58 protein-coding genes, 1 tRNA gene and 1 rRNA gene (1 of these 60 only partly in view) are annotated in these 56058 nt (G+C 74.9%); 14 read left to right on the top strand and 46 right to left on the bottom strand.

All coding sequences use genetic code 11. The features are described from left to right. The 8 genes from odhI to ACI79K_RS15015 form a co-directional block, all read right to left on the bottom strand. On the bottom strand, window positions 1-275 hold the 5' portion of the coding sequence (odhI, locus tag ACI79K_RS15050; RefSeq protein WP_456590830.1) for an oxoglutarate dehydrogenase inhibitor Odhl. 241 nt of this gene lie to the left of the window's left edge; only the first 275 of its 516 coding nucleotides appear in the window; the start codon lies at window positions 273-275; the stop codon falls past the left edge of the window. Window positions 276-534: 259 nt separating this feature from the next. Beyond that, window positions 535-939, bottom strand: coding sequence for a glycine cleavage system protein GcvH (gene gcvH / locus ACI79K_RS15045; protein ID WP_456590829.1), 405 nt, complete (start codon window positions 937-939; stop codon window positions 535-537). A gap of 89 nt (window positions 940-1028) precedes the next feature. Continuing rightward, window positions 1029-1805 carry a DUF881 domain-containing protein gene (locus ACI79K_RS15040; protein WP_456600079.1) on the bottom strand — a complete coding sequence of 259 codons (777 nt, stop codon included), beginning with the start codon at window positions 1803-1805 and terminating at the stop codon, window positions 1029-1031. After that, on the bottom strand, window positions 1802-2134 hold the full coding sequence (locus ACI79K_RS15035; protein ID WP_041775731.1) for a small basic family protein: 333 nt from the start codon (window positions 2132-2134) through the stop codon (window positions 1802-1804). Before ACI79K_RS15035 ends, ACI79K_RS15040 begins: the two co-directional genes overlap by 4 nt. Window positions 2135-2138: 4 nt before the next feature. Further along, complete coding sequence (locus tag ACI79K_RS15030) at window positions 2139-3038, bottom strand: DUF881 domain-containing protein (protein WP_456590827.1); 900 nt, start codon at window positions 3036-3038, stop codon at window positions 2139-2141. Next, entirely contained in the window at window positions 3035-3703 is a 669-nt protein-coding gene (locus tag ACI79K_RS15025; protein ID WP_456600078.1) for a CDP-alcohol phosphatidyltransferase family protein, read from the bottom strand. Before ACI79K_RS15025 ends, ACI79K_RS15030 begins: the two co-directional genes overlap by 4 nt. A 181-nt stretch (window positions 3704-3884) precedes the next feature. Next, window positions 3885-5966: an elongation factor G-like protein EF-G2 gene (locus ACI79K_RS15020; RefSeq protein ID WP_456600077.1), complete on the bottom strand. Its 2082-nt coding sequence runs from the start codon at window positions 5964-5966 to the stop codon at window positions 3885-3887. A gap of 148 nt (window positions 5967-6114) precedes the next feature. After that, window positions 6115-6636, bottom strand: a complete 522-nt coding sequence (locus tag ACI79K_RS15015) for a DUF2243 domain-containing protein (protein ID WP_456600076.1) — start codon at window positions 6634-6636, stop codon at window positions 6115-6117. Window positions 6637-6692: 56 nt separating this feature from the next. Between ACI79K_RS15015 and ACI79K_RS15010 the strand changes: the two genes are divergently transcribed. The 4 genes from ACI79K_RS15010 (at window position 6693) to ACI79K_RS14995 (ending at window position 10720) form a co-directional block, all read left to right on the top strand. Next, window positions 6693-6893 (top strand): hypothetical protein, encoded by a 201-nt coding sequence (locus ACI79K_RS15010; RefSeq protein WP_456590823.1) that lies wholly within the window; start codon window positions 6693-6695, stop codon window positions 6891-6893. Window positions 6894-7145: 252 nt separating this feature from the next. Next, a complete protein-coding gene (locus ACI79K_RS15005; RefSeq protein WP_456600075.1) occupies window positions 7146-9674 on the top strand; it encodes an HAD-IC family P-type ATPase in 2529 nt (842 codons plus the stop codon). Between the two features lie 355 nt (window positions 9675-10029). Then, the gene (locus ACI79K_RS15000; RefSeq protein WP_456600074.1) at window positions 10030-10413 is read left to right on the top strand and encodes a VOC family protein; all 384 of its coding nucleotides are present in this window, start codon (window positions 10030-10032) and stop codon (window positions 10411-10413) included. A 40-nt stretch (window positions 10414-10453) separates the two neighbouring features. After that, complete coding sequence (locus ACI79K_RS14995) at window positions 10454-10720, top strand: DUF1905 domain-containing protein (protein ID WP_456600073.1); 267 nt, start codon at window positions 10454-10456, stop codon at window positions 10718-10720. 66 nt (window positions 10721-10786) lie between these two features. Here ACI79K_RS14995 and ACI79K_RS14990 read toward each other — a convergent pair whose 3' ends face one another. Further along, window positions 10787-11416, bottom strand: coding sequence for a TetR/AcrR family transcriptional regulator (locus ACI79K_RS14990; protein WP_456595687.1), 630 nt, complete (start codon window positions 11414-11416; stop codon window positions 10787-10789). 66 nt (window positions 11417-11482) lie between these two features. Between ACI79K_RS14990 and ACI79K_RS14985 the strand changes: the two genes are divergently transcribed. Next, on the top strand, window positions 11483-12565 hold the full coding sequence (locus ACI79K_RS14985; protein WP_456600072.1) for a flavin-containing monooxygenase: 1083 nt from the start codon (window positions 11483-11485) through the stop codon (window positions 12563-12565). 129 nt (window positions 12566-12694) lie between these two features. Here ACI79K_RS14985 and ACI79K_RS14980 read toward each other — a convergent pair. From ACI79K_RS14980 to ACI79K_RS14945, 8 genes are all read right to left on the bottom strand, one after another. Then, window positions 12695-12768, bottom strand: a tRNA-Pro gene (locus ACI79K_RS14980). 86 nt (window positions 12769-12854) lie between these two features. Further along, on the bottom strand, window positions 12855-14201 hold the full coding sequence (gene der / locus ACI79K_RS14975) for a ribosome biogenesis GTPase Der (RefSeq protein WP_456600071.1): 1347 nt from the start codon (window positions 14199-14201) through the stop codon (window positions 12855-12857). Next, entirely contained in the window at window positions 14198-14920 is a 723-nt protein-coding gene (gene cmk, locus ACI79K_RS14970; RefSeq protein ID WP_456590778.1) for a (d)CMP kinase, read from the bottom strand. The genes der and cmk overlap by 4 nt, the downstream gene beginning before the upstream one ends. Before the next feature lie 40 nt (window positions 14921-14960). After that, the gene (gene aroH, locus ACI79K_RS14965; RefSeq protein ID WP_456595690.1) at window positions 14961-15323 is read right to left on the bottom strand and encodes a chorismate mutase; all 363 of its coding nucleotides are present in this window, start codon (window positions 15321-15323) and stop codon (window positions 14961-14963) included. Between the two features lie 131 nt (window positions 15324-15454). Next, the gene (locus tag ACI79K_RS14960) at window positions 15455-16531 is read right to left on the bottom strand and encodes an ABC transporter ATP-binding protein (protein WP_456590776.1); all 1077 of its coding nucleotides are present in this window, start codon (window positions 16529-16531) and stop codon (window positions 15455-15457) included. Window positions 16532-16559: 28 nt separating this feature from the next. After that, window positions 16560-17531 (bottom strand): carbohydrate ABC transporter permease, encoded by a 972-nt coding sequence (locus tag ACI79K_RS14955; RefSeq protein WP_456600070.1) that lies wholly within the window; start codon window positions 17529-17531, stop codon window positions 16560-16562. Further along, window positions 17528-18406 (bottom strand): carbohydrate ABC transporter permease, encoded by an 879-nt coding sequence (locus ACI79K_RS14950; protein WP_456590774.1) that lies wholly within the window; start codon window positions 18404-18406, stop codon window positions 17528-17530. The genes ACI79K_RS14955 and ACI79K_RS14950 overlap by 4 nt, the downstream gene beginning before the upstream one ends. 67 nt (window positions 18407-18473) lie before the next feature. Beyond that, window positions 18474-19784 carry an ABC transporter substrate-binding protein gene (locus ACI79K_RS14945; protein ID WP_456590773.1) on the bottom strand — a complete coding sequence of 437 codons (1311 nt, stop codon included), beginning with the start codon at window positions 19782-19784 and terminating at the stop codon, window positions 18474-18476. 305 nt (window positions 19785-20089) lie between these two features. Between ACI79K_RS14945 and ACI79K_RS14940 the strand changes: the two genes are divergently transcribed. Both ACI79K_RS14940 and ACI79K_RS14935 read left to right on the top strand, forming a co-directional pair. Beyond that, window positions 20090-21094 (top strand): LacI family DNA-binding transcriptional regulator, encoded by a 1005-nt coding sequence (locus ACI79K_RS14940; RefSeq protein ID WP_456590772.1) that lies wholly within the window; start codon window positions 20090-20092, stop codon window positions 21092-21094. A gap of 29 nt (window positions 21095-21123) precedes the next feature. After that, the gene (locus ACI79K_RS14935; protein ID WP_456600069.1) at window positions 21124-23514 is read left to right on the top strand and encodes a beta-xylosidase/alpha-l-arabinosidase; all 2391 of its coding nucleotides are present in this window, start codon (window positions 21124-21126) and stop codon (window positions 23512-23514) included. A gap of 45 nt (window positions 23515-23559) precedes the next feature. Here the strand turns inward: ACI79K_RS14935 and ACI79K_RS14930 are convergent, their stop codons facing one another. Further along, window positions 23560-24453 (bottom strand): LysR family transcriptional regulator ArgP, encoded by an 894-nt coding sequence (locus tag ACI79K_RS14930; RefSeq protein WP_456600068.1) that lies wholly within the window; start codon window positions 24451-24453, stop codon window positions 23560-23562. Between the two features lie 73 nt (window positions 24454-24526). On the opposite strand from ACI79K_RS14930, the gene ACI79K_RS14925 reads away from it, so the two are divergent. Then, window positions 24527-25144: a LysE/ArgO family amino acid transporter gene (locus ACI79K_RS14925; RefSeq protein ID WP_456590769.1), complete on the top strand. Its 618-nt coding sequence runs from the start codon at window positions 24527-24529 to the stop codon at window positions 25142-25144. A 15-nt stretch (window positions 25145-25159) separates the two neighbouring features. Here ACI79K_RS14925 and ACI79K_RS14920 read toward each other — a convergent pair whose 3' ends face one another. Further along, entirely contained in the window at window positions 25160-26005 is an 846-nt protein-coding gene (locus tag ACI79K_RS14920; RefSeq protein ID WP_456595696.1) for a pseudouridine synthase, read from the bottom strand. Window positions 26006-26130: 125 nt separating this feature from the next. Between ACI79K_RS14920 and ACI79K_RS14915 the strand changes: the two genes are divergently transcribed. Then, the gene (locus tag ACI79K_RS14915; RefSeq protein ID WP_456600067.1) at window positions 26131-26532 is read left to right on the top strand and encodes a hypothetical protein; all 402 of its coding nucleotides are present in this window, start codon (window positions 26131-26133) and stop codon (window positions 26530-26532) included. 32 nt (window positions 26533-26564) lie between these two features. On the opposite strand, the gene scpB is transcribed toward ACI79K_RS14915, so the two are convergent. The 6 genes from scpB to ald form a co-directional block, all read right to left on the bottom strand. After that, window positions 26565-27392, bottom strand: a complete 828-nt coding sequence (gene scpB, locus ACI79K_RS14910; RefSeq protein WP_456600066.1) for an SMC-Scp complex subunit ScpB — start codon at window positions 27390-27392, stop codon at window positions 26565-26567. After that, window positions 27389-28231 (bottom strand): segregation and condensation protein A, encoded by an 843-nt coding sequence (locus tag ACI79K_RS14905; protein ID WP_456590765.1) that lies wholly within the window; start codon window positions 28229-28231, stop codon window positions 27389-27391. Before ACI79K_RS14905 ends, scpB begins: the two co-directional genes overlap by 4 nt. Window positions 28232-28306: 75 nt before the next feature. Further along, window positions 28307-28825, bottom strand: a complete 519-nt coding sequence (locus ACI79K_RS14900) for a hypothetical protein (RefSeq protein ID WP_456590764.1) — start codon at window positions 28823-28825, stop codon at window positions 28307-28309. Then, window positions 28822-29727 carry a ParA family protein gene (locus ACI79K_RS14895; protein ID WP_456590763.1) on the bottom strand — a complete coding sequence of 302 codons (906 nt, stop codon included), beginning with the start codon at window positions 29725-29727 and terminating at the stop codon, window positions 28822-28824. Before ACI79K_RS14895 ends, ACI79K_RS14900 begins: the two co-directional genes overlap by 4 nt. Window positions 29728-29936: 209 nt before the next feature. Next, a complete protein-coding gene (locus ACI79K_RS14890) occupies window positions 29937-30878 on the bottom strand; it encodes a site-specific tyrosine recombinase XerD (protein WP_456590793.1) in 942 nt (313 codons plus the stop codon). 8 nt (window positions 30879-30886) lie between these two features. Then, window positions 30887-32002, bottom strand: a complete 1116-nt coding sequence (gene ald, locus ACI79K_RS14885; protein ID WP_456600065.1) for an alanine dehydrogenase — start codon at window positions 32000-32002, stop codon at window positions 30887-30889. Window positions 32003-32233: 231 nt separating this feature from the next. Between ald and ACI79K_RS14880 the strand changes: the two genes are divergently transcribed. Continuing rightward, window positions 32234-32839 (top strand): hypothetical protein, encoded by a 606-nt coding sequence (locus tag ACI79K_RS14880; protein WP_456595702.1) that lies wholly within the window; start codon window positions 32234-32236, stop codon window positions 32837-32839. A 32-nt stretch (window positions 32840-32871) separates the two neighbouring features. On the opposite strand, the gene ACI79K_RS14875 is transcribed toward ACI79K_RS14880, so the two are convergent. Continuing rightward, window positions 32872-33024, bottom strand: coding sequence for a VOC family protein (locus ACI79K_RS14875; protein WP_456590760.1), 153 nt, complete (start codon window positions 33022-33024; stop codon window positions 32872-32874). A gap of 59 nt (window positions 33025-33083) precedes the next feature. Here ACI79K_RS14875 and ACI79K_RS14870 point away from each other — a divergent pair, with 59 nt between their 5' ends. Then, window positions 33084-33209, top strand: a complete 126-nt coding sequence (locus tag ACI79K_RS14870) for a WCX domain-containing protein (RefSeq protein ID WP_456600064.1) — start codon at window positions 33084-33086, stop codon at window positions 33207-33209. A gap of 12 nt (window positions 33210-33221) precedes the next feature. Here ACI79K_RS14870 and ACI79K_RS14865 read toward each other — a convergent pair whose 3' ends face one another. Genes ACI79K_RS14865 through steA form a run of 8 tightly spaced genes read right to left on the bottom strand, consistent with a single transcriptional unit; the run spans window position 33222 to window position 43670 of the window. Then, window positions 33222-33824, bottom strand: a complete 603-nt coding sequence (locus ACI79K_RS14865) for an NUDIX domain-containing protein (protein ID WP_456590758.1) — start codon at window positions 33822-33824, stop codon at window positions 33222-33224. Next, window positions 33824-35560 carry a CTP synthase gene (locus ACI79K_RS14860; RefSeq protein WP_456590757.1) on the bottom strand — a complete coding sequence of 579 codons (1737 nt, stop codon included), beginning with the start codon at window positions 35558-35560 and terminating at the stop codon, window positions 33824-33826. The genes ACI79K_RS14865 and ACI79K_RS14860 overlap by 1 nt, the downstream gene beginning before the upstream one ends. Next, the gene (locus ACI79K_RS14855; protein WP_456600063.1) at window positions 35535-37922 is read right to left on the bottom strand and encodes a hypothetical protein; all 2388 of its coding nucleotides are present in this window, start codon (window positions 37920-37922) and stop codon (window positions 35535-35537) included. Before ACI79K_RS14855 ends, ACI79K_RS14860 begins: the two co-directional genes overlap by 26 nt. Before the next feature lie 17 nt (window positions 37923-37939). Continuing rightward, entirely contained in the window at window positions 37940-39088 is a 1149-nt protein-coding gene (locus ACI79K_RS14850) for a glycosyltransferase family 4 protein (RefSeq protein WP_456600062.1), read from the bottom strand. Then, window positions 39081-40706 carry a murein biosynthesis integral membrane protein MurJ gene (murJ, locus tag ACI79K_RS14845; RefSeq protein ID WP_456600061.1) on the bottom strand — a complete coding sequence of 542 codons (1626 nt, stop codon included), beginning with the start codon at window positions 40704-40706 and terminating at the stop codon, window positions 39081-39083. The genes ACI79K_RS14850 and murJ overlap by 8 nt, the downstream gene beginning before the upstream one ends. After that, on the bottom strand, window positions 40703-41542 hold the full coding sequence (locus tag ACI79K_RS14840; RefSeq protein WP_456600060.1) for a hypothetical protein: 840 nt from the start codon (window positions 41540-41542) through the stop codon (window positions 40703-40705). The genes murJ and ACI79K_RS14840 overlap by 4 nt, the downstream gene beginning before the upstream one ends. Then, a complete protein-coding gene (locus tag ACI79K_RS14835; protein WP_456600059.1) occupies window positions 41539-42486 on the bottom strand; it encodes a copper transporter in 948 nt (315 codons plus the stop codon). Before ACI79K_RS14835 ends, ACI79K_RS14840 begins: the two co-directional genes overlap by 4 nt. After that, complete coding sequence (gene steA, locus ACI79K_RS14830; protein ID WP_456590751.1) at window positions 42483-43670, bottom strand: putative cytokinetic ring protein SteA; 1188 nt, start codon at window positions 43668-43670, stop codon at window positions 42483-42485. Before steA ends, ACI79K_RS14835 begins: the two co-directional genes overlap by 4 nt. A gap of 165 nt (window positions 43671-43835) precedes the next feature. Here steA and ACI79K_RS14825 point away from each other — a divergent pair, with 165 nt between their 5' ends. After that, complete coding sequence (locus tag ACI79K_RS14825) at window positions 43836-44720, top strand: TetR/AcrR family transcriptional regulator (protein ID WP_456600058.1); 885 nt, start codon at window positions 43836-43838, stop codon at window positions 44718-44720. Between the two features lie 152 nt (window positions 44721-44872). Here ACI79K_RS14825 and ACI79K_RS14820 read toward each other — a convergent pair whose 3' ends face one another. From ACI79K_RS14820 to ACI79K_RS14800, 5 genes are read right to left on the bottom strand one after another with little or no spacing between them, the layout of a single operon-like run. Beyond that, window positions 44873-45589, bottom strand: a complete 717-nt coding sequence (locus ACI79K_RS14820) for a methylase (RefSeq protein ID WP_456600057.1) — start codon at window positions 45587-45589, stop codon at window positions 44873-44875. Between the two features lie 56 nt (window positions 45590-45645). Continuing rightward, on the bottom strand, window positions 45646-47424 hold the full coding sequence (recN, locus tag ACI79K_RS14815) for a DNA repair protein RecN (protein WP_456590748.1): 1779 nt from the start codon (window positions 47422-47424) through the stop codon (window positions 45646-45648). Then, window positions 47399-48439, bottom strand: a complete 1041-nt coding sequence (locus ACI79K_RS14810) for an NAD kinase (RefSeq protein WP_456590747.1) — start codon at window positions 48437-48439, stop codon at window positions 47399-47401. The genes recN and ACI79K_RS14810 overlap by 26 nt, the downstream gene beginning before the upstream one ends. After that, window positions 48436-49233 (bottom strand): TlyA family RNA methyltransferase, encoded by a 798-nt coding sequence (locus ACI79K_RS14805; RefSeq protein ID WP_456590746.1) that lies wholly within the window; start codon window positions 49231-49233, stop codon window positions 48436-48438. Before ACI79K_RS14805 ends, ACI79K_RS14810 begins: the two co-directional genes overlap by 4 nt. Further along, window positions 49233-49532, bottom strand: coding sequence for a hypothetical protein (locus ACI79K_RS14800; protein ID WP_456600056.1), 300 nt, complete (start codon window positions 49530-49532; stop codon window positions 49233-49235). The genes ACI79K_RS14805 and ACI79K_RS14800 overlap by 1 nt, the downstream gene beginning before the upstream one ends. Before the next feature lie 192 nt (window positions 49533-49724). Between ACI79K_RS14800 and ACI79K_RS14795 the strand changes: the two genes are divergently transcribed. Then, entirely contained in the window at window positions 49725-50042 is a 318-nt protein-coding gene (locus ACI79K_RS14795; RefSeq protein WP_456590744.1) for a sterol-binding protein, read from the top strand. Between the two features lie 11 nt (window positions 50043-50053). On the opposite strand, the gene ACI79K_RS14790 is transcribed toward ACI79K_RS14795, so the two are convergent. Together ACI79K_RS14790 and ACI79K_RS14785 are read right to left on the bottom strand one after the other, a co-directional pair. After that, window positions 50054-51172: an HAD-IIA family hydrolase gene (locus tag ACI79K_RS14790; protein WP_456600055.1), complete on the bottom strand. Its 1119-nt coding sequence runs from the start codon at window positions 51170-51172 to the stop codon at window positions 50054-50056. Continuing rightward, window positions 51169-51594 (bottom strand): tetratricopeptide repeat protein, encoded by a 426-nt coding sequence (locus ACI79K_RS14785; RefSeq protein WP_456590742.1) that lies wholly within the window; start codon window positions 51592-51594, stop codon window positions 51169-51171. The genes ACI79K_RS14790 and ACI79K_RS14785 overlap by 4 nt, the downstream gene beginning before the upstream one ends. Before the next feature lie 101 nt (window positions 51595-51695). Between ACI79K_RS14785 and ACI79K_RS14780 the strand changes: the two genes are divergently transcribed. After that, window positions 51696-53006, top strand: coding sequence for a DUF1015 domain-containing protein (locus ACI79K_RS14780; RefSeq protein WP_456590741.1), 1311 nt, complete (start codon window positions 51696-51698; stop codon window positions 53004-53006). Window positions 53007-53023: 17 nt separating this feature from the next. Here the strand turns inward: ACI79K_RS14780 and ACI79K_RS14775 are convergent, their stop codons facing one another. The 5 genes from ACI79K_RS14775 to rrf all read right to left on the bottom strand — a co-directional run bounded on the left by ACI79K_RS14775 (window position 53024) and on the right by rrf (window position 55907). Further along, window positions 53024-53383, bottom strand: coding sequence for a single-stranded DNA-binding protein (locus ACI79K_RS14775; protein ID WP_456590740.1), 360 nt, complete (start codon window positions 53381-53383; stop codon window positions 53024-53026). A gap of 98 nt (window positions 53384-53481) precedes the next feature. Further along, window positions 53482-53670: a hypothetical protein gene (locus ACI79K_RS14770; RefSeq protein ID WP_456600054.1), complete on the bottom strand. Its 189-nt coding sequence runs from the start codon at window positions 53668-53670 to the stop codon at window positions 53482-53484. Window positions 53671-53702: 32 nt separating this feature from the next. Beyond that, a complete protein-coding gene (locus tag ACI79K_RS14765) occupies window positions 53703-53960 on the bottom strand; it encodes a pentapeptide repeat-containing protein (RefSeq protein WP_456600053.1) in 258 nt (85 codons plus the stop codon). Window positions 53961-54536: 576 nt separating this feature from the next. Beyond that, window positions 54537-55565, bottom strand: coding sequence for a hypothetical protein (locus tag ACI79K_RS14760; protein ID WP_456600052.1), 1029 nt, complete (start codon window positions 55563-55565; stop codon window positions 54537-54539). 225 nt (window positions 55566-55790) lie between these two features. Continuing rightward, a 5S ribosomal RNA gene (gene rrf / locus ACI79K_RS14755) occupies window positions 55791-55907 on the bottom strand. Window positions 55908-56058: the final 151 nt, after the last annotated feature.

The raw sequence follows: 56058 nt of genomic DNA, 5'->3' as shown, positions 1-56058 counted from the left end.
GCCGTGGTGACGTCCTGGTCGAGCAGGAACCGGCTCCCGGCGTTGGGGCCGCGCTTGACCACCAGCAGGGCCGAACCGGCCGGCAGCGACTCCACGGCGCCCGCGTGCGCGTCCGCAGCCTCGGTGACCTCGGGCTGCTCGCCGGACTCCTCACCGCCGACCTTCGGGATCACGCTGGTGGCCTCGCCGACGCGCTCGGGGGCCAGCGCCGCACCGCACTGCGCGCAGAAGCGACTGCCCTCGGGGTTCTCGTGGCCACATCGAGTGCAGTGCACGTTGCGTCTCCTCCGGTGCGAGGGGCCCGCCGCGGACCTGGAACTGGCCGCGGGCGGCCGGCGGACGGTGGGCCGGGCGGCCCGCCGTGGGTCGGCCGCCGCGGGGGCGGCGGACCGTGGGTCATGGAACCAGCCGGTCGGCCCGAGGGTCAACCGGAGGTGCAGGGCCGGGGGGCGGGTTCACCGCAGGTGCCCCGCTGTTCCCAGCCCCACGCGATCATAGTGATCGATGCCGGGAGTCAGCCTCCCGGCGGGCCGGTCACGAGCCGTCGACCACGGCCTGGTAGGCGTCGGCGTCGAGCAGCTGCCCGATCGGGTCGCCGCCCTCCCCCGGCACGGCGATGTCGACCAGCCAGCCCGCGCCGTACGGGTCCGCGTTGATGGTCTCCGGGGCATCGGTGAGGCGGTCGTTGACCGCCGCCACGACGCCCGCCACCGGCGCGTAGACGTCGGAGACCGACTTGGTGGACTCCACCTCGCCGATCGGGGCGCCGGGGGCCACCTCGGCCCCCACCTCGGGCAGCTGCACGAAGACGATGTCCCCCAGGGCGTCCTGGGCGTGGTCGGTGATGCCGACCCGGACGACGGTGGACGTGCCGTCGGTCCCCTGCACCAGCGCCCACTCGTGCTGGTCGGTGTAGCGGCGGTCGTCGGGCGTGGCCATGCGGGCGATCGTCTCCCGGTGAGGTGATGGAACGGCCTCGGTGCAGGGGCCCACCTCGGGCGGAGCGAGAGGTGGGGGCACCGAGGTCCTTAGTCGGTCTCGGGCGAAGCGTATTGAGGGCGGTCCAACGGCCGCAACGCGTCCACGACGAGCAAGGGCGACTGGGCGATCTCCACCCAGCCGCCACGCCGCTCGATCCGCTGCACCACTCCGCCGGGGATGTTCATGGCCGTCGCCATGCTCTGGGGATCCCCCAGGACCACGAACTCGTACGGCGAGCGCAACGACGTCCCGTCGACACGGAGGTCGCCGGTCGTCCCGGTGACGGCGCTGGACAGCCCGATGCGGACGTCGTCGACCTGCATCGTCTCCGCGCCGGCCCCGCGCAGTTCCTGGATCACGTCGAGGAGGTCGGACACCCGGACGGCCCCAGCGGGGTCGCTGACGGAGAGGGCGATGCCAGGCCCCTGCGCCGGCAGCGTGCCGCCCAGGATGCCGAGGGCCTCGGCGCGGCGGCGGGCCTCCTGCAACGCGGCCCCGGTCTGGCTGCCCGAGCCGTTGAGCTCGCGCAGCGCCGCCCGCTGCTCCGTCAGCTGGGCCCGCAACCGCTCCTCCCGGCTGTTGAGCTCGTCGAGGATGCGCACGAGGTCCTCCTCGCGCGCGCCGGCCAGCATCTGCGCCTCGTCGGCGTTGCGCACCTGGACCGCGAGCGCGAACCCGAGCAGGAGGGTCAGCACGCCGATGAGCGCCGCCGCCAGGCGATCGGGGCGCCGCCGCGCGGCCGGGTCGGGAGGCGCGCCGGCGGCGTCGGGCCCGCCCGGTCCCGCGGCAGCTCCCGGTGGGGCGGGTGGCCGGTCCGCCGTCACGCGCGGAAGACGTGCCGCCGGATGGCGGCCGCGTTGCCGAAGATGCGGATGCCGAGCACCACGACGACCGCCGTGGACAGCTGCGCGCCCACCCCCAGCTGGTCGCCCAGGAAGACGATGAGCGCGGCCACCACCACGTTGGAGACGAACGAGATCACGAACACCTTGGCGTCGAAGATGCCGTCGAGCCGGGCCCGGAAGCCGCCGAACACGGCGTCGAGGGCGGCCACGACGGCGATCGGCAGGTAGGGCTGCAGCCACAGCGGGACGGTCGGGTCGAAGAGGAGGCCGAGCAGGACGCCTGCGGCGAGACCGAGGATCGGGATCACGTCGTCAGCCTCCGGGGCTGGGCTCGGTGCCGGGGACCCGGCGGGGGGTGACGGGCTCGGCGAAGCGCAGCTCCGGCGGGTTGGCGGCCGGCAGGGACAGCTCGTCCTCCTTGGCGAACTCGAACCGCAACCCCGCGGACGCGGAGAACGAGGCCAGCGCACGCACCTCGGGGTTGGCGAGGAAGGCGTTGGCCAGCGCGTCGGGGTCGCCGATGGCGCTGACCCGGTAGGGGTTGGTGACCGGGCGGAAGTCGACGAGCACCGCCTCGCCGGCGAACCGGATGGCGCTGGTGGGGCCGAGGCGCTGGCCGTTGATGCTGATCGCCTCGGCGCCGGCGGCCCAGAGCGCGTTCACCACGAGCTGCAGGTCGCCGTCGGCCACCTGCACGTTCCGGGCATCCGCGGCGCTCCCGGCGAGCGGGTCGTCGTCGGCCTCGGCCTCGGCGTTGGCCAGCGTGACGAGCAGCCCCGGCCCGGCGACGGCGACGGCGGCGGTGCCCTGCTCGGCCCGCGCGAGGGCGTCCAGCGCGCGCTGCCCCACCGCCGTGGCGGCGAGCAGCTCGTCGCTGGTCCGGCTGACCTCGGCGCGCAGCTCCTCGAGCCGCGCGGTCAGGTCGTCGCTGAGGGCCGACTCGTCCTGGATGTCGCTGACCAGCGCCTCGCGGATCTCCTGCCGTCCCTGCGCCTTGGCGGCGGCCTGGTCGTAGGTGACCGCGGCCAGCAGGCCCGCGGCGGCCATCGTGAGCGCGACCAGGACCCGCCCCCGGCCTCGCCGGGGTGCCTCTCCCCCGGCCTTGCGCGCGGCCGCGTCGGCGTAGGCAGGGTCGAGGGTCTCGGCGAGGACGTCGTCGAGCAGGGAGGCCCCCAGCGAGCGGACGCCACCGGCCGGGCGCGTGCCGGTCACGGCGAGTTCCGGGAGGCCGCCGCCCGGTCCGCGGCGAGCAACCCCACGACCTGGACGACGTAGAAGATGCCGGCCAGCAGGTAGAGCGCCGTGCCCCAGATGGTGAGCGCCCAGGCGAACGGCGCGGCGACGGTGGCCAGCGGACCGTTCCCGTCGGCGAGCAGCAGCACCGGGAAGGCGTAGAGCAGCAGGAGCGTGGCCGCCTTGCCCAGGTAGTGCACCTGCAGCGGCGGGTAACCGTGCGCCCGCAGGAGCAGCAGCATGAGGCCGAGGACGAGCTCCCGGCCCAGCAGCAGCGCCACCAGCCACACGGGCACGACCTCGCGCAGCGCCAGCGCGACCAGGGTGGAGACGATGTAGAGCCGGTCCGCGGCCGGGTCCAGCAGGGCACCCAGGCGGCTGCCCTGGTCCAGCCAGCGGGCGAGCTTGCCGTCGAGCCAGTCGGTGAAACCGGAGACCATGAGGACCACGAGGGCCCAGCCGTCCTCCTCCGGGCCCAGCAGGAGCCACAGGAACAACGGCACGCCGAGCAGCCGCAGCACCGACAGCGCGTTCGGGAGCGTCCAGACGCGGTCCGGAAGGGCCTGGCGGTCGGGCAGCGCGGCCGGCGTCGTCCGGGACGGGGGTACGGGTACGGCAGCCGACGGCCCGTTCGACGACGTCACGTTCCCTCCAGTGCCAGCACGACCGTGCCCGAGGCTAGTAGAAGGACCCCTTGCCCCCCACCACTCGCCTGCTCGCGGCGGGTCCCTGCCGGGAGCCACCGGCCCCCTCGTCGCTCGCAGGCTCGCGGCGGGCCTCCGGACGGGCCACGGCGGGCCCGCCCACTCGCCGGGACGGCGTCGCTCAGGCCGGCACGGCGACCGCCGCGGGAGCCGGCTCGTACCCGAGTGGGCGGCGGTCGAAGGCGCCGGTGCCGTGCGTGACCGATCGCAGCACGCCGGGGTAGCCCAGCAGCTCGGCCTCCGGCACCTCGGCGTGCACGGTGGCCCGGTCCCGGCCCGGGTCGGCCTCGGTACCCGTCACCCGCGCCCGGCGGGACGACAGGTCGCTCATCACCGCGCCCACGAACTCGGCCGGAACCCGGACGCGGATCTCGCACCAGGGCTCCAGGATCCGGGTGCCGGCCGCGTTCGCCAGCTCCCGCAGGGCCAGGGCGCCGGCGGCCTGGAAGGCGGCGTCGGAGGAGTCCACCGAGTGGGCCTTGCCGTCGACGAGGGTCAGCCGGACGTCGACGAGCGGCCGGTCACCGGTCACCCCGCGCGCGGCCTGCGCGCGGATGCCCTTCTCGACGCTGGCGTGGAACTGGACGGGCACGGTGCCACCGACGATGCGCTGCTCGAAGACGATCCCGGAGCCCGGCTCCCCCGGCTCCCCCTCGACGACGACGACGGCGTACTGGCCGTGCCCGCCGGACTGCTTGACGTGCCGGCCGGTCACCCGCGCCGGGCCGCGGAGCGTCTCCACCAGGGGGACCCGCACCGGGGCCGGGGTGACGGCGACGCCGTGGCGGCTGCGCAGCCGCTCCAGCAGCACCTCGGCGTGCGCGTCCCCCACGCACCAGAGCAGGAGCTGCCCGGTGTCGGGACGCCGCTCCAGCCGGACGGTGGGGTCCTCCGCGACGAGCCGGGCCAGGGCCGTGGCCAGCCGGTCCTCGTCACCGCGGGAAGCAGCCTCCACCGCCACCGGCAGCTGCGGCACCGGCAGTTCCCACGGGGGGACCAGCCGGGGTTCCTCCGGCGAGCTCAACGTGTCGCCGGTCTCGGCCGTCGCCAGCCGGCCGACCGCGCAGACGTCGCCGGCGGGGCACGCCGCGACCGGCCGCAACGCGGAGCCCAGCGGTGCGGAGAGGACGCCGATCCGCTCGTCGGCGTCGTGGTCGGGATGCCCCCGCTCCGCGAGCCCGTGGCCGGAGACGTGCACGGCGACGTCCGGTCGCAGGGTGCCGGAGAAGACGCGGACCAGCGAGATCCGGCCGACGTAGGGGTCGGTGGTCGTGCGGACCACCTCGGCGACGAGCGGGCCGTCGGGGTCGCACTGCAGCGGCGGCGCGGGTGACCCGTCGGGCCGGGTGACCGGCGGGCACCCGTGCTCGGTCGGCGAGGGGAGGGCGGCCACGACGAGCTCGAGCAGTTCGTCGATGCCGACCCCGGTGAGCGGGGCGGCGCAGAGGACGGGGTGGAAGTGCCCGCGGGCGACGGCCGTCTCCAGGTCGGCCAACAGGTCGGGGACGGCGAGCTCGTCGCCGGCGAGGTAGCGCTCCATGAGGGTCTCGTCCTCGCTCTCGCCGATGATCCCCTCGATCAGCTCGGCGCGGAGGCGGTCGGCGTCCTGGTCGCCGGTGCGGGCGGCGTCGAGATGCGGCTCCAGGAGCGAGACCAGGCCGCGCGCGGCGCCGTCCGGCCCGCGGTCGACCAGGTGCACCGGGTACACCCCCTCCCCCAGCATGAGCTGGCAGAGACGCACGGCCTCGGCGACGTCGGCACGCGGCCGGTCGATCTGGGTGAGCACCACGGCGCGTGGCAGGCCCACCGCGGCGCACTCCTCCCACAGCTGGACGGTGCCGGCGTCCACCCCGCTCACGGCGGAGACCACGAAGAGCGCCGAGTCGGCCGCCCGCAGCCCCGCTCGCAGCTCGCCGACGAAGTCGGGGGAACCCGGGGTGTCGAGGAGGGTGATCCGGTGGCCGTCGTGCTCGACGGCGGCCACGCCCAGGGAGACCGACCGCTGCTGGCGGATCTCCACCTCCTCGGTGTCCAGGCAGGTGGTCCCCTCCTCCACCCGCCCGGCGCGCGGGACGGCCCCGGTGGCCGCGAGCAGCGCCTCCGCCAGCGTCGTCTTGCCGGCGCCGGCCCGGCCGACGAGGGCCACGTTGCGCACCAGCGCGGGCGGGCGGGGAGCGGGAGCCGGGGGGATGTCCTTGCCCATGGACCGACCTCAGCCGTCGGAGCCGCGTGCGGGAACGGGATGTGCTGCGCGGGCTGCCACGGTGCCTCCTGGTGCTGGTGTGTCGTGCGTCACAGCCTGCCCTGGGAGGTGGGTGGCGGACAAGACCCCCGGCCGGGGGCCGGCCCCCTCAGGTCTCCCGGACGCCGGCGCGCGCGGCGAGGCGGCGCACACCGCGACGGTGCAGCAGCCACCCGCCCCCGATCAGCAGCACTCCCGACGCCAGGAACGCCAGGTCCCAGCCCAACGGGCCACCGAGGTCGTCGCGGACGTGGTGGATGCCGAGGAGCTGGTGGTTGATCAGCCCCTCGACGAGGTTGAAGATCCCCCACCCGACGAGCACGAGGCCGAAGTGGAAGCTCCAGCTCGGCGCCAGCCGGTCGCGCCGCCAGGCGACGAGGGCGGTGATCGTGCCGGCGAAGGCGAGCACCCAGGTCGCGGCGTGGAAGAGGCCGTCGGCCAGCGTGTTCACCTCCAGGGCGGCGAGCGTCGTCGGCTCCTCCACGGCGCTCACCATGTGGTGCCACTGCAGGATCTGGTGCAGCACGATCCCGTCGACGAAGCCGCCGAAGCCCAGCCCGTACAGCAGCCCGGTCGCCCGGTCGGGCATCCGCCGGGAGCGCCGGCCGGTGGTGTCGCGTGCGGTGGCCATGGCCGCTGCGCTACCCCGTGGCCACGGGCGCACGCGCGGGACGCATGCTGGTCGGCATGAGCAGCGACCACGCCGCCGGCCGCGACCAGCACACCGGGCGGGCGCACGCCGTCCTCCGCAGCACCGCCGACCTGCCGGCGCCCTGGGCCGCGGTCTGCGGCGCATCGGTCGGCGTCATCCAGGGGAAGTGGGACGGACCCCGGGGCCTGGGCTCGGCCGACCCCTGCCCCGAGTGCCGCCGCATCACGGGGACCTGACGCCGCTCCTCCCCGGCGTTGCCGCGCGGTTCGTCGGCGTCTGTCCGGATCGTGGTTCTGTTGGGCATAACGGTCGCCCTGCGGTGCGGCACGCCTGCCGCGTCGGCGGCGCCGGACCCCGCGGCCGGCCGGGGCGGCGCCGCCTGTGCGTCTGCTGGGTGGTCCGCGTGTGCGCGGGCGGCCGCCGGCCGCGCCCGGCAGACTCCGGGGTGGCCCCGCTCACCCGGTCGGGCCCGGGTCGGAGGAAACCGGATGGACGTGCAGGAGTCGGGTTCCGCGGTGGGCGGGAACGCGGCGGTGGGACTGGGCCAGCGGGAGGCCGAGGCCCGGCGACGGCGCGGCGAGGCCAACGTCAGCGTCCGCGCGTCGTCCCGCGGCTACGCGCAGATCCTCCGCACGAACGTCTTCTCGTTCTTCAACGTGATCCTGTTCGTCATCGGCGCGGCACTGCTCGCCCTCGGCCGGTACAGCGACGCCTTCACCAGCGTCGGTCTCGGCCTGGTCAACGCGACGATCAGCGCCGTGCAGGAGATCCGGGCCAGGCGGAAGCTCGACCGGCTCCAGCTGCTGCACCGCAGTCTGGTGACGGTCGTGCGCGACGGCACGCACGTCGAGGCGCCGCCGGAGGAGGTCGTCCGCGGCGACGTCGTCCACGTCCGCCCCGGCGACCAGCTCGTCGTCGACGGGCCGGTCCTCGACGGTGGCCGGGTGGACGTCGACGAGTCCCTGCTGACCGGGGAGTCCGAGCCGCTGCAGAAGGGGCCCGGGGACGACCTGCTGTCGGGCAGCTTCTGCGTCGGCGGCGAGGGGTACCAGCTCGCGCGTGACGTGGGCGCCGCCAGCTACGCCGGCCGGCTGACCGCCGACGCCCGCCGGTCCACCACCGACCGGACACCCCTGCAGCTGCGCATCGAGTTCGTGGTCCGGCTGGTGATGCTGCTGGTCGCCCTGATGAGCGCCACCATCCTGTTCCAGGCCGCGCTGGAAGGCCTCTCCCTGGTCCGGGTGGTGCAGACCACCGCGGTGCTCTCCGGCCTGGTCCCCTACGGGCTGTTCTTCCTCGTGGCCGTCGCCTACACCGTCGGCGCGGCCCGGAGCAGCGGGCGGGGCGCTCTCGTGCAGCAGACCAACGCCGTCGAGTCGGTCAGCCACGTCGACGTCGTCTGCACCGACAAGACCGGCACCCTGACGACCGGCCGGCTGGCCCTCGCGGAGGTGCACCCGGTCGGCATCCTCGACACCGCGGCGGCCGGGGAGCTGGTCGGCTCCCTGGCACGCAGCACGGCGGCGCCCAACCTGACCACCACCGCGCTCGCCGACTCCCTGCCCGGCCGGGCGTGGACGGTGCACGAGGAGATCCCCTTCTCGTCGTCGCTGCGGTGGAGCGCCGTGCGCGCCGACGACGGCGTGCACGTCCTCGGCGCGCCGGACCGCCTGGCCCCCCACCTCTCCGGGCCGCCGCTCACCGAGGCGGTCGGCGCGCGGACCGACCAGGGGCTCCGGGTCCTGGTCGTCGCCCGCGCCGCCGCGCACGCGCCGCTCCGGGACGACGCGGGGCGCCCCCGCCTGCCCGCCCTCGAGCCGGTCGCCCTCGTGTCCCTCGCCGACGAGCTGCGCCCGGACGTCCCGGAGACGATCGCCCGGTTCGCCGGCGGCGGGATCGACCTCAAGGTGGTGTCGGGCGACGACGCGCGGACGGTCGCGGCCCTGGCGCGGCAGGCCGGGCTGGACGCCGGGGTGCCGGTGACCGGTGCCGAGCTCGACGGGATGACGGACGCGGAGCTGGACCGGCTGGCCGTCCGGGCGACGGTGTTCGGCCGCATCGCGCCCGAGCAGAAGGAGCGGCTGGTCGACGCACTGCGCCGGCAGGGACGCTACGTCGCCATGATCGGCGACGGGGTGAACGACGCCCGGGCTCTCAAGCGGGCGCACGTGGGCGTGGCGATGGGGAGCGGCAGCGCCGTCGCCCGGGACGTCGCCGACATCGTGCTGACCGAGGACTCCCTGGGGGCGCTGCTGCCCGCCCAGCACGAGGGGCGGCGGATCATCGACGGCATCGGGACCTCGATGCAGGTCTTCCTGTCCCGGGTCGCCACGCAGGGCCTGGTGATCCTCGCTGTGACGATGCTCGGCCTGGGGTTTCCCTACTCACCGGCGAACGTCGGGCTGACGCTGCTCACCGTCGGCGTCCCGACGCTCTTCCTCACCGCATGGGCGCGACCGACGGCGCCGGACCCGGACCTGCTCCCGAACCTCGGGCGGTTCGTCGTCCCGGCAGCGGTGGTGACGGCCGCCGGCGGCGTCGCGCTCTACGCCTACCACTACACCTTCCTGTTCGAGGGGCTCGGCCGCACCGGCACACCCGCGGAGGTGCTCGCCGCGTTCGAGCGCTACACCGGGCTCTCCTCCGACGACGTGGGGTTCGCCGAGGCGGCGGCCACGATCGGGGCCCAGACCGCGCTCTCCACCTTCGTCTCGTTCGCCGCGTTCCTGCTCATCCTCTTCCTCAAGCCACCGAACCGGTGGTTCGCCGCCTGGACGCGGCCGGACGGCGACAAGCGCCCGGCGATCCTCGTCGCCGGGCTCGCCGCGGTGTTCACCGGCGGTCTGTTCGTCCCCGCGGTCAGCGACTACTTCGGCCTCACGGGCGCCGCCGACCCGGTGTTCTTCACCGTGCTGCCGGCCCTGGTGCTGTGGTTCCTCGTGCTGAGCGCGGCCTACCGGTTCCGGGTGCTCGAGCGCGCCCTGGGGCTGACACGCCCCGGCGCGGCTGCGCTCTGATCCGACGACGCCCGGGGCGGCCGCCCTGACCGGGGTGCGGGCGGAGGGTGCCGGGGATGCGGTCAGCACCTCACCTCCGGCCCGGCGACCGGCGCGCATCGACCGAATCACCGAGGCCCTGGGTGCTCCCCATGACCACCGCGCACCGGGCCGTGCCGGACGCCGCTGCGGTCACCGCCACGAGCACGGCCATCCGGCGGGAGGCGTCCCGGTCCGCCCCCCGACGAGAACGGCCACCGGACGGCAGATACCGGACGGCCGCCGCACGGCGCACTCCCTGTTCCCGTCAGAGGTCTTTCCTGCGGGACAACCGCCCGGGCGATGAGTTTCCGGTCGAGGCGCCGTCTGAGGCGGTATGACGATGACGACGAGAGTGTTGAGTGTCTCCGTTCCGGTGGCTGACCAGGACGCCGCGCTGAGGTTCTACACCGAAGTGCTGGGCTGCGAACTCCGCACCGACGTGGAGGTGTGGCCGGGCGCGCGGATGATCGAGGTCGCCCCGCCGGGCTCGAGTGTCGCCCTGGTGCTCCTCCCCCCCGACAGCACGATCCCGATCGCGATCCGATTGGGCACCTCCGATGCTCAACGGGCCCACGACAGGGTCCGCGAGGCCGGCGCGACCCTGCACAACGAGGAGCTGGTGCGGATGGAAGGGGTCCCGGCGATGTTCTCCTTCACCGACCCCGACGGCAACGGGCTGGTCTACCTGGAGGACTCCGACCAGAGCCAGCTCCGATAGGCCCGACAGCCCCCGCACAGCAGCGCGAAGGAGTACTCACATGGCAGATCCCCGCCCCCTGGACATCACGTTCACGGCCCGGCTGGGCAAGGTCCGACCGTCAGACACCTGGACCTGTGTCCAGCTGCCGGAGTCAGCACGGATCTTCGGGACCCGTGGCCTGGTGAAGGTTGCCGGCACCGTCGACGGGCACCCGTTCACCGGAGCCTTCATGGCCCTGGGAGACGGCACCCACAAGCTCCCGTGGCTGCGCCGATCCGCACGGCCATCGGCAAGGACGACGGAGACGACGTCGAGGTCCACCTGACCGAGCGACTGTCGTAGGCGAGCGATGCCTCAGGCGTGTCGAGCCTGCGGGTGGCGATCATCGTGGTCATGGTGGTGCAGACCCCACCCGCCCGCGGAGCTCATCGCCCGATCGGCCGGGGGCACCCGCGGCGGAGCTGATGCCCTGGACCGCCTGGCGCAGTCGAGCGGCGGCCCCGGCCGGCTCCGGTTGGCCGGCGTCCAGCCAGGTCAACACGGCGGCGATCGTGACCGTCGGGGCCAGCCGTGCAGCCCACCGGGCCCACCCCGGATCGGGGATGGAGGGGGCGAGGTGGTCGTGTGCCGTGGCGGTCATCTCGGCGGTGAACACGTCGACCTCGGCGCGGAAGGCCGGCTCCCGCGCCGCGTGGTGGAACAGCAGCCGGAACCCGTCGGGATCGCCGGCCGCGGCGGTGAGCAGGTCGTCGATGATCCGCTCGGTGTAGGGCGGGTCGCCCACGGCCGCATGCAGCCGTGCCCGCGCGCGTTCCAGCACCGCCCGGTAGAGGTGGGCCTTGGACTCGAAGTGCCGGTAGAGGATGGCCCGGCTGATTCCTGCCGCGGCGGCCACGCCGTCCAGGGTGGTGTCCTCGAAACCGGCGGCACCGAACGCGCTCGTGGCCGCCGCGAGGATCTGCTCTCGCCGCTCGGCGCGCGGAAGTCTGCGCCCCGGAGGCGTGCTGGCCACGGCGTTCACCCCACCACTGTAGACGTAGGCATGTATACCCTGGCGTCGACAACTGGTTGACCGGGGGGAGCGGACATGGCTGCGACGGCGGACGACCGTGTCGTCCAGACCGTGGTCGTCGGCGCGGGCCAGGCCGGCCTGGCCGTCGGTTTCCACCTGACCCGCCGTGGCCACGACGTCGTCCTCCTCGACGCCGCCGACGCCGTGGGCGACAGTTGGCGGGAGCGGTGGGACTCGCTGCGCCTGTTCACCCCGGTCGGCTTCGACTCGCTGCCGGGCCTGCCCTTTCCCGGCCGGCGCTCGGACCATCCGACCAAGGATGCCGTGGCTGACTACCTGGCCCGCTACGCCGAGCACTTCGAGCTACCGGTGCGGCTGGGCACCCGAGTGCAGGCCGTGCATCGCGCAGGTGCGGAGTTCGTGGTCTCCACCGACCGTGGGCGCTGGCGGGCCGGCGACGTCGTCATCGCTACCGGCGCACACCACAGACCGTTCGTCCCGACCTTCGCCGCTCACCTGGACCCGGGGTTGGTCCAGGTCCACGCGGCGCACTACCGCCGTCCCGCTCAGCTGCCGGCCGGTGCGGTCCTGGTGGTGGGAGCGGGCAATTCCGGGGCCGAGATCGCCCTCGATGTGGCGACCGACCCCACGGAGCAGCGCACCGTACATCTGGCCGGACGCGACGTCGGGCACATCCCGCACCTGGGGCCGTGGACCTTCCAGGTGCTGCAGCGCCTCGGCCGCCTCGGCGCCGTCCTCGCCCGACGCGGACTGGGTGGGCACGGCGATCCCCTCGGCCGCGTCCGCCCCGAGCAGCTGGCGACCGCGGGCGTGCAGCGACACCCTCGGGTCACCGGCACCTGTGACGGGATGCCACTGCTCGCCAACGGTCGCACCCTCGCCGTCACCGCTGTCGTCTGGGCCACCGGCTTGCGCCCCGACTACAGATGGCTGCACCTCGACGTCCTCCACTCGGACGGCCGGCTGCGTCACCGCGGCGGGGTCGTCGACGACTGCCCCGGCCTGTACGCGGTCGGGCTGCCCTACCAGCGCTCGATCACCTCCCACCTACTCGGGGGTGTCGGTGCCGATGCCCGCCACGTCGCCGACCATCTGCTCGCACGAGACAGGCCCGACCAGCGCGCTCTGCCCCGCTGATCGATCGTCGGACGGTGAGTGCGTCGCCGGAGGCAGTACGCAGCTCGTTGCTGTACTGGTCGACCCGGAGCACGGCAGAGGCGGGCCGACCTCGTGGTCGGCCCGCCCCTGACCTGCGACGTCATACTGTCGGGCTGACAGGATTTGAACCTGCGACCCCTTGACCCCCAGTCAAGTGCGCTACCAAGCTGCGCTACAGCCCGCGTGCCGCCCGCCTCCCGGGACTTCCCGGGCCGCGAACAACCGCCCGAGAAGGTTACCGCACGGCCACCGAGGCCCGTGACGGTGGTCAGCCGCGCTTGCCGTCCTTGTCCCGGCCCTCGCGGACCTTCACCGAGATCTCGATGGGTGTGCCGTGGAAGCCGAACTGCTCACGCAGCTTCCGCTCCAGGAACCGGCGGTAGCCGGCCTCCAGGAAGCCGGTGGAGAAGACGACGAACCGCGGGGGCCGGATGTCGGCCTGCGTGACGTACTTGATCTTGGGCGCCCGGCCGCCGCGCGCCGGCGGCGGGGTCTCCTGCACCAGCGCCCGCACGAAGGTGTTGAGCTCGGCCGTGGGCACCCGGGTCTCCCAGGAGGCCAGGGCGGCCCGCAGGTGGTCGGCGAGCTTGCTGACGCCGCGGCCGGTGGCGGCGGAGATGTTGACCCGCGTGGCCCACTTGACCCGGGCGAGCTCGCGCTCGATCTCGCGCTCCAGCTGGTAGTGCCGGTCCTCGTCGAGGGTGTCCCACTTGTTGATCGCGATGACCAGCGCCCGGCCGGCCTCGACGACCTGGCTGATCACCCGCTGGTCCTGCTCGCTGATCACCTCGTCGGCGGCGAGCAGCACGACGGCGACCTCGGCCGCCTGGATCGCCGCCTCGGTGCGGAGGCTGGCGTAGTACTCCATGCCGCTGGCGGTGTTGACCTTCCGGCGCAGCCCCGCGGTGTCGACGAACCGCCACTCCTCGCCACCGAGCGTGACGATCGAGTCGACCGGGTCGACCGTGGTCCCGGCGACGGAGTCGACGACCGAGCGCTCCTCCTTGGCCAGTCGGTTGATCAGGCTGGACTTGCCGACGTTGGGCCGGCCGACCAGCGCCACGCGGCGCGGCCCGCCCTCCTCGTCCTGCTCGCGCGGCGCCTCGGGCAGTGCGTCGAGGATCAGGTCGAGCAGGTCGCCGCTGGCCCGGCCGTGCAGCGCGCTGACCGCCTGCGGCTCCCCCACGCCCAGGCTCCACAGCTCGGCGGCGTTGGCCTCGCTGCGCTCGTCGTCGACCTTGTTCGCCACCAGGATCACCGGGCGGTCGCTGCGCCGGAGCACGCGGGCGGCCGCCAGGTCGGTCTCGGTGGCGCCCACCTGGCTGTCGACCACGAGGACGATGACGTCGGCGGTCTTCATGGCGTACTCGGCCTGCCGGGTGATCGAGGCCCCCAGGCCGGCGGCCTTCGGGTCCCAGCCACCGGTGTCCACCACGGTGAACCGCTTGCCGTTCCACAGCGCCTCGTAGGCGATGCGGTCCCGGGTCACGCCCGGGGTGTCCTGCACGACGGCGGCGCGCCGGCCCAGAACCCGGTTGACCAGCGTCGACTTGCCCACGTTGGGCCGGCCGACGATGGCCACCACCGGGAGCGGCGCGCCCTGCTGCTCGGTCACGACCGCTGCCCCACGGCGACAGCGGACTCGGCCAGCGCCACGATGCGGTCGACGACCTGGGCCTGGGAGAGCTCGCTGCTGTCGACGACGACGGCGTCGGCCGCCGGGCGCAGCGGGCTGTCGGCCCGGCTGCTGTCGTACTCGTCCCGGCGGCGCAGGTCGGCGGCGAGCGCCGCGATCTCCGCCGGGTCGGTGACGCCCAGCTGCCCCGCGCGCCGCTGCGCGCGCACCTCGGGTGCGGCCGTCAGGTAGATCTTCAGCGTGGCGTCGGGCAGGACGACGGTGCCGATGTCGCGGCCCTCGACCACCACGGCGTCGGCCCCGGCCACCAGGGCCCGCTGCTGGTCGACCAGCTGCCGGCGGACGGCGGGCACGGCGGAGACCGCCGACACCGTCCGGGTCACCTCGGCGCCGCGGATGCGCGCGGCGACGTCGGCACCGCCGACCTCGACCCGCTCCGTCCCGGCCTCGGTGCCGACGACGATCCGCGCCTCGGCGACGGTGCGGGCCACGGCCTCGGCGTCGTCGGGATCGATCCCGGCGTCGAGCACGGCGACGGTGGCCGCGCGGTACATCGCGCCGGTGTCGAGGTAGGCAGCGCCCAGCCGGGCGGCGACGCCACGGGCGACGCTGGACTTGCCGGTCCCCGACGGGCCGTCGAGGGTCACCGACCCGCGGAAGGGGGTCTGGGGGGTGGTCATGTGCTCCTGCTCGGTCATGGGGCCTGCTCGTGCATGGGGTCGCGGTCGCCGGGCCCGCTCACTGCGCGATGTCCCGCCGCAGCGCCACGGCGCCGCGCAGGTAGACGTGCTGGATCTCCGCCCGCGGCTTCGGCGTCTCGACGTGCGCCATGAGACGGAGCACGCGTGGCAGGGCGTGGGGCACGGCGATCTCGGTGGCGCACATGAGCGGCACGCCCCCCATGCCGAGCTCGCGGGCAGCCAGCGCCGGGAACTCCGAGACGAGGTCGGGGGTGGCGGTGAACAGGATGCTGATCACGTCGTCGTGCTCGAGCTCGTTGCGGTCGAGGACGGCGGCCACCAGCTCGCGGGTCGCCTCGAGCACCTGCTCCCGGTCGTCGGCCTCGACCTGGGTCGCGCCCCGGATGGCTCGGACGGCCATGCACTCTCCTCGCTCGCGTTCCCCCGCCTCCCGGGGACCCCACGAGTCTAGGGAGCGCCCGCCACCCCTTCTCCCCCGCGCGCGGCGGGCCCGGCCCGACGACCCGCGTCCGGGCCGCCGGGCCGGGGGTCTCAGCCGCCCAGCCGGGCGCCGGTGCTCCTGTCGAACAGGTGCACGTGGCCGGGGCGGGGGCGCACGTGCAGCAGCTCGCCCTTCCGCGGCGGGGTGCGCCCGTCGACGCGGGCGCAGAGCAGCTGCTCCTCGTCCCCGGCGGTCGTCCGGCCGTAGACGTAGGCGTCGGCGCCGAGCTCCTCGACGACGTCGACCTCGACCGCGAGCCCGGACCGGGCCACCTCCAGGTCCTCCGGCCGGACCCCCAGGGTCACCACCGCGTCCGATGTCCCGCCGAGCACCTCCCGGCCCACCGGGTGCACCTCGTCGCCGAAGGACACACCACCGTCGACCACCGGCAGCGTGAACAGGTTCATCGCGGGCGAGCCGATGAACCCGGCCACGAAGACGTTGGCCGGCCGGTCGTAGAGGTCGCGCGGCCGGCCCACCTGCATGAGCAGCCCGTCCTTGAGCACCGCCACCCGGTCGCCCATCGTCATCGCCTCGGTCTGGTCGTGGGTGACGTAGACGGTGGTGATGCCCAGCCGCCGCTGCAGAGCGGCGATCTGGGTGCGGGTCTGCACGCGCAGCTTCGCGTCGAGATTGGACAGCGGCTCGTCCATGAGGAACACCTGCGGCTGCCGGACGATCGCCCGCCCCATCGCCACCCGCTGCCGCTGCCCGCCCGACAGCGCCTTGGGCCGGCGGTCGAGGTACGGCTCCAGGTCCAGCAGCTTCGCCGCCTCCCGCACCCGTTCGGCGATCTCGGCCTTCCCCTGGCCCGCCATCTTGAGCGCGAAGCCCATGTTGTCCGCGACCGTCATGTGCGGGTACAGCGCGTAGTTCTGGAACACCATCGCGATGTCGCGGTCCTTGGGCGGCACGTCGGTGACGTCGCGGTCGCCGATGAGGATCCGGCCGTCGGTGACGTCCTCGAGACCGGCGAGCATCCGCAGCGACGTCGACTTGCCGCAGCCCGACGGGCCGACCAGGACCAGGAACTCGCCGTCCTCGATCTGCAGCTCCAGGCCGTCCACCGCGGGTCGTTCGGCGCCGCCGTAGACGCAGCTGGTGTGCTCGTAGGTGACCGAGGCCATGGGTTTCCTCTCGCGAGCGGCGGCCGGGCTACTTGCCCGCGCCGGCGGTCAGGCCGCTCAGCAGGTAGCGGCGGCCGACCAGGTACAGGACGAAGATGGGGACGACCGACAGCGTCACCGCTGCCAGGAGAGCGGGGACGTTGGTGCCGAACTGGCCCTGGTAGTCCCACAGGCCCAGGGTCAGCACCCGCGTGCTCACCGACTGGGTGAGGACGAGAGGGAAGAGGAAGCCGTTCCACGCGGTGAGCGAGGTGAACACGGCCACCGTGGTGATCGCCGGCTTGGCCAGCGGGAGGACGAGGTGGCGCAGCGCCTGGAACGGCCCGGCGCCGTCGAGGGTCTGCGCCTCGTACAGCTCCTTGGGGATGTCGCGCAGGCTGTTGGTCATCACCAGCAGGGCCACCGGCATCGCGAAGGCCGCCGTCGGCAGGATGACCGCGAGCAGGGTGTCGTACAGACGCAGCTGGGTGATCATCAGGTACACGGGGATGATCGCGGCCTGCGCGGGGATCGCCAGCCCGACGAGCATGAGCGAGAAACCCCGCTGCACCACGCGCCCGGCGTTGCGGGCCACGGCGTAGCCGGCCGGGAGCGTGAGCCCGACGACGATGGCGATGGTGGCCACCGTGACGATCACCGTGTTCAGCAGGTACGTCGGGAAGTCTCCGGAGAGGACGGTCTGGTAGTTCTCCAGCGTCGGGGCCGGTGGCAGGGCCAGCGGGTTGTCCGACAGGTAGTCCGACCGGGTCCGGAAGCTGGCGGCGACCAGGAAGTAGAGCGGGACGGCGACGAGCGCCAGCCAGACGGTCGCGAGCAGCCCGGCGAGGACGTTGGGGCGGCCGTGGGCCCGCCGCCGGTTCCGGATCCGCCGCCGCTGGCGCTCGGGCACCTCCGGCACCGGTGCGATCGGCGAGGGCGGCGCCTCCGCTGTCCGCACGCCCACCGCACCCGAGCGGCCGCCCGTCATGTCGTCGCCGCCCAGCGGCGCCCGGTCGCTCACATGCCCTCCTGCTGGCTCTGCATCTTGCGGAAGCCGGTCGCCGTGGTGACGGCGAGCGACAGGCCCGCGCCCAGGACCAGCAGCAGCACCGCGATGGCGCTGGCGTAGCCGAACTCGAACCCGCTGAACCCGGTGATGTACATGTGCAGCGGCAGGATGCGCGTCGCCGTCCCGGGCCCGCCGCCGGTGAGGATCAGGATGGTGTCGAACGTGGTCACCGAGCCGACGAGCATGAGGACCGTCGAGGTGACGACGGTGTACTTCAGCAGCGGCAGGGTGATGGTGAAGAACTGCCGGTAGCGACCCGCGCCGTCGAGGGTGGCGGCCTCGTAGAGGCTCTGCGGCACCTGGCGGGCGGCGGCTTGGTACAGCAGCGTGTGGAACGGGATGTACTGCCAGCTGATCACCCAGACCACGGTGTAGACGACGAGGTCGGTGTCGCCCAGGAAGTTGAACCGGTCCAGCAGCGGCAGCCCCTGGGTGACGCCGAAGTTCGGGTCCAGGACCGCGGCCCACAGCAGGGCGATCGCCGCCGTGGACAGCAGCAGCGGCAGGAAGAAGATCGAGCTCAGGACGGCCCGGTTGCGCTGGCGCCCGGCCGCCCAGACCCCGATCAGCATCGCGATCGGGGTCTGGACGACCCAGGTCAGCACCATGAACAGCAGCGTCAGCCGCAGCGAGGCCCACGCCCGGCCGTCCTCGACCAGGCGCGTCCAGTTCTGCGTCCCGGAGAGCTCGGGGAACCCGAAGCCGTTCCAGGACGTGAAGCTGAGGTAGACGACCAGGACCATGGGCAGCACGGCGAACGCCCCGAAGAACGTGACCGCCGGTGCGAGGTACCAGCCCGAGGGCCGGTCCTGCCGGGTGATCGCCATCCGTGGTGCCCCTGTCCTGGTGCGCTGTGCCGTGTCGTGCATGGTGCGGTGCCGGGCCGAGGCCGGGTCAGACGCCCGACATCGCGTCGACGAAGCCCTGCGGCGTCTGGTTGCCGAGGAAGAACTGCTCCAGCTGGGTCAGCATCTCGGTGGCCTCGTCGGCCGGCAGGTCCTGGTCCCAGGACAGCTGGAAGTTGTCCGCCTCGGCCGTCGCGTCGTAGATGAACGTCGCGTAGTCGCCGTTCTCGGTCTCCGCCAGCTGGTCGCGGATGCCCTGCACCGGCGGCACGTCACCGGCCTCGATGAGGTCGGTGATGTACTCGTCCGAGGTGAGCTCCGTCCGCAGGTACTCGCGGGCGGCCTCCTTGTGCTCCGAGGAGCTGGTCAGCGAGTAGAAGTTCGACACGTTGCCCACCAGGTTCGACGGGTCACCGGCACCGCCCTCGATCGCCGGGAAGGTGGCCCACCCCAGGTCACCGGCCTCGACGAACTCGGGGCTGTCGTTGAGCTGGTTGGTGTACTCCCACGAGCCCATGAGGTGGAAGCCGGCGTCGCCCTGGGCCAGGATCGTGGACGCGCCACCCACGTCGTAGCCGACCGAGGCGAAGTCCTCGCCGAAGGCGCCGCGGTCGATGAGCTCGCGCAGCATCGTGAGCGATTCGAGGACGGCCGGGTGCTCCCAGGCGCCCTCCTCGCCGTCCCGGATGGCCTGGAAGACCTCCGGGCCGCCGACGCGGTCGAGGATGTACTCGATCCACATGAGCTCGGTCCACGCCTGGGTTCCGGCCAGGGCGATGGGCGTGACGCCCGCGGCCTTGAGCGTGTCCACGGCGGCGAGCAGCTCGTCCCAGGTCTGGGGCACCTGGACACCGGCGGACTCGAGCACGGCGTTGTTGTAGAAGAGCATCACCGGCTGCATGCCGCGCATCGGCAGGCCGTAGTTCTTCCCGTCGAGCTCGGCACCGGCGAGCACGCTGGGCAGGAAGGCGTCCCGCAGCTCGGGGTCGTCGTCCAGCAGCCCGGTGAGGTCCTCGACCTGGCCGGCGTCGACGTACTCCTTCAGGTTGCCGCCGCCCCAGTTGAAGAAGAGGTCCGGGGCGTTGGGCGAGCCGAGGGCGACCCGCAGCCGCTGCTTGTAGGGGTCGTTGCCGAACGTGGCGAGCTCCAGCTCGCCGGCGTCGGAGTTCTCGTTGAAGCGTTCGATCGACGCTTCCTCGATCGGGTTGAGGGCCGCGTCCTCGAGGGCCCACACCTGGCCGGTGCCGCCCTCGCCACCCCCTCCACCGGGACCGGAGGAGCCGCAGGCCGCGACCAGCGTGCCTGCCAGGACCAGAGCGCCGGCCTGAGTGGCCACGCGGGTCAGACGCCGGAGGGACATCCCACCGCCACCTTCCTGTTTCGTCGTTGAAAACCGAAAGTTTCGAGCAGTTGCGAGAATGTAAGCCGCGTCACGAAGGGTGTCAACGGGGCCGTCACCGCGGCGTTATGAACGCTCGCCAGCAGCCCCGGTGGCGCCGCGGAGGACGACGGGCTAGCGTCCGAGCCACCCGCGCGGGCTACCGCCGCTCCGAAACTTTCGATACCATCGCCGCTCCTGTCACAGTGATGCGCACCACTGGGCGGGTACCGCCGGCGCAGGTCCGGCGGGTTCGGCCCCCGGCGCTCACCCTCAGGAGGACGGCAGTGGCGACACCTCAGCTCGGCCGGCCGACGCTGGCCAGCATCGCGGCCGCGGCGGGCGTCTCGCTGCCCACGGTCTCCAAGGTGGTGAACGGCCGCCAGGACGTCTCCCCCGCCACCCGGGCGCACGTCCTCGCCCTGCTCGAGGAGCACAACTACGTCCCCGTGGCCCGCAGGTCCGCGAGCCCGGCCCGCCCGCTGGTGGACGTCGTGTTCACCGCGCTGGACAGCCCCTGGGCGGTGGAGATCCTGCGCGGGATCACCGAGAGCGGGCTGGACGTGGTGGTGGGCACCCTCGCCCGCGACCCCGGCGCCGACTGGGTGCAGGCCCTGATCAACGGGGGGCGGCAGGGCGCGCTCGTCGTCACCTCCCGGCTCACCGCCGCCGACCAGCGGCGGCTGGGCGGCTCGCACCTGCCCGTCGTCGTCATCGACCCGGTCGACATGCCGGGCCAGGACGTGCCCAGCGTCGGCGCGACCAACTGGGCCGGCGGGCTGGCCGCCACCGAGCACCTGGTGGAGCTCGGCCACCGGCGGATCGCGGTGATCGGTGGGCCGGAGGCGTTCCTGTGCAGCCGCGCCCGCATCGACGGCTACCGGGCGGCGCTGGAGCGCGCCGGCATCGGCGTCGACCCGGACCTGGTGCGGCACGGCAACTTCCACCACGAGGGCGGCTACGAGCAGGCCCGTCTGCTGCTCGAGCTGCCCGACCCGCCGACGGCGATCTTCGCCGGCAGCGACGAGCAGGCCTTCGGCGTCCTGGAAGCCGCCCGCCAGGCCGGCCTCTCGGTGCCGGCCGACCTCTCGGTCGTCGGCTTCGACGACCTGCCCATGGCGCGCTGGTCCTCGCCCCCGCTGACGACCGTGCGCCAGCCGCTGGCCGACATGGGCCGGATGGCCGGCCGCATGCTGCACGACCTCATCACCGGGGGGCAGCTGGACACCCAGCGCATGGAGCTGGCCACCCACCTGGTCCCCCGCGCCTCCACCGCAGCGCGCCCGCGCTGACCACTCACCGCACCCCTGGAGCCACCTCCTTGACCCAGCCCCCGGCCGCCGACGTCCCGGAGCCCACCCCGCTCCCCGGCCCCCCGCCCGCCGACTGGACCGACCCCGGCCGCCCCCTGCCCGAGCGGGTCCGCGCCCTCATGGCGGTCATGACGCTGGAGGAGAAGGTCGCCCAGCTCTACGGCGTCTGGACGGCGATCGGCGACGGCGAGGACGTCGCACCCAACCAGCACGAGTTCAGCGAGCCGCTGCCGCCGTGGGAGGAGCTGACCAAGGCCGGCCTCGGCCAGCTCACGCGGATGTTCGGCACCGGCCCGGTCGAACCGCTCACCGCGGCGCGCGTGCTGGCCCAGACCCAGCGGGACCTGATCGCGAACTCCCGGCTCGGCATCCCGGCCGTGGCCCACGAGGAGTGCCTCGCCGGGTTCACCGCCTGGCAGGCCACGGTCTTCCCGGTGCCCCTGGCCTGGGGCGCCGCATTCGACCCCGACTCGGTGGCCCGGATGGCCGCCGCCATCGGGGCGCAGATGCGCTCGGTCGGCGTCCACCAGGGCCTCTCCCCCGTCCTCGACGTCAGCTTCGACCACCGCTGGGGACGCACCGAGGAAACCGTCGGCGAGGACCCCTACCTGGTCGCCGTCCTGGGCAGCGCGTACACCCGCGGCCTGGAGAGCACCGGCATCGTCGCGACGCTCAAGCACTTCGCCGGGTACTCGGCCTCTGGCGCCGGTCGCAACCACGCCCCCGTCCACCTGGGTCCCCGGGAGTTCGCCGACGTCGTGCTGCCGCCGTTCGAGACGGCCCTGCGCGAGGGTGGCGCCCGCTCGGTGATGCACTCCTACGCCGCCGTCGACGGCGTTCCACCGGCCGCCGACGAAGCGCTGCTCACCGGCCTGCTGCGCGACACGCTCGGCTTCGACGGCGTCGTCGTCGCCGACTACTTCGGCGTCTCCTTCCTGGAGGCGACCCAGGGCGTGGCCGGTTCCCCCGGCGAGGCGGCCGCGCTGGCCCTGGCCGCCGGCGTGGACGTCGAGCTGCCGACCGTGCGCTGCTACGGCGAGCCGCTGCTCGAGCTGGTGCGCACCGGTGCGGTGCCCGAGTCGCTGGTCGACCGGGCGGTCGAGCGGGTGCTGCGGCAGAAGGGCGAGCTCGGGCTGCTCGACGCCGGCTGGGACCCCGAGCCGGCGGTGCTCCGGGACGGCGGCACGCTGGACCTCGACCCGCCGGAGATGCGGGCGCTGGCGCGCACCATGGCCGAGCGCTCGGTGGTGCTGCTGGACAACACCGCCGGCGTGCTGCCGCTCCGGGCTCCGTCGTCGGTCGCCGTCGTCGGGCCCTGCGCCGACGAGGTGCTGTCGCTGATGGGGTGCTACGCCTTCCCCAACCACGTCGGGGTGCAGCACCCCGAGGTGCCGCTGGGCATCGAGCTGCCCACCCTGCTGGACGCGGTCCGAACCGAGTACCCCGAGGCCACGGTCACCACGGCGGCGGGCTGCCCGGTGCAGGAGCCCGACCGCAGCGGCATCGCCGAGGCCGTCGGCGTCGCCACCGCCGCCGACGTCTGCATCGCCGTCGTCGGCGACGTCTCCGGCCTGTTCGGCCGGGGCACCTCGGGTGAGGGCTGCGACGCCGAGGACCTGCGGCTCCCCGGCGCCCAGGCGGAGCTGCTCGACGCGCTGCTGTCGACCGGCACCCCGGTGGTCGTGGTGCTGCTGAGCGGGCGGCCCTACGCGCTGGGCGAGGTGGCCGGCCGGGCCGCCGCGGTCGTGCAGGCCTTCTTCCCCGGCGAGGAGGGGGCGGGTGCGGTCACCGGCGTGCTGAGCGGCCGGGTCAACCCGTCCGGCAAGCTGCCGGTCCAGGTGGCGCGGACGCCGGGCGGTTCGCCGGCCACGTACCTGAGCCCGGCGCTGGCGCGCAGCAGCGGCATCAGCTCCGCCGACCCCACCCCGCTCTTCCCGTTCGGTTTCGGCCTGTCGTACACCAGCTTCGCCCTGGGCGACCTGCGGCTGGACGACGTCGCCGTCGGCGACTCCCCGGCGGAGGTGGCCACCGACGGCTCGGTGCGCCTGTCGTGCACCGTCACCAACACCGGGGACCGGGACGGCGCCGAGGTGGTGCAGCTCTACCTCTCGGACCCGGTGGCGAGCGTGGTGCAGCCGGTGCGCCGCCTGGTCGGCTTCGCCCGCGTGGAGCTCGCGGCCGGCACGTCGGCGCGGGTGGTGTTCACGGTGCACACCGACCGGGCGTCGTTCACCGGGCGCGACCTGCGCCGCATCGTGGAGCCGGGCGAGCTGGTGCTCGCGGTGGGCACCTCCAGCGAGGACCTGCCGCTGTGCGCCCGGGTGCGGCTCACCGGTCCGGTGCGCGAGGTCGGGCCCGACCGGGTCCTCACCACGCCGGTGCAGGTCGGCACTCCCTGACGACGCCGGTCCCCGGCCCCGCGCGGTGCGGGAGCCGGGGGCCGGTCACGCCGGCTGCCGCAACCGTGCGCGGGCGGCCCCGATCAGTGCGCCGGCCGCCCGGTCCAGCGGTGCGGAGTGCAGCCGCCACTGCTGCCAGTGCAGGGCCACGTCGACGGCGCCCGCCAGGTCGAACGACCCGACCGCTCGCTCCCCTGCGGGCCGGGCGGCCGCCAGCTGGAGCTCCGGCAGCATGCCCCAGCCGAAGCCCAGGGTCACGGCGGTGAGGTAGTCCGCCGACGAGGGCACGTAGTGGACCGGCACGTCCGCCGTCGACGGCAGGTGGCGGCGCAGGTAGACGTGCTGGAGGTCGTCCCGGCGGTCGAACACGACCACCGGCGCCCGCGCCAGGGCCGCGGGGCGGGGGCCGTCGGGGAACCAGCGGTCGAGGAAGGCCGGCGCCGCGCACGGCAGGTACCGCATGGTTCCGAGCGGCGTCACCCGGCAGCCGGCCACCGGCTCGGCGTCGGAGGTGACCGCGGCCATCACCGTGCCGGCCCGCAGCAGCGTGCTGGTGTGCGTCTGGTCGGCGCTGTGCAGGTCGAGGCGCAGGTCAGCGGCGAGCGGGGCGAGCGCCGGCAGCGCCCAGGTGGCCAGCGAGTCGGCGTTCACCGCGAGCGGCACCACGGGCGGCCCGGACCCGGACGGGTCGAGCTGCCGGCCGGTGTCGGCGACGAGCAGGCCGACCTGGCGGGCGAGGCGCAGCACCGGCTCGCCGGCGGTCGTGACGGTCGCCGGCCGCCCGCGCCGCACCAGCACCCGGCCGGTGGCCTCCTCCAGCGCCCGCAGGCGCTGGGACACCGCGGACGGCGTGACGTGCAGCCGCCGTGCCGCCGCCTCCAAGGTGCCCTCGTCGACCACCGCCACCAGGGTGCGCAGCTGGGCCAGATCGATCTCCACGGACAGCAATGCTAATGCGGCTGAAGGATCTTTAGCTGGACTGCAGGCGATCGGCGCTCCTAGCGTGGCGTCCGTGACGACGGGACTGCTGGCCGCGCTGGCCGGGCTGGGGCTGGGCCTCTCGCTGATCGTCGCGATCGGGGCGCAGAACGCCTTCGTCCTCCGGCAGGGGCTGCGCGTCGAGCACGTCGGCGCGGTCGTCGTGCTCTGCGCGGTGTCCGACGCCGTGCTCATCCTCGCCGGGGTCGCCGGCAACTCGTGGCTCAGCGCCCGCCTCCCCGACGCGATCACCGTCATCCGGCTCGCCGGCGCCGCCTTCCTGCTGGGCTATGCCGCGCTCGCCGCCCGGCGTGCTGTGCGCCCGTCGTCGATCGCCGTCGAGACCGGGGGCCTCCGGACCGGTCTGGCGGCCACCGTGGCCACCTGCCTGGCGCTGACCTGGCTGAACCCGCACGTCTACCTGGACACGGTGCTGCTGCTGGGGTCGGTGGCCGACAGCCACGGTGGGCGGAGGTGGTGGTTCGCCGCGGGCGCCGCCGTCGGCAGCGTGCTCTGGTTCAGCGCCCTCGGGTACGGCGCCCGGCTGCTGCGGCCGCTGTTCGCGCGGCCGGCCGCCTGGCGGGTGCTCGACGCCGGCATCGCCGTCGTGATGGCGACCCTCGGCCTCGGTCTGCTGGCCACGGCGCTGTGAGCCGCCGCGGCGCGGTCAGAGCCCGACGAGCTCCTCGAGCGCACCGACCTCCGCGCGGGTGAGCTTCCGGATCGACCCGCTGCGCATCCGCTGGAGCTGGACCGGCCCGACGGCGGTGCGGGTCAGCCGCGAGACCGGAAGGCCGACGGCGGCGAGCAGCCGGCGGACGATGTGCTTGCGCCCCTCGTGCAGCACCACCTCGACCACGGACTGGCCCGCGTGGGTGTCGACGACCCGGAACGAGTCGACCGTGACCGGCCCGTCCTCCAGGTCGATCCCGGCGCGCAGCCGGCGGTGCAGGTCCCGCGGCACCGAGCCCGAGACCTGCGCCAGGTAGGTCTTGCGCACGCCGTACGACGGGTGCGCGAGCCGGTGGGCCAGCTCCCCGTCGTTGGTGACCAGCAGCAGGCCCTCGGTGTCCTGGTCGAGGCGGCCCACGTGCACCAGGCCGGGCGCCAGGTCGCCCACCATGTCGCCGATCGTGGGGCGGGCGCGATCGTCGCTCATCGCGGTGATAACCCCGGCGGGCTTGTTGATCGCGTACGTGACGCGGTCGTCGCGGATCTCCAGGCGCGCGCCGTCCACGGCGATCTTGTCCTCGAGCGGGTCGACCCGCATGCCCTGCACGCGCACCTGCCGGCCGTTCACGCTGATCCGGCCGGCGTCGATCATCTCCTCGACCACCCGGCGCGACGCGACCCCGGCGCGGGCCAGCACCTTCTGCAGCCGCTCCCCCTGCCGCTCCCCCGGCTCCTCCGGCTCGGGGCGGTCACCGGGGTGCGCCGGGGCCAGTTCCATGTCCTCCGACCAGCCCTCGCCGGCCGCGGTCGTGCTCTCGTCGTTCGGGGTCGCGTCGCTCATCGCCGTCCAGTCTCCCACCCGCCCCCCGGGCCGCCTCGCCGCGCTCCGCCCGGCCGTGTGCCACCTCACGGCGACACCCGATCGGGGTACTGGTGGCCGCGCGCCGGCCGACCCAGGATGCGCACATGAGCAGCACGCGCAAGGTCGGCCTGGTCGTGGCCGCGACGGCGACGGCGGGGTGGGCGCTGTTCGCGGTCGCCGTCGCGACCGGGGACCCCGACGACGGGGCGAACATCGGCGCCGGCCTCGCGGGCCTGCTGGCCCTCGCCCTCTCGGGGATCGCGCTGGTCGTCCTCCTCGCGTCCCTGCGGGCGCCGGGCGACGGATCGGGCAGCCGGCGCGATGCGCGGATCGGGGCGCCGCTGGCGGTGGTCTCCCTGCTGCTCCTCGCCGCGTTCTGGTTCGGCAGCGGCTCGGTGCCGTCCGTGGCGTCCGAGGACGCCCTGCGCATCGTGCTCGGCGCCGGGATCGTCACCTTCCTGGCCTCGGTCGCCTGCTTCGTGCCCCCGCGCCCTCCCCGGGCCTGACCGGGGTCCAGGCGCGGCACCGGTCGACCGGATCAGGCGTCGGGGTGCTCGTCGAGCACCGTGGCGGTCTCCGGCAGCAGCGGCGCGAGCTCGGGCAGCTCGGCCAGGCTCGCCAGCCCGAGCCGTTCCAGGAACAGCGGAGTCGTCGCGTACAGCCCCCCACCGCTGTCGGGATCGGTGCCCACCTCGTGCACCAGCCCGCGCCCGATGAGGGTGCGCATCACGCCGTCGACACCGACGCCGCGGATCGCCGACACCCGGGCCCGGGTCACCGGCTGCCGGTAGGCGATCACGGCGAGGGTCTCCAGCGCGGCCTGGGTGAGCCGACTGCGCTGCCCCTCGCCGAGGTACCGCTCGACGACGGCGGCGTGCTCCTCGCGGGTGTAGAGCCGCCACCCCTCCCCCACCCGGCGCAGGCTGATGCCGGCCGAGCGGTCGTCGTAGGCCGCCGCCAGCTCCGTCAGCCCCTGGCGGACCTGCTCGACCGGGCAGCGCAGCGCCGCGGCCAGCGTCTCGTCGTCGACGGGGTCGTCGACGACGAACAGCAGGGCCTCCAGCCCGCCGCGCAGCTCGACCGGGTCCAGCAGCACCACCGCTTCCGGCTCCGGCTCCGGTTCGGGCGCGGGCGCGGGCGTTGCCGCGGGCGGGGACGCCGCCTCCTCGGCGGGCACCGCCGGCACCGGCAGCTCCTCCACCGGGCGCTCGGCGACGCGGGCGGCGAGCTCGGCCGCGACGGCGTCCCAGGCGGCCGGGTCGGCATCCCCGCGCTCGGCCGCCTGCTCGCGGGTGGCGGCCAGCTCGGCAGCGAGCGACTCCCAGGAGATGGGGGCGGGGTCTGGGTCGGTGCGGTCGTCGGTCACCGGTACTCCTCGTCGGCGTCGGGGGCCGGGGCGCCGGCCGGATCGGGCACGCCCTCGCCGGTCCAGCGCACGTGCAGCTCGCCCAGCGGCGTGAGCTGCTCGAACACCACCCGCTGCTGGCGGTACAGCTCGAGCAGTGCGAGGAAGCGGGCCACCACCTCCAGGGTGTGCCCGCAGTCGGCGGTGAGCGCCCGGAAGCTCGACGTCCCCGCGCGTACGAGCTGGTTGCGCACCAGCAGCAGCTGCTCGGAGACGCTGACCGGGGGCGCGTGCAGGTGCGCGACGCTGACCGTCTCGGGCACCTTGGGGGCGAGAGCCCGGGCGGCCAGCGCGGCGAACTGCGCCGGCGTGATGTCCAGCAGCACCTCGGGGACGAGCTCGGCGAACCGCGGCTCCAGCGCCGCCTCGCGCGGGTGGCGGCGGGCGGCGTCGGCCTCGCGCTCGCGCAGGAACGCGGCCGCCTGCTTGTAGGCCTTGTACTGCAGCAGCCGGGCGAACAGCAGGTCCCGCGCCTCCAGCAGCTCGAGGTCCTCCTCGTCGTCGACGTCGGCAGCAGGCAGCAGGCGGGCGGCCTTCAGGTCGAGCAGCGTGGAGGCGACGACGAGGAACTCGCTGGCCTGGTCCAGGTCCAGCTCGTCGCCGAGCGCGCGCAGGTGGGCGATGAACTCGTCGGTGACCCGCGACAGCGCGATCTCGGTGACGTCGAGCTTGTGCTTGCCGATCAGCTGCAGCAGCAGGTCGAACGGGCCCTCGAAGTTGGTCAGCCGGACCGTGAAGCGCGCCGGAGCGGCCCCGTCGGCCTGATCGGCCGGCGGAACCGCTCCGGTGCTGTCGCTCACGAGCACCCACCGTAGGCGGCCCTCCCGCAGGGACCCGCCGCGAGCATGCGAGAGGCGGGGGTCAGGAGGGTCCTCTCACTTCTCTTTCAGCCGACGGACGAGGATCGCGTCGTCCCCGCGCTCGGCCAGGTCGGCCAGCAGCACCGACACCGCCTCGCGGACGATGCGGCCGCGGTCCGCGGCGAGGCCGTGGTGGGCGCGCAGCGTCAGCCGCGCGGACTCCAGGGCCAGCAGCTCGTCGGCGGAGATGTAGACGGTGATCTTCTCGTCGTGCTTGGTGCGCTCGGCCCGCCCGCGGGCGGGCCGCCCGCGGGTGGCGATCTTCGGCTGCAGCACCGGAGCCGGGGCCGGCTCGGCCGGCGCGGCGCGGAAGGCGGCCAGGTCGTCGCCGGGCTGCGCACCGCCCGGGACGAGGGTCAGCGCCGCGGCCGCCTCGGCGGGCGACTCCCCGACCCGGCGGGCGGCGCTGCGCAGCGCCGGGGAGCTGGCCGGGGTCGGCAGGCTGGGGAGTTCGGTGACCTCGGACGCCGTCGCTGCGGCGTCCGTCCGGCGGAACAGCTCCGACGCACCGGGCAGAACGGGCCGCCGAGTCACAGGGCCAGCACCTCCTTGGCGAGGTCGCGGTACGCCGCAGCGCCCGTCGACGTGGGTGCCCACGTGGTGATCGGCTGGCCGGCGACCGTGGTCTCCGGGAACCGCACCGTGCGCTGGATGACGGTCTGGAACACGGTGTCGCCGAACGCCTCGACGACCCGGCTGAACACCTCCCGGCAGTGCACGGTCCGGGAGTCGTACATGGTGGCGAGGATGCCGTTGATCTCCAGCGACGGGTTGAGCCGCTCCTTGACCTTGTCGATCGTGTCGACCAGCAGCGCCACCCCGCGCAGGGAGAAGAACTCGCACTCCAGCGGGATCACCACGCCCTGGGCGGCGGTGAGCGCGTTCACCGTCAGCAGGCCGAGCGAGGGCTGGCAGTCGATGAGGATGTAGTCGTACTCGTCGACCACGTCGGCGAGCACGCGCAGCAGGGTCTGCTCCCGCGCCACCTCGCTGACCAGCTGCACCTCCGCGGCGGAGAGGTCGATGTTGCTCGGCACCAGGTCCAGGCCCGGGATGTCCGTGGGCACCCGCACGTCCCGGAGGCTCGTGCGCCGCTCCATCAGCACGTTGTAGATGGTCCGGTCCAGGTTCTGCGCCGGCACGCCCAGCCCCACCGACAGCGCCCCCTGCGGGTCGAGGTCGATGAGCAGCACCTTGCGGCCGAACTCCACCAGCGCCGCACCCAGGTTGATGGTGGACGTCGTCTTGCCGACGCCACCCTTCTGGTTGCACATCGCGATGACGCGGGCGGGGCCGTGCTGGGTCAGCGGCTTGGGGTCCGGCAGGGGGCGCTGACGCGCCCTGGCCGGGTCCAGCCGCAGCGCGGCCGCCCCCATCTCGGGGTCGGTGTCGTGCGGGCGCGCGACGGCAGAGGCCGCGTCCGCTCGGATCGCCATGGGTAGTCGCCTCCAGCTCGAGCCCGTCCGGACGTTCCGGGTGCGGTCAGCCGTCCTGACCGCTCGGGTGAGGAAGACGCTAGGGAGCTGGAGAAAGGTTCCCAAGGCGGCACGCCGTCGACGTGTCGACATGGCGACGAATGCCAACGCATGTGACTGCTCAAGCCGAGCAGACTGTGGATTCTGCTGAATCCGAGCGTTCCCTGCTGTCAGGTGAGCGCACGGGGGTGGCTGGTCGCGTAGACCTCGCGCAGCCGGTCGACGGTCACCAGCGTGTAGACCTGCGTGGTCGTCACCGAGGCGTGGCCCAGCAGCTCCTGGACCACGCGGACGTCGGCGCCGCCGTCGAGCAGGTGGGTCGCGAAGCAGTGCCGCAGCGTGTGCGGTGAGATCTCGCCCTCCAGGCCCGCCCGCTCGGCGGCCGTCCGCAGGATCGACCAGGCGCTCTGCCGGGACAGCGGGCCGCCGCGCACGTTGAGGAACAGCGCGCCGCCGCGCACTCCGGCCCGGCCGTTCGCGGCGAGCGCCGGGCGGGCCCGCACCAGGTACTCCTCCACGGCCCGCAGGGCGTAGCTGCCGACCGGTACCACGCGCTCCTTGCCGCCCTTGCCGGCCAGCCGGACGGCGCTCTGCCCACGGTCGAGGTCGTCCACAGCCAGACCGACGGCCTCGGAGATGCGGGCGCCGGTGCCGTAGAGCAGTTCCAGCAGCGCGCGGTCGCGCAACCCGCGCGGCCCCTCCAGGGCTCCGGCCGCCTCGATCAGCGCGACCACCGACTCCACGGGCACCGCCTTGGGCAGCCGACGGGCCGGCGTGGGCGGGCGCACCTCGTGGGCGACGTCGTCGGGCACCAGCCCGTCGAGGAGCGCGAACCTGTGCAGTCCGCGCACGGCCACGACCGCGCGGGCGGCGGAGGTCGCCGACAGGGGCGGGTGGTCGTCGTCGCCCCGGCGCAGTGCGGTCAGGAAGCCGGCGACGTCGGACTCGGCGACCTCCCGCAGGCCGCGCACGCCCACCGCCGCCAGGTACTCGCTGTAGCGGCGCAGATCGCGGCGGTAGGAGGCGATGGTGTTGGCCGCCAGCCCCCGTTCCACGGTCAGGTGATCCAGGTAGCCGGTGACGACGCGTTCGACGTCCGGTCCCGCGGACAGCGTGCTGGTCAGGGGAGCACCTCCTGGAGCGGGACGGCGACCATGTCGTGGGCCTCGGCCACCTCGGGCAGCACCACGCTGCCACCGACCACGTTCACCCCGTGGGCCAGGGCCGGGTCGCGCCGGACCGCGGCGGACGTCCCCTCGGCCGCGAGCGCCATGACGTAGGGCAGCGTCACGTTGGTCAGCGCGTGCGTGGAGGTGTTCGGCACCGCCCCCGGCATGTTCGCCACGCAGTAGAAGACCGACTCGTGCACGCGGAAGGTCGGGTCGTCGTGCGTGGTCGGCCGGGTGGCCTCGAAGCAGCCACCCTGGTCGACGGCGATGTCCACCAGCACCGACCCGGACCTCATCCGCGCCACCAGGTCGTTGCTCACCAGGGTGGGGGCCTTCGCGCCGGGGACGAGCACCGCGCCGATCACCAGGTCGGCGTCGAGCACGGCGCGCTCCAGCTCGTAGGCGTTGGAGGCGACGGTCTGCAGGTGCCCCTGGTAGATCCGGTCGGCGGCGCGCAACTTGTCGATGTCGCGGTCGAGGACGACGACCTCGGCCTGCATGCCGAGGGCGATCGCCGCCGCGTTCATCCCCGAGACGCCGGCACCGATCACCACGACCTTGGCGGCGTAGACCCCGGACACCCCGCCGAGCAGCACCCCGCGGCCGCCGTGCGCCCGCTCGAGGCAGTGGGCCCCCACCTGCGGCGCCATCCGCCCGGCGACCTCCGACATGGGGGCCAGCAGGGGCAGGGTGCCGTCGGCCTTCTGCACGGTCTCGTAGGCGATCGCCGTGGTCCCGGAGGCGACGAGCGCCTCGGTGCACTCCCGGGAAGCGGCGAGGTGGAGGTAGGTGAAGAGCGTCTGCCCGGCCCGCAGCCGGCCGTACTCCTCGGCGACCGGCTCCTTCACCTTGAGCAGCAGGTCGGCGTCGGCCCAGACGTCGTCGGCGGAGGCCACCAGCCGTGCGCCCGCGGCGGTGAAGTCCTCGTCCGGGATGGACGACCCCTCCCCCGCTCCCCGCTCGACCAGCACCGTGTGCCCGGCCCGCGTCAGCTCGGTGACACCGGCCGGGGTGAGCGCCACCCGGTACTCCCGGTTCTTGACCTCTCGGGGAACTCCGACCCGCATCGCTGGCTCTCCTGGTCCCGGCGGGGCGCTCCCCGAGGGTGACGGGGCACCCCACCGCATCGTGGGCCGCCCGGTCGGGGCGGGCCTCGCCGCGGAGTGTAGGCATGCCGACCGGCTCGGTACCGGCGCGGAAGCCGATTCGTAACCGCGCGCGGCCGGGGGGCCGGGCTGCCGCGCACACCCGGCTGGCCGACGATGACGGGGCCACCCGCCCTCCCGGAGGACCGCCCCATGCGCTTCTACGCCCAGCACCCCGCCCTGCGGGCACGTCAGCTGGCCGCCGACCTCGGCTTCCTGGCGTGGTCGGTGGTCTGGGTGCTCGTGGCACGGGCCGCGCACGGCGCCGTCCTGGTGCTGGCCGAGCCGGGACGGGCGGTCGAGGACCTCGGCCGGTCGGTCGCCGGCTCCATGGGCTCGGCCGCGGCGGCGGCCGAGGACGTGCCCGTGGTGGGCGACGAGCTGGCCGCGCCGTTCGGCGCGCTCGCCGGCGCCGGGGGCTCGGTGCTGGGGGCCGGGCAGTCGGCGCAGGACGCCGTCGGCACGCTGGCGACGATCCTCGCCGTCGTCCTCGTGCTGCTCCCCGTGGGCTGGCTGCTGCTGCGCTGGCTGCCCTGGCGGCTGCGGTACGCCCGCGAGGCGGGTGCGACCCGCACCCTGCTGGCGGGCACACCGGATCTCCACGTCCTCGCCGCCCGGGCCCTGGCGAACGCGCCGCTCCCCCGGCTCGCCGCGCTGCCTGCCGGCACGGGTGCGGCCTGGCACGCCGGGGACCCTGCCGCGGTGCGCGCCCTGGCCGCCGTGGAGCTCGCTCGGCTCGGCCTCCGGCTGCCGGGCTGACCGGCGCGACCCGGCACCGGCCGCGGAACCCGTCACGCCGGGGAGCGGCCCTCGACCACGTCGAGGTAGTGCTGGTTGGCCATGACCCCGAGCACGTTGCCGAAGGGGTCGACCACCGATGCGGTGACGTAGCCGGGGCCCCGCTCGACCGGCTCCTGGTGCACCGTCGCGCCCAGCGACAGCAACCGCTCGAACGCGGCCCGGGGACGGCCGGGCGCAGGTCCGCCTGGCCGCCCCGACGCCGTTGGACATCGCCCGCACGCTCGCCGGCTGGGGCGCCGACGTCGAGGTGATCGAGCCGGCGCCGGTCCGGGCCGAGCTGGCGCGGATCGGCGCCGAGCTCACCGGCCGCTACGCCGGCGCGCCGTGATCGGCGGCCGCCTCAGCCGGCGTCGACCGGGCGGAGCCGCGGGCCCGCCGCCCGCACCTGGGCAGCGGCCAGCAGCCCCACGACGGCGGCGACGTTGCGGATGTCGCCGTCGAACACCCGCTGGACCGCGTCGGCGAGCGGTACCCGCTCCACGGTCATGTCCAGCTCCTCGTGCTCCACGGTGAAGCCCTCGGGGCGGTCGACCTCGGTGAGCCCCTCGGCCAGGTAGACCAGCACCTGCTCGTCGCAGAAGCCGGGCGAGCTGTAGTGGGTGGTCAGCAGCGACCACCGCGCGGCCGAGAGCCGGACCTCCTCGGCCAGCTCCCGCTTCGCCGTCTCCAGCGGTGGCTCACCCTCCGCGTCGCGGAGCCCCGCCGGCAGCTCCCACAGGTAGCCGCCCACCGGGTGCCGGTACTGCCGCAGGAGGACCACCTCGTCGGTCTCGGTGAGCGCCACGACCGCCACCGCCCCCGGGTGGCGGACCACCTCCCGGACGCTGTCCCCGCCGCCGGGCATCGCCACGGTGTCCTTGACCAGGCGGATGACCCGCCCCTCGTACACCGGCTCGGTGGCCAGCACGCGGTACTCGTGGGCGTCCGGCTCGCCCTTGCCCATCAGATGCCGACCTTCTCCGCCTCGTCCACCGGCACCGGCAGCCGCGCCGACTCCTGGTAGTCGACGGCTGCCTGCACGAACGCCGCGAACAGCGGGTGCGGCCGGGTGGGGCGGCTCTTGAGCTCCGGGTGGGCCTGGGTGCCGACGAAGAAGGGGTGGACGTCGGCGGGGAGCTCTGCGAACTCCACCAGCGTCCCGTCCGGCGAGGTGCCGGAGAAGACCAGGCCGGTCTCGCTGAGCCGGTCCCGGTAGGCGTTGGCCACCTCGTAGCGGTGGCGGTGCCGCTCGGTGATCTCCGTCGACCCGTAGGCGGCGGCCACGACCGAGCCCTTCTGCAGCACGGCCGGGTAGCTGCCCAGCCGCATCGTGCCGCCCATGTCCCCGCGCCCGGCGACGACGTCGAGCTGGGTGGCCATCGTGGAGATGACCGGGTCGGGGGTGCTCGGGTCGAACTCGGTGGAGTTCGCGCCGGTGATCCCGGCCAGGTTCCGGGCGGTCTCGATGACCATGCACTGCAGGCCCAGGCACAGCCCCAGGGTCGGGATGCCGTTGACCCGGGCGTGCCGGATCGCGCCGAGCTTGCCCTCGATGCCGCGCACCCCGAACCCGCCGGGGATGCACACGCCGTCGACGCCGGCCAGCGCCTTCTCCGCGCCCTCCTCGGTCTCGCAGTCGTCGGAGGCGACCCAGCGGATCTGCACCCGGCTGCGGTGCGCGAAGCCACCGGCGCGCAGCGCCTCGGTGACCGAGAGGTAGGCGTCGGGCAGGTCGATGTACTTGCCGACGAGCGCGATCGTCACGGTCTGCTTCGGGGCGTGGACGCGGTCGAGCAGGTCGCCCCAGACCGTCCAGTCCACGTCGCGGAACGGCAGGCCCAGCCGGCGGACGACGTAGGCGTCGAGCCCCTCCCGGTGCAGCACCTTGGGGATGTCGTAGATCGACGGCGCGTCGGGGCAGGAGATGACCCCCTCGGCGTCGGTGTCGCACATCAGGCTGATCTTGCGCTTGAGGCCCTCGTTGATCTCGCGGTCCGAGCGGCAGACCAGGGCGTCGGGCTGGATGCCGATGCTGCGCAGCGCGGCGACCGAGTGCTGCGTCGGCTTGGTCTTCAGCTCGCCCGAGGGCGCGATGTAGGGCACCAGCGAGATGTGCAGGAAGAAGCAGTTGTCGCGGCCGATCTCGTGCCGCACCTGGCGGGCGGCCTCGAGGAAGGGGAGCGACTCGATGTCGCCGACCGTGCCGCCGATCTCGGTGATCACGACGTCGACGCGCTCCGCGCCGTCGGCACCGGCGAGGATGCGCGCCTTGATCTCGTTGGTGATGTGCGGGATGACCTGCACCGTGTCACCGAGGTACTCGCCGCGCCGCTCCTTGGCGATGACGTCGGAGTACACCTGCCCGGTGGTCACGTTCGCCCGGCCCGAGAGGTCGATGTCGAGGAAGCGCTCGTAGTGGCCGACGTCGAGGTCGGTCTCCGCACCGTCCTCGGTGACGAACACCTCGCCGTGCTGGAACGGGTTCATCGTGCCCGGGTCCACGTTGAGGTACGGGTCGAGCTTCTGCATCGTGACCCGGAGGCCGCGGCTGGCCAGCAGGGTGCCGAGCGAGCTGGCGGTCAGGCCCTTGCCGAGCGAGGAGACGACCCCGCCGGTGACGAAGACGAACTTCGTCGGCTGGTTGTTGCGGAGCAGGACGTTGCTGCCCGAGTGATCACGTGTTCCCGACGGTCGATCCACGGGAGACGACCGTAACACGGTCGGAGCCCTCGGCCGGGCCGGAGTGCGCAGCGCCACCCGCGGACCCACCCGTCTCGCGCCGGCCGTCCTGCCGGCCCGCGACCAGCCACACCAGCAGCGGCACCAGCAGGGCCGCGGCGGTGGCGGGCAGCGCGACGCCGGAGTCGTTGACCGCCGCGCCGATGGTGAGGCTCAGCGCCACGGACAGGAGCGCGGCGCGCAGCACGGCGGCGTCCCCGGGTGGCAGGCCGGCCGGGCCCCGCGGCGGGCGGCCGGGCACGGCTGGCGGGCTGCGCAACGGCCCCCCGGGCCGGAGCAGCCAGACCGCGGCGACCAGCGCGACCGGCAGCATCCACGCCAGCGGGCTGCCCAGCAGGATGCCGATGTTGGCCTGGGCCTTGCGGCTCACCACCGTCCACGCCTCACCGTTGAGCACCTGCTCGACGAAGCGGCCCAGGTGGCTGCGCTCCGTCGGCGGCCCCGTCCAGTCGAGCACCGCCACCGTGCTCACCGCCACCACGGCGGCGGCGAGGATCACGCCCAGCCGGACGATCGTGACCCGCACGCCGGTCAGCAGCATGGCCAGGAGCAGGAAGCCGGGCAGGGCCGCCAGGACGCCTCCGAAGTCCCGCCCGAGGCCGGGTGCCCCGATCACGGCGACGACGAGCAGGCCGGCCCCCACCACCACGGCGGCCGTGCGTCTGCGCCGCCGCCGGGGGCTCGACCGGCGTGCGACCGCCGCGGCCAGCGCCGCGGTGACCGTCAGCGCGCTCACCGACAGCAGCCCGAAGCTGAGGTTGCCGTAGCCGGTGAACCGCCCGGCCACGATCGCGTCGTAGCCCAGCGGGCCGTTGAGCTCCATCGTCGAGCCGGTGAGCACGTCGCCGACGAGGGTGACCAGGGTCAGCGCGAGGACCGCCAGCGCCGGCCCCAGCCGGCGGCGGCGCCACGGGCCCAGGACGGCGAGCGCCAGCACTGCCAGGTCGGCGACGACCACCGCGGTCACCAGCGCCGGCAACGGCTCCCCGGCCCGTTCCCACGGCACCAGACCCGCGAGGTAGGTGGCCACCGGCAGCCCGGCGGCGGCCAGGCAGAGCAGGCGCAGCGCCCGGCGGACCGGCGGCCAGGCCCCGGGGCGGGCACCCCGCCGCCCGGTGCCGACGACCAGCACGCCCAGCCCGACGACGACAGCGCCGAGGAGCACGAAGGTCCAGAAGAAGACACCGGTGTTGCGGTGGTGGGTGATCGCGGCGGTGTTGACCCGCTCGAGCTCGGCCACGGCCTCGGGCAGCGGCGGTCGCTGCCCGGTGCTCCGCCACGGCTGCCCGTTCATCGACGACGGCGGGTCCAGCCCGAGCGCTCGGAGGGCGGTGGGTGCCACGTCGATCAGTTGGACGAACGGCGTCCGGCCGGTGCTCGCCGAGGTCAGCCAGCCCGCGTCGAAGCCGGGTCCCGAGGCCATGCCGACGTGCAGCTGGGGCCGGCCGTCGTTGACCTCGGAGATGCCGGCGAGCAGCAGCAGGGTGTCGCCCGGGAGCGCGTCGACCGCGCCGCGCAGCCGCCCCAGCGCGTCGTCGATCCGGCCCAGGGCGGCCGCCCGCGGCTCGGGCCGGGTGCCGTCGTCGGTGGGCTCGGCACCGGGGGCGCCGGCGTCGGTGAGCTGGTCCAGGGAGACCAGGGTCAGCGGGCAGGAGTCCAGCACCTCGGCCAGCTCGGCGGGGTTCGCCACCAGGGTGGGCACCGTGGTGAGGGGCACCCCGTCCGCGGCGACGGCCAGCGCGGCGGCCCGGCCCGACACCGCGGCGCACCCGACGGCCTCCCCCAGCGCGCCGGGCTGCGCGCCGAACCGGACGGTGCCCTCGTCCTCGGCGATCCGGGCGACGGTGGCCTGCGGATCGCCCAGCGCCACCGCGGCCACCCGCTCCTGGAGGCCGCACCGCGTGAGCGAGGTGTCCAGCCGGGGCTCCTCGGGGACCTCCTCCTCGGGGCCGGCCTCCTCCCGGTCCCCGTCGGGCGCCTCCGGATCGGGCAGCGTGGGCAGCGGCACCGGTGGCAGCCCCTCGTCGGTGCCGGGGAAGCGCGCCCGGTTCCCCGCGCCGAGCGTGGCCCAGCCGTCGAGCAGGCAGGTGGTGGAGCGGGCGGCCCGCACCGACGTCGCTCCGATCGCCGACCCCTCCGCCAGCGCCCACAGCTGCGGCGTCGCCGTGGCGTCGACATCGGCCCACGTGAGCCCGGGCACCCCCACCACCACGACGCGGTCGGCGGCGTAGTCCTGCTGGTCGGCCACCGCACCCGCCCCGGTCGGCAGCCCGACCAGCAGCAGCAGGACCAGCGCCACGAGCGCCGCCGTCCTGCGTGCCACCCGCGTAGCCGGCCCGGTCATGTGCCCGGCCGGGCCGGGGACGTCCCGAGCAGGTCCCGGTAGATGCCGACCAGCTGCGCGGCCGTCCCCTCCTCGTCGGGCCAGGTGGCCGCCTGCCGCAGCCCCGCCTCGGCGAGGTCGGCGGCGTGCGCGCTGTCGCAGAGCACCCGCACCACGGCCTCGGCCAGGGCGTCGGCGTCTCCTGGCGGGACGAGCTCGGCGGCGTCCCCGAGCAGCTCCGGCAGCCCGCCGGTGCGACTGGCCACCAGGGGCACCCCCGCCCGCAGCGCCTCCTGGGCGGTGAGCGAACGCGCCTCCCAGCGCGAGGGCAGGACGCAGAGGTCGGCGGCACCGAGCAGGTCCGCGACGTCGTCCCGGCGACCCAGCAGCGTGACCGGCAACCTCTCGGCCCGGATGCGACCGGCGAGCTCGTCGTGCAGCGGCCCGTCGCCGGCGACGACGACCGACGGCGCGGGTCGCACGCGCTGGTCGGCCGACCAGCGGGCCACGGCGTCGAGCAGGACGTCGTAGCCCTTCTGCGGGTGCAGCCGGCCCACGGCGACCACGAGCGCGCGGTCGTCGTCCAGCCCCAGCTCCTGCCGCACTTCCGCCGGGGTGCGCGTGGCCGCGGGCAGCGGTGGCGCGGAGACCGGCGCCAGCCGCACGTCGCGCGCCCCCTGCCGACGGGCGTTCTCCGCCAGGTCGGCCGAGGCGGCGAGGACGACGTCGGCGGCCCGGACGGTGGCCCGCTCCGCGCGTGCCAGCACTCGGCGCCGCAGGCCACCGCCCTCGGGGAGGGCGTTGTGCAGGGTGAGGACCAGCGGGGGCGAGCCGTCGGCCAGCCGGCGCGCGGCCGCGGCGACCAGGCCGGCGCGCAACCCGTGCGCGTGCACGAGATCGGTGCCGGTCAGCGCCGTGCGGAGCGCCCGCACCGCCCGGGCGTCGGCGGCGGGGGCCAGCCCGGCGGAGATCTCGACGGGCGTGAAGTCCGCGCCGCGGCCGGAGAAGTCGAACAGCGCGTCGGTGGCTGCCGGGCCGCACACACCCACGTCGGCACCCGCGGCGAGCAGCGGGTGCAGCAGCGAGCGCACGTGGGTGCCCACCCCGCCGGTGCTGGTGGCGAGCACCTCGGTGACGCGGCGGCCGCGCAGGGGCGCCTCAGGCACCGCGCACCTCCTGCCCGCCCGTCGACCGCAACTCCCGGAACGCCCCCACCAGCTGCGCGCGGGCCGTGCCCATCATGACCGCCAGCGCGACGGCGAGCACCACGCACCCGGCGAGGACGCCGACCCCGAGCGTCACGAGCAGGCCGCCCCCCGGCACCGGGTCCGCGCCCAGCGCCCGGGTGACCCACAGCCCCGCGGCGCCGCCCACGACGGCCGCCAGGACGGCCACGGGGCCGGTGCGGCCCAACCCTCCCAGCGCGGGCCGGCCCGCCACCCGGGCGACCACGAGCAGCAGCCCGGCCCCGGCGACGGTGACCCCCGCGGTGTGGCCGAGCCCGAGGGCCAGCGCCCGGTCGCCGGCGGGCAGGACCCGGGCCAGGACGACGTCGGCGACGACGGCGAGCAGCCACCCGCCCAGGACGCAGGCCGTCGGCGCCTTCCACAGGCCGCGGGCGTACAGCGCCCGGGTGAGCACCGCCACGAGGCCGTAGCCGAGCAACCCCGGGGCGAAGGCCATGACGGTGTCGCGCAGCGCCGCGACGTCGCGGTCGCCCTGGGCGGCGAGGAAGACCCGCGCCACGGGGCCGGCGGTCGCGACCAGCACCGCGGCGGCGACGGCGGAGGCGGCGACCGCGAGCACGGTGACCGGCGCCAGCGCACGGCGGTACGCGGCCTCGTCGCCGCTCTCGGCGCTCTCGGCCAGCCCGGGGTAGGCCGACGTCGCCAGCGGGACGGCGAGGGCCGCCCAGGGCAGCAGGAAGACCGTGAGGCCGGCGGCGTACACGACGAGCGTGCCTGCGGGGGCGCCGTCGTTGGCCAGCCGGATCGCGACGGCGGCCAGCAGCTGCTGCCCGGCGAGGGTCAGCACGCCGGCGGCGGCCAGCCGGCGCACCCGCGGGGCGGCGCCGACCGGGAAGCGCAACGCCGGCCGCAGCCCCAGGCGCAGTCCGCGCACCGGCGCCAGGAGGCTGAGGCTGAGGGCGACCACGCCGAGCGTCGTGCCGACGCCGAGCACCAGCTCGGCCGGCGTGGAGAGCCCGGAGACGTCCCGGCCGCCCCCGATCGCGGCGAAGACCAGGTAGGTCGTGGCCACCACCACGCTGGACAGCAGCGGGGCGAGCGCCGGCCAGGCGAAGCGCCGGTGCGCCTGGAGCACGCCCGTCAGGACGATGCCGATCCCGTAGAGGACGACCTGCGGCGCGAAGACGAGCAGGAACCGGCTGGCCAGCTGCACCTCCGCCGCGTCGCCGCCGCCGAGCAGCAGCTCGGCGATCGGCTCGGCGAACACGGCGACCAGGAGCGACAGCGGGACCAGCAGCAGCAGCGTCCAGCCCAGCAGCGCCGAGGCGGTGCGGCGCACCTGCTCCCGGTCGCCGGCGGCGATGCCACCGGCGAGCATCGGCACGACGAGGCTGGCCAGCGCGCCGCCGGCGACGACCTCGAACACGATGTTCGGGACGTTGTTGGCCGCCAGGTAGGCGTCACCGGTGGTGCCGGCCCCCACCGTGTTGGTGAAGACGAGCGTGCGGCCGAACCCGGCCAGCCTGGCCAGGAGCGTCAGCGCCGCGATCAGCGCGGCGGCGCCGGCCACCCCGCGCGCCACCTGCCGGGTGCTCACGAGGATCGGCGACCGAGGCGGTCCAGATCGCGGAGCCCGGGGGTGGCCTCGATGACACGGGTGAAACTGATCCGCTCGCTGGCCAGGGTGAGCGCGGTGATGGCCGCCAGCGCGCCCGTCCGGGCGCCGCGGGAGGGCATCCGGGCCAGCCGCAGGCCGAGGAGGGCGCCGACGGAGTTCGCGCCGCAGTCGCCGAGCATGATCCGCTCGCCGAGGTCGTCCGGCAGCACGGCGAGGCTCGCCCCGAAGGGACCGGCCACCAGGTTCCCCGCCGGGCCACCCAGACCGGCGGCCGCGGCGATCGCCGCCACCTTCGCCGCGCGACCGGGTCGCAGGTCCAGCAGGTTGAGCAGGTTCGCGGTGCCGGCGACGAGCCCGGTGGTGAGCACGCCGTCGACCACGGCACCGGCGCCCCGGCCGGGCCCGCGGGTCAGGATCGCGGCCACGGCGGCCGCGGCGCCGATACCGGCCACCTTGACCGCCCCGGCCGAGACGCGGCCCTCCCGGAGCGCTCGCAGGTGCCCGGCCAGCCCCTTGTCACGGGCCTGCTCGGGCCGGGCGCCGGCGAGGTCGTCGTACCCGCCGACGAGGCCGGAGACGGCGCCGACCACCACCGCTGCGGCCCGGGTCCCGGGCGGGGCGCCGAGCGCCGTCGACACCGTCGCCGAGACGGCGAGCGCCGGCCCGCCGAGCAGGGACACCGGCCGGCCGGCGTAGTTCGTCCGCCGCCAGGCCGCACCGGCCGGCGACGCCGTCAGCGCCGTCGATGCGGCCAGGGCGACGCGCGCCGCTCCCGCACCGGCGAGCGCGAGGGCCGCGGCTCGCCGTCCGCTCACTGCGCGGCCGCGGGCACCGGCGGCACCGGCTGGGCGTCGTCCGCCGTCCCGTACTTGCCCGACGTGCCCTGCGACTCCTGACCGAGGGCGAGGACGGTGCTGATCCGGCCCACCTCCGTGCCCACGTTGTCCACCGTGGAGACGGCCGCGGCGAGCGCGGGGTCCGCGCGAAGCACGCCGACGAGCCCCTCGGGGCGCGCCGTCGCCGCCGTGCCGGCGACGACTGCGCCACGGCCCTGCTCGTCGAGCGCGGTGACCAGCTCGACGAGCATGGTGGTGCGCTGATCGGCGTCCGCACCCTGGAACAGGCCACCGGTGAGGACGACGGCGTGGTCGGCCGGCGAGACGGAGGCCGACTCGGCGGTGAGCACCTCCAGCGAGCTGAGCCCGGCCAGCACCGAGGACACCGCCGCGGTGTCCGGCACCGGACCGCCCTCGGGGATCATGAGCACCTGGGACAGCAGGGAGGCCACCAGGACCCCGGCATCGCCGCTCTCGGGCAGCTGGAGGCCGGCGGGGAGCCCCGCGCCGGTCACGTAGCTCTGCAGCGCGGCTGCGGTGGCCGGGTCGCTGTACTGCGGCTGCAGGCGCACGACGCCGCTGACCGAGCCCCCGGCGTCGCCGATGAGCGCGGTGACCTCCTCGACCGTCTCCGGGGCGACGTCCTCGTCGGTGAGCACCAGCAGCACGCTGCGCTCGGTGAGCGTGCCGTCGACCAGGACCGGGCCCACCGCCTCCTCGAACTCCTGGCTGGTGCTCAGCTGCGCCTGGAGGTCGCGGGTCTGGTCCTCGAGCGCCCGCTTGTCCTGCTCGAGCTGGGAGACCTGGTTCTCGATGTCGGCCAGGATCGGCTCGTTGAGCGCCGTGGTGCCGATGACGATCCCGAGCGCGACCGCGAGGAACACGGCGATCAGCGACACCAGGTGGTAGCGGAAGTCGATCACGAGAAGAGGTTCTCCAGCCAGAACATGAAGCTGTTCCATTGGTCGAGCAGCAGGTCGAGGTACAGCCGCCCCGCGGCGGAGACGGCGAGGGCCGACCCGATGGCGATGAAGGCGGCGAGCACCAGGACGACGAGCGCGGTGGTCGAGATGCGGCTGCGGTAGAGCCGGCTGACGCCCTTGGCGTCGACCAGCTTGCCGCCCAGCCGCAGGCGGGTGAGGAAGGTCGACGCCATGCCCCCGCGGCCCTTGTCGAGGAACTCCACGAGGGTGGCGTGGGTGCCGACCGCGACGATCAGCGTGGCGCCCTTCTCGTCGGCCAGCAGCATCGCGATGTCCTCGCTCGTGGCGGCGGCCGGGAAGGTGATCGCCTCCACGCCGAGGTCCTGGACGCGGGCGAGGCCGGGAGCCCGCCCGTCGGCGTAGGCGTGCACGACGACCTCGGCACCGGAGCGCAGGACGTCGTCGCTGACCGAGTCCATGTCGCCGATGATCATGTCGGGCGAGTAGCCGGCGTCGACGAGGGCGTCCGCGCCGCCGTCCACCCCGATGAGGACCGGGCGGTAGTCGCGGATGTAGGCGCGGAGCGCGTGCAGGTCCTCCTTGTAGTCGTAGCCGCGGACGACCACGAGCACGTGCCGGCCCTCGATGGAGGTGGTGACGTCGGGGACGCCGACCCCGTCGAGCAGGAGCGCGCGCTCCCGCTTCATGTACTCCATCGTGTTGGCGGCGAACGCCTCGAGCTGCACCGACAGCCCGGCCTTCGCATCGGCCATCGCGGCGGCGACCGACTCGGCGTCGTGCTCGGTCCCCTCGGCGAGCACCGTGCCCTCGGCGTCGAGCAGCCGGCCGCCGTCGAGGCGGACCTCGGTGCCCTCCTTGACCTTCGCGAAGACGTCCTTGCCGACGTCGTCGAGCAGCGGGATCCCGGCGTTGATGAGGATCTCCGGCCCCAGGTTCGGATAGCGACCGGAGATGCTGGGCGCGGCGTTGACCACCGCGGCGACCTTGCAGCCCACCAGCGCGTCGGCGCTGACCCGGTCGATGTCGACGTGGTCGATGACCGCGATGTCGCCGGGGCGCAACCGCTTCGTCAGGTTCTTCGTGCGGCGGTCCAGGCGGACGGTGCCGGCGACGCCGGACCCGGTTTCCTGTGCCCGGCCGCGGCGAACGGTGCCGATGCGCATGACATCGCATGCTGCCACGCCCGGCACGCCGGCCGATCCACCGACGCGCCTCGGCAACGCCCTGGTCACTCAGCGTGTCCGACACCACCTTCGGCCGACACGCCGGGTTCGTCCCGCGGGCTACTTCCGCGGAACCGTTACCGAGTCGTGACTAGCGTTGCCCGTGTGACTGGTGTTGCCGCAGCCCTGACGACCGACGCGTCCCTCCCGCAGGTCGAGGAGGCCGCCCCGGCTCCTGCCGGCACCGCGGTGATCAGGGCCGTTCCGGCTCCGGAGCCGGTCGCGGCCCCGGCTGCGCCCCCCGTGCCGCCGCCGGCCGCGCCGGTGGTGGACGAGGACGTCGCGGACCAGGACGGCGTGGACCAGGCCGTCGCGGGCCAGGACGGCGCGGACCGGCCGCGCGGCCGCCGGAAGTTGCGGGGCCAGGGCATCCGGGAGCACCGCCGGCAGCAGACCCGCGAACGGATCGTCGACGCCGCCACGGAGCTGTTCGAGGCGCGGGGCTTCGACGCGGTGAGCGTCGTGGAGATCGCCCAGCGCGCCGGCGTGGTGGAGAAGACCGTCTTCAACCACTTCCCCGTCAAGGAGGGGCTGGTCTTCGACGCCGATCCGCCGATGCGCGCCGCGCTGCTCGCCGCGGTGCGCCGGCGGCCGGCGGGTGAGTCGGTGGCCGCGGCTGCGGGGAGCTTCGTGGTCGCCGCGGTAAGCCTGCTCGGCACGCCCGAGGCCGCCGAGGGCGTGGCCCGGATGGCGCGGGTCATCCGGGGCAGCCGGACGCTCCAGGTGCGGGAGCGGGAGATCCTCGGCGAGCTCACCACCTCGCTGGCCGACCTGATCGCCGAGGAGACGGCGGCCCGGCCGGGCCAGCTCGAACCGTGGCTCGCCGCGCACGCCGTCCTCGGGCTCTACGCCTCCCTGCTGGAGCTCGCCCGCGACCGCGTCCTGGCCGGGGTGAGCGGGCCTGAGCTCGCCGCGGAGCTTCGCCGCCAGGGACGCCGGGGCCTGGCCCTGCTGCAGTTCGGGCTCGCCGGGTACGCCAAGCGCAGGTGACCGACGAGGGGGCCCGGAGGGTCCCCGAGGAGGTCGGGGAGCCGCCCCGCGAGGCGGCCCGCCGAGGGGCGGCCGGAGGCCTCCCCGAGAAGGGCCGGCAACGGCTCAGCGCAGGCGGGGGACGGCTCCTGGCCGCGGTGTGATCCGGAGGATCACAGACTGATCTGCAGAGAACGGAGCAGCTGGTCGCCGCGGTCGCCGGGGAGACCCGGATCGCGGGTGAACAGCGCGACCGCCACCATGTAGCCGTCCTCGCCGGCCCAGCCGTGGCCCGCGTCGCACAGCCGGCAGATGTGCTCGCGCACCTTGGGCTCGCTGCTGTACGGGCCGAAGTCCAGGCCCGTGGCCAGGAAGTTGACGACCCGGTACCCGAGCTCCTCCGCGGTGCGCACGGTCGTCTCCGGATCCGAGTAGCTGGCGACCGCGGAGATCACGTTCGTGTAGCCGGCCTTGAGCAGCTGCAGCACCAGGTCGTTCCCGCGGACACCGCCCCAGAGCTCGGGCATGATGATGTCCCGGTCCGGCGCGGGGATGTAGGGCGGGTTGGAGATCACCGTCCGGGCCTGGTGGCCGCCCGCGGAGTCGGCCTGGTCGAAGAAGTCGCCGAGCTCGACGGTGTAGCGGTCGGCGACGCCGCGCTCGGCGATGTTGGCGCGGGCCTGCTCCACCGACGGGGCGCTGATGTCGTAGCTGCGCACGCGCAGCTCGGGCAGGGAGCGCACCACGTCGGAGATGGCGGTGGCGTCGCCGGTGCCCAGTTCGTCGACCCCCTCCTCGACCCAGCCCAGCTGGTCCCGGTACTGGTCGAGCAGCATGCACACCGAGAAGCCGTAGTGCGCGGACTCGTCGGTGGAGGAGAAGCAGGTCACCGACGCCCCCTACCCCGGTGCATTGCGGGCCACTCACCCGCTCCGGGGAATGCCGGTCAGCGGGCAGCCGCCGCCACGGCGAGCAGTTCCCGCGCGTGCGCCTGGCCGGTGTCGCTGTCGGCGAGGCCGGAGAGCATGCGAGCCAGCTCGCGCACGCGGTCCTCGCCGTCGACCGAGCGGATGTCGGTGGCGGTGACCCCGGCACCGGTGTCGGGTGCCTTGTCGACGACCAGGTGGGTGTCGGCGAAGGCAGCGACCTGTGCCAGGTGCGTGACGACCACGACCTGGTGGTCCCGGGCCAGGCGGGCAAGCCGCCGGCCGATCTCCCCGGCGGCCTGGCCGCCCACCCCGGCGTCGACCTCGTCGAAGACCATGACCGGCACCGGGTCGGCGCCGGCGAAGACGACCTCGATGGCCAGCATCACGCGGGAGAGCTCCCCGCCGGAGGCGCCCTTGTGCACGGGCCGGGGCGGCGCGCCGGGGTGCGCGGCCAGCAGCAGCGCCACCTCGTCGACGCCCTCGGGCCCGGGGTCGTCGGGGTGGCTGTCGATGCTGAAGGAGACCTGGGCGCTCTTCATCGCCAGCCCGGCCAGCTCGCGGCCGACCTCGGCGGCGAACCCCTCCGCGGCGGCCCGCCGCCCCGCGGAGATCGCGGCGCCCAGGCGGTCGACCTCCGCGCGGGCGGCGTCCCGTTCGGCCTCGAGCGCCTCGAGCGCCTCGTCGGAGACGTCCAGCTCGGCCAGGCGGTGCTGCGCGTCCTCGGCCCAGGTGAGCACCCCGGAGACGCCCGCCCCGGGTTCGGCGTACTTGCGGACCAGCGCCGTCAGGGCGGCTCGGCGGTCGAGCACCTCGGCCAGCCGGGCGGGATCGGCGTCCAGGTCGGCCACGTAGCCGGCGAGCTGGCCGGCGACGTCGGAGACGACGGCCACGGCGTCGGCGAGGTCCTGGGCGAGCATGACCAGCGTCGGGTCGTCGGAGCCGGCCAGCGCGCGCTCGGCGATGGCCAGCGACGCGGTGGCGTCCTGCGGCAGCTCGCCGCCGACGAGGTCGCCGGTGACGTCGCCGATGAGCGCCATGCGCGCCTCGTCGGCGGCGGCTCGCAGCGCATCGGCGTCGCTGAGCCGCTTGGCCTGGGTGTCGAGCGCCTCGTCCTCGCCGGGTTCGGGGGCGACCGCGGCGATCTCCTCCAGGCCGTGACGGAGGACGTCGGCGGCCTGCGCCAGCTCACGGGCCTGCCCCCGCCGGCGGTCGAGGTCCGCGGCCAGGTCCCGCCAGCGCTGGTAGGCCTCGCGGTAGCGCTCCAGCAGCGCCAGGTGGTCGGCGCCGGCGTAGCGGTCGAGCGCGCGGCGCTGCTCGGCCGGGCGGGACAGCCGCAGCTGGTCGGTCTGGCCGTGCACCGCGAGCAGGCTCTCGGCGAGCTCCGCCACGACCCCGACCGGAACGCTCCGGCCGCCCAGGTACGCGCGGGACCGACCCTCGGCGCTGACGGTGCGGGCGAGGATGAGGCTGCCGTCGTCGTCGGGGTCGGCACCGGCGTCGGCCGCCCGCGCCCACGCGGGTGACTCCGGCGGCAGCTCCAGGCGGCCCTCCACGCCGGCGCGACCGTTCGCCCGGACCCGGCCGGGGTCGGCCCGCCCGCCGAACAGCAGGGTCAGGCCGGTCACCACCATGGTCTTGCCGGCGCCGGTCTCCCCCGTCACGACGGTGAGACCACGGCCCAGCTCCAGGGTGACGTCGTCGATCGCGCCGAGCCCCCGGATGCGCAGCTCCGAGAGCCGCCCGGTCGCGGTGCCCGCCGGGGCCGGTCGTTCAGACGCCGTCGTGCGTGCCGCCACCGCTCACCTCCCGCGCCGGGAGGTCGGAGCCGTCGACGACATCACGGGCGAGGACGTTGCGGCTGGTGAACAGCTCGTGACCCGGACCGGGGTGCCGGGCGTCACGGAAGCCGCGGACCGGCAGTCCGAACTTCGCCACCAGCCGGTCGCCGAACGTCGCGGCGTGCACGCGGGCGATACGTACCGGCCGGCTCGCCCGGCGGACGTCGACGTGGCCACCGTCGGGGACCTCGACGGTGCGCCGCCCGTCGGCCGAGACGCGCGCGCGGTTGCCGTCTGCGGGGACGGCGACGGTCACCACCGAGTTCGGCGAGGTGACCAGTGGCCGCGCGAACAGCGCGTGGGCGTTGGAGGGCACCAGCAGCAGCGCCTCGACGTCGGGCCAGACCACCGGCCCCCCGGCGGAGAAGGCGTAGGCGGTGGACCCGGTCGGGGTGGCGCACAGGACGCCGTCGCACCCGAAACTGGTCAGCGGCCGCCCGTCGATGGCGAGGACGACGTCGAGCACCCGCGAGCGCTCAGCCTTCTCCACGGAGATCTCGTTCAGCGCCCACGTGCCGCCGACGACCATGCCGTCGCGGTCGCGGACGTCGACCTGGATCGCGAGCCGCTCCTCGACCGAGTACTCGCAGTCCTCGATGGCGGTCAGGGTCTCCTCGACCGCCTCGGGCTCGGTCTCGGCGAGGAAGCCCACCCGGCCGAGGTTGACCCCCATCAGCGCGGCGTCGGTGTACCGGGCCAGCTCGGCGGCGCGCAGAAAGGTGCCGTCGCCACCGAACACCATGACGATCTCGGCGTCCTTCGCGGCGGCCTCGTCGCAGGGAACCACCTCGGCGCCGGGGATCTCCAGGTCGGGCGCCTCCTCCTCGAGCACCTTGACGCCGATGCCGCCGCGGAGCAGCCGCGCCGCGGACGTGCGGGCCAGCTCGACGATGTCCTGCCGCCCGGTGTGCACCGTGAGCAGGACCCACCGGGCCTCCTGCCCGTCGCGCGGTGCCGTGCTCGGCTTGCTCACTGCGGTCCCTCCTGGACTGCTCGACGGACGGTGTCCTCCTCGGTCGGCCCGGCGTCGGACCGCAGCCAGAGGAAGAACTCCACGTTCCCAGCGGGCCCCGGCAGGGGGCTGGCCACCACACCGGCGGTTCCCCAGCCCAGTGCGTGCGCCGCTCGGCCGACCTCCAGGACGGCCTGCACCCGGTGCTCGGGATCGCGCACGACCCCGCCGGCACCGAGCCGCTCCCTGCCCACCTCGAACTGCGGCTTCACCATGGGCAGGAGGTCGGCGCCCGGCCGGGTGCACGCGGTGAGCGCGGGCAGCACCAGGCGCAGCGAGATGAAGGACAGGTCGGCGACCACGAGGTCGACCGGTCCGCCGATCGCCTCGGGGGTGAGCGTGCGCACGTTGGTGCGCTCGTGCACCCGCACCCGGTCGTCCGTGCGCAGCGACCAGGCCAGCTCCCCGTACCCGACGTCGACGGCGACGACCTCCGACGCGCCCCGGTCCAGGAGCACCTCGGTGAAGCCGCCGGTGGACGCGCCGGCGTCCAGGGCGCGCCGCCCCTCGACCGGAACGGGGAACGCCTCCAGCGCCCCGAGCAGCTTGTGCGCGCCGCGGGACACCCAGGTGGGCTCGTCGGGGTCGGTCCGCACGACGACGGGGGTGCCCGCCTCGACGCCGGTCGCCGGCTTGGTGGCCGCCTGGCCGGCGACGGCGACCCGCCCCTCGGCGATGAGGCTCACGGCGTGCTCGCGCGACCGGGCGAGGCCGCGGCGCACGAGCTCGGCGTCCAGCCGGGCGCGACGGGCCATCAGCGCGGATCGATCGTGCCGAGTTCGCGCTGCAGGCGCGCGTGCTCGGCCTCGAAGACGGCCACGTGCTCGGACACGGGCAGCTCCTCCAGACCGCCCAGCCGGTGGCCCGCGCTCGCCCCGGCCGGGGGCATTTCCCCGCCCGTCGCCGGGACCTCGGTGGCCGGGGACTGGGAGACCACGGACTCGGTCGCCGGCGTCGGCCGCGGCCCGGTCGTGGGCCCACCGGGAGCGGCGACCGGCGCAGCCCCCGGGCGGGGGGGCCCGGGCACCGGACGCGGTGCGGTCGGCTCGGTCACGGAGCACCTCTCGGGGAATCGGGTCGAGGAGGGAAGGGCGCGCGCTCGCGCACGAGCCGGCGTCCTGCTGCGGAGGTTACCGGCCGGCAACGACGCGGACCGGCCCGACGGAGCAGCGCGATAGCGTCGGGCGACCGCACCCACCACCGATCCCAGGGGAGATCCCGCCGCGTGGCCACGATGGACCAGTGCATGACCGCCCTCACGGGCATCCTCGGCGACCTGGCCGCGAACCCCGCGGCGGCCGGGCTCGACCGGAGCCTGTCCTGCCGGCTCCCCGACCTCGAGCAGGTGGTCCTCGGTCGGCTGAGCTCCGGTTCGGTGCGGGACCTGCACGCGGTGCCCGACGGTCCCGGCGTCCCGAAGGCCGACATCCGGCTGACCATGACCAGCGACGACCTGGTGGCCCTCACCGACGGACGGCTGTCGTTCGGGCCGGCGTGGGCCAGCGGCCGGGTCAAGCTGGAGGCGGGCCTGCGCGACCTCCTGCGGTTGCGCAAGCTGGTCTGAGAGCGGGCGGCTCAGCGGGAGCCGGCCGACGGCAGGTGCCAGGTCCGCGCGACCTCGGTCGCTGCCGGGCCGTGCGCCAGGACGCGCACCGGCGCGGCCGCGGTGGGGTGGGCGGCCCAGTGCGCGACGCAGAGCGCGCGCAACCCGTCGAGGTCGTCGGAGGCCGCCGCACCCCGCTGCGGGGGTCCGGCGTCCGGTCCGCGGAGCTCCAGCGCGTCGCCGCCCTCGGCCCGCTGGACCGTCCAGCCGCCGCACCGCCACGTACGGCCCTCGACCGTCACCGCGGGGTGGGCGCGCAGCATCCCGGCGGCGTCGGCAGCGAGCAGATCGGGCCGGTGGTCCGGGCCGGCGGCGAGCAGCGTGGCCGGATCGGTGACCCCCGAGAGGACCAGCAGGCTGGCCGCGCCGGCGCGGCGGGCGCCCTCGATGTCGGTGTCCAGCCGATCGCCCACCACCAGCGGGCGCTCGGCGGCGGTGCGGCGGACGCACTCGGCGTGCATGGCAGGGTCGGGCTTCCCGGTGACCAGGGGCTCGCATCCGGTCACCTGCCGGACGACCGCCACCATCGCCCCGTTGCCCGGTAACGGGCCGCGCGGCGAGGGGATGGACGCGTCGGCATTGGTCGCGATGTGCCGGGCGCCGTTGCGGACGGCGACCACGGCCTCGGCCAGCTGCGCCCAGCCCACCTCGCGCCCGTACCCCTGGACGACGGCCTCCGGATGGTCGTCCGCGCCGGCGACCACCGTGAGCCCGGCGGCCTCCAGGGCAGCCGCGACGCCGGGGCCGCCGACCGGCAGGACCCGCGCCGCGGCGTCGAGGAGACCGGCGACGACGGTGGCCGCCGCCTGGGAACTGGTGATGACGTCGGACGCGCCGGCCGGCACCCCCAGCTCGGTCAGGTGGGCGGCCACCTGCTCCGGCGTGCGGGCTGCGTTGTTCGTGACGAAGCCCAGCCGCATGCCGGCGGCGCGGGCACTGGCCAGGGCGGCGGGCACGCCAGGCACGGCGTCGGGGCCGACGTAGACCACCCCGTCCAGGTCGAGCAGGGCCACGTCGTACAGCCGGGCCGGGGGCTCGGCGCAGCCCGCGGCGAGCGCCGGGATCGGCGACCCGGTGGCCTGGTCGCTCATGCGGTCCCCCTCATCCGGCGCGCCCGCACCTCGCGCAGGGCCCGGGCGTAGTGGGCGAGGTCGGGGCGCATGGCCACGGCGAGTGCGAGCTGCTCCGCGGCGAGGGCGAGGTCGCCGGCGCGGCTGGCGGCCAGCCCGAGGCCGAACCGTGCGTAGTCGTCGGCGGGGTCGGAGGCGATGAGGCTGGTGAAGGTGTCGATCGCCTCGGGGTACCGGTGGGCGTCGTACTGGGCCCGCGCCAGGGCCTCGCGCACGCTGCGCGAGCCCGGCTCTGCCTCGGCCGCGCGGGCCAGGAGGGTGGCGGCGGCGTCGGGATGCCGGTCGGCGAGCAGCTCCAGCCCGCGGTGGTACCAGTCGTAGACACCGCCGGCGGGTGCCTGGCGCGCCCCGCCCCGGTCCTCCGGTGCACCGGGCTCCGCCACCGCTGCCTCCTTCCTGGACCGCTGCCCGGTCCTCGCTGCTCTCCCCGGCCGGTCGGGAGCGACCGACGGCGGCCGTCGCTGCCGCTCCTACGATCTGTGTCGTGCTCTCGTCGTCGGTGGGACCCCGAACACCCGGGTCGGTCCCGGGCCTGGAGGTCCGGCCGTTCCGGGCGCTGACCTACCGGGACCGCGATCCCGGGCACCTCGCCCGTGTCAGCTCGCCAGCCTACGACCTGGTGACCCCGGCCGGCCGGGATCGGCTGGTCCACGCCGACCCGCACAACATCGTGCGGCTGATCCTGCCGGGGCTCGACGGTGGGCCGGGCGTCCCGGACAGCTGCGCCGGTCTCGCCGCCGCCACGCTGCAGGCGTGGCTGGACGAGGGCGTGCTCGTGCGCGACCAGGCTGCCGCTCTGTGGCTGTACGAGCTGCGACCGTCCGACGGCGCCCCGGCCACCGTCGGGTGGCTGGGCGCAGTGGTCCTGCCGCCGGAGGGGTCGACAGCGGTGCTCCCCCACGAGGACACCTACCCCGCGGCGGTGGAGGGACGGCGCGCCCTGCTCGCCGCGACCCGCACGGACCTCGAACCCATCGTGCTGGCGCACGATCCCGATCCGGCGGTGTCCGGCGTGAGCGACACGGTGCGGCGGACGCCGCCGACCCTGGAGCTGCGTGACGGCGACGGCGTGCTGCACCGGCTGTGGCGCGTGACCGACGCGGCGACGCTGGAGGCTGCCACGAGTGCCCTGGCCCGTACCCGGGCGGTGATCGCGGACGGGCACCACCGGTTCGCGGCGGCCCGCGCCCACGCCCGCACCCAGGGCGGTGGACCGGGGTCGGGCGCGGTTCTCGCCCTCGTCACGCCCATGGGACCGGGCGGTCTCCGGGTCGACCCGATCCACCGCGTGGTGCCCGGCCTGCCGTTCGATGCGGCTGTGGACGCGGCGGCTCGCGGGTTCGTCACGGCGGAGCTGCCGGTCATCGGGGCGGGCGCCGGCGCGGTCGTCGCGGCGGCGCGCACCTGGCTGGGGGATCCCGCCGAGCGGGGGCTGCTGCTGACCGACGGCGCCCGGCTGGTGCGGCTGACCGGCGCCGACCCGGTGGTCCGGGCCGCCGTTCCGCCGGAGGCCCCACCGGCCTGGCGCGACCTCGACGTGGTGCTGGCACACCACGGGCTCGTCCAGCTGCTATGGGCCCGGCCGGACACGGTGGACGCCGTCGTCATCGCCCACACCCTCGAGGAGGCGGTCGCGGCCGCGCTCGAACAGGACGGGGTCGCCGTGCTGCTGCGCGCCCCGTCTCCCACCGACGTCGCCGCGGTCGCGCGCGCGGGCGCCCGCATGCCGCGGAAGTCCACCCTCTTCGTGCCGAAGCCGCGCACGGGCCTGGTGCTGCGGCCCCTCACGGACTGACCGGCGGGCCACGCTGGTCAGGCGGTCTCCCCCGCCGCTCGCCCGGCCGACCGCGGGACCTTCCGTCCGCGCCGGCAGTTGACCTCGCAGACCGACGCGGTACCTGACCCGGTGCGCCAGAAGCGCCGCTGGAGCGCTCCCTCGACCTCCACGACGTCACCGGGCTGCCAGGCGGCGATGCGCCGCTGCAGCGCCCGGTCGTATGTGATGCAGGTGAGGACGTCCACCGACCGACCTCGCACCGTGGGCACCGGTCTGCGCACCACCAGACGGAAGCTGAGCAGCGCGTCGCCGCTCGGCAGGGTGCGCAGTTCTGCGGGGGCGGACAACCGCCCCCGCAGGACCACGTCGTTGCGATCGATCACAGCCACGCTCATGCCCGCAGCCTGGTCGGTCGTGCCGCCCTCGTCCGCCGTACGACCCGATCTGTGGAGTCACGCGCGGGTGTGGACGGCGGTTCGTCCCCGACTCGGGGTCAGGACCCCTGGTCGTCGCTCCCGGATCCCGCTCGCTCGTCAGCGGAAGGGGCGTCGCCGTCGGTCTCACCCAGCAGCTCGGCGACCTCCGCCTCGACCTCCTCGGCGAAGCTCATCGCCTGCGGGCGGTCACCGTCGTCCGGGGTGCCGGCGGTCGGGCTCGCGTCCTCCGGAGCGATGAACTGCAACGCGATGTCCTTCGGGGCCACTGCTCCCGGGACTACGTCCTCCGCAGCGACGTCCTCCGCAGCGACGTCCTCCGCAGCGACGTCCTCCGCAGCGACGTCCTCCGCAGCGACGTCCTCCGCAGCGACGTCCTCCGCAGCGACGTCCTCCGCAGCGACGTCCTCCGCAGCCTCTGTTCCCGGAACCACCTCCTCCGGAGCGATCTCCCCCGGAACCACGTCCGCCCGAACGACGTCCTCTCCGGACATGTCTGCCTCGTCGACCTCGCTGAACTCGACGCCGAGATCCTCACCCGCCAGCTCGGGATCGATTGCCGCGACGGCCTCGAGCCACTGATCGGCACGCTCGTCCTCGCCCTGGGCTCGCAGGAGCTCGGCGTAGGCAGCGGCCAGCCGCAGCCGGCCCGGATCGCCGGCGAACACAGCCGACGGCTCGGGGCGACCACCGAGAGCCGCCTCGAGGACCAGGCGGGCCGCAGCCTCCTCGCCGAGATCCTGTCGTGCGCCTGCTTCGACCAGTCGCAGCTCCACGGTCTCCTCGGCGTCGACGCCTTCGGCGAGCGCCTCGTTCACCAGGCGGATGGCCACCTCGGGACGGCCGAGCGCACGCTCACAATCGGCCAGCACTGCGCGGTAGCCCTGATCCCCGCTCATACGGCGGTAGGCACGGATCTCCCGAGCCGCCTCGGCGTAGTCGCCGGCGTGGTAGGCCGCAACCCCCACGGCCTCGCGGACGACGGCCAGCCGGGAAGCCCGATCACGAGCAGCGCGTGCATGGGCGAGCGCGGTCTCCGGGTCCTCGTCGACCAGGGACCCGGCCGCGACCAGGTGCCCCCCGACCTTGGCGGAGTTGCGCGGGTCGAGCCCCTTCAGGGCAGCGCGGATCGCGGGATCGAGCTCGCGGGGATCTGCCCATTCGGGAATCTCAGGACCGGCCGGGACCGGGGGGCGCCGGTCCTGCGCGTCCCGGGACGGACGGCCGCCGGAGGGACCACCCTCCGGGCGTCGGTCGCGCCAGTTGCCCTGCGGCCTTTCGCCCGACGGTCGGCGGTCCTGCCAATCACCACGCGGACGGTCACCCTGCGACCGAGCCGGCCGGTCACCCTGGGGGCGTCGGTCCTGCCAATCACCACGCGGCCGGTCACCCTGCGACCGAGCCGGCCGGTCACCCTGGGGGCGTCGGTCCTGCCAATCACCACGCGGCCGGTCACCCTGCGACCGAGCCGGCCGGTCACCCTGCGGCCGAGCCGGTCGATCGCCCTGGGGGCGTCGGTCCTGCCAATCACCACGCGGGCGGTCGCCCTGGGGACGGCGGTCCTGCCAATCACCACGGGGACGGTCACCCAGGGGGCGCCGGTCCTGCCAATCACCACGCGGCCGGTCGCCCTGGGGTCGAGCCGGGCGGTCGCCCTGGGGACGGCGGTCCTGCCAGTCTCCACGGGGACGGTCACCCTGCGGTCGAGCCGGGCGGTCGCCCTGGGGACGGCGGTCCTGCCAGTCACCACGGGGACGGTCACCCTGGGGGCGCCGGTCCTGCCAATCACCACGCGGCCGGTCGCCCTGGGGTCGAGCCGGGCGGTCGCCCTGGGGACGGCGGTCCTGCCAGTCACCACGGGGACGCTCGCCCTGGGGGCGCCGGTCCTGCCAGTCACCACGGGGACGGTCACCCTGGGGGCGCCGGTCCTGCCAATCACCACGCGGCCGGTCACCCTGCGGTCGCCCCGGGCGGTCGCCCTGGGGACGGCGGTCCTGCCAGTCACCACGCGGGCGGTCGCCCTGCGGTCGACCCGGGCGGTCACCCTGGGGACGACGGTCCTGCCAATCAACGCGGGGACGATCCCCCTGAGAGCGAGCCGGCCTGTCGCCCTGCGGCCGAGCCGGTCGATCGCCTCGGGCACCACCGCGCGCGCCAGCACCGCCCTCGGGCCGACGATCGTTCTGTGACCGGGGGCCGCGGCCAGCCTGTCGCCCGTCGCCGGACCCGCCGGAACCACGTCGCGGAGCAGTCATGCCTTTTCAGTACCTCTTTGCTAGACGCCGCACACGACCAGCACGGCCGGCGGCGGACATGGAAAAGCGAACGGGGGCCAGAGCGCTCGCTCTGACCCCCGTTCGTGAAGTATGTTCGGCGGCGTCCTACTCTCCCACCCCGTCTCCAGGGCAGTACCATCGGCGCTGAGAGGCTTAGCTTCCGGGTTCGGAATGTTGCCGGGCGTTTCCCTCTCGCCATGGCCGCCGTAACTCTGTGAACTTCGAACCAAGCCGGTTCGTGCGTTCAGAACCGCACAGTGGACGCGAGACAAGTCTTCATTGGTTGACCCTGGCACAGACCCCTCGTGGTGGAGGTGTGTGTGGTCAAGCCCTCGGCCTGTTAGTACCGGTCAGCTCCAC

It is taken from the genome of Blastococcus sp. SYSU DS0616 (genome assembly GCF_054051015.1).
The sequence above is the reverse complement of the archived record's forward strand: the minus strand, read 5'-3'. Positions and strand labels throughout refer to the sequence as shown.

Coding starts and splice junctions, on each gene's coding strand:
- gcvH (WP_456590829.1), bottom strand. CDS start 939: ATGGCCACGCCCGACGACCGCCGCTACACCGACCAGCACGAGTGGGCG.
- ACI79K_RS15020 (WP_456600077.1), bottom strand. CDS start 5,966: ATGGGCAAGGACATCCCCCCGGCTCCCGCTCCCCGCCCGCCCGCGCTG.
- ACI79K_RS15015 (WP_456600076.1), bottom strand. CDS start 6,636: ATGGCCACCGCACGCGACACCACCGGCCGGCGCTCCCGGCGGATGCCC.
- ACI79K_RS15010 (WP_456590823.1), top strand. CDS start 6,693: ATGAGCAGCGACCACGCCGCCGGCCGCGACCAGCACACCGGGCGGGCG.
- ACI79K_RS15005 (WP_456600075.1), top strand. CDS start 7,146: ATGGACGTGCAGGAGTCGGGTTCCGCGGTGGGCGGGAACGCGGCGGTG.
- ACI79K_RS15000 (WP_456600074.1), top strand. CDS start 10,030: ATGACGATGACGACGAGAGTGTTGAGTGTCTCCGTTCCGGTGGCTGAC.
- ACI79K_RS14995 (WP_456600073.1), top strand. CDS start 10,454: ATGGCAGATCCCCGCCCCCTGGACATCACGTTCACGGCCCGGCTGGGC.
- ACI79K_RS14985 (WP_456600072.1), top strand. CDS start 11,483: ATGGCTGCGACGGCGGACGACCGTGTCGTCCAGACCGTGGTCGTCGGC.
- cmk (WP_456590778.1), bottom strand. CDS start 14,920: ATGACCGAGCAGGAGCACATGACCACCCCCCAGACCCCCTTCCGCGGG.
- aroH (WP_456595690.1), bottom strand. CDS start 15,323: ATGGCCGTCCGAGCCATCCGGGGCGCGACCCAGGTCGAGGCCGACGAC.
- ACI79K_RS14960 (WP_456590776.1), bottom strand. CDS start 16,531: ATGGCCTCGGTCACCTACGAGCACACCAGCTGCGTCTACGGCGGCGCC.
- ACI79K_RS14950 (WP_456590774.1), bottom strand. CDS start 18,406: ATGGCGATCACCCGGCAGGACCGGCCCTCGGGCTGGTACCTCGCACCG.
- ACI79K_RS14945 (WP_456590773.1), bottom strand. CDS start 19,784: ATGTCCCTCCGGCGTCTGACCCGCGTGGCCACTCAGGCCGGCGCTCTG.
- ACI79K_RS14920 (WP_456595696.1), bottom strand. CDS start 26,005: ATGAGCGACGCGACCCCGAACGACGAGAGCACGACCGCGGCCGGCGAG.
- ACI79K_RS14915 (WP_456600067.1), top strand. CDS start 26,131: ATGAGCAGCACGCGCAAGGTCGGCCTGGTCGTGGCCGCGACGGCGACG.
- ACI79K_RS14895 (WP_456590763.1), bottom strand. CDS start 29,727: ATGGCGATCCGAGCGGACGCGGCCTCTGCCGTCGCGCGCCCGCACGAC.
- ald (WP_456600065.1), bottom strand. CDS start 32,002: ATGCGGGTCGGAGTTCCCCGAGAGGTCAAGAACCGGGAGTACCGGGTG.
- ACI79K_RS14880 (WP_456595702.1), top strand. CDS start 32,234: ATGCGCTTCTACGCCCAGCACCCCGCCCTGCGGGCACGTCAGCTGGCC.
- ACI79K_RS14865 (WP_456590758.1), bottom strand. CDS start 33,824: ATGGGCAAGGGCGAGCCGGACGCCCACGAGTACCGCGTGCTGGCCACC.
- steA (WP_456590751.1), bottom strand. CDS start 43,670: ATGCGCATCGGCACCGTTCGCCGCGGCCGGGCACAGGAAACCGGGTCC.
- ACI79K_RS14805 (WP_456590746.1), bottom strand. CDS start 49,233: ATGGCCCGTCGCGCCCGGCTGGACGCCGAGCTCGTGCGCCGCGGCCTC.
- ACI79K_RS14795 (WP_456590744.1), top strand. CDS start 49,725: ATGACCGCCCTCACGGGCATCCTCGGCGACCTGGCCGCGAACCCCGCG.
- ACI79K_RS14790 (WP_456600055.1), bottom strand. CDS start 51,172: ATGAGCGACCAGGCCACCGGGTCGCCGATCCCGGCGCTCGCCGCGGGC.
- ACI79K_RS14775 (WP_456590740.1), bottom strand. CDS start 53,383: ATGAGCGTGGCTGTGATCGATCGCAACGACGTGGTCCTGCGGGGGCGG.